Genomic DNA, 55,771 nt, shown 5'->3' with positions numbered 1-55,771 from the left:
CCTTTAAAACCAGTAGGGAATATTGACTTGAGGCTCGCGGCGGCCTAGCGTCGTTGGCATGAGCCAGGGCACTCTCCTGACCAGGCGCCCGCACGTGGACTTCGGCCACGTCGCCAGCGCGCAGTGTCGTTGATCACGGACCAGCAGCCGCCCGCCTTCCCTGAGCGCTCCAGCGTGGCCGACGCCGTCCACGCCTCCGCTGACGAACCCTTACGTGCCCCCTTCCCGGCGCTCCCGGCCCGGCCGCCGGGAGCGGCGTGAGCACGCCCTCTCTCCCGTGAGGAGCCTTTCCGTGATCGCAAACAGAACCGTCCGCCCGTACCGAGCGGAGGCCGGCGCATGACCGACACCCTGCCCGACCAGCAGGCCGTCGGCGCCGACGTGTTCCGCCAGGCGCTCGCCGTGCACGCCAGCGGAGTGGTGGTGATCACCGCGCAGAGCGAGGGCATCCCCGTGGGGCTCACCGCCACCTCGTTCTCCTCGGTCAGCCTCGACCCGCCGCTCGTCTCCTTCTACGTGGACCAGTCCTCCACCACCTGGCCGTGGTTGCGGGGGGCCGACCACTTCGCGGTCAACATCCTGGCCAGCGACCAGGCCGAGCTGGCGGCGCGGTTCGCGCGCAAGGGGGTGGACAGGTTCGCCGCGCCGACGCGGTGGCGGGCGGGGCCGCTCGGCGCGCCGCTGCTCCAGGACGTCTCCGCCCACCTGATCTGCCTGCCGTACGAGAACGTCGAGGTCGGCGACCACGTGCTGGTCGTCGGCCTGGTGGCCGAGGCGGCCACGCACAACGCCGGCCGCCCGCTGCTCTACCACCAGGGCCGGTTCGGCCGCTTCCTACCCCACCAGGAGAACCTGTGACCGCCACCACCGGCACGCCGGTCTACGCCGGCCCGCTCGACCGCGTCGCCTACGGCCGCTACGGCCCCGGCCGCCTGCACCTGTCGGCCGGCTGGGACCGCCCGGTCTACCCCTTCCAGGACCGCGTCACCGCCGACGGGACCAGCGGCTACCGCGCCGAGCCCGGCCGCTACCACGTCTATGCCGCCTGGACCTGCCCCTACGCCCAGCGCGTCGCGATCGTCCGCAAGCTCAAGCGCCTGGAGGACGTCGTCTCGCTGTCGTACGTGGACGACGAGCGCGACGGCCGGGGCTGGGCCTTCAGGGAGCGCAGGGGCCCGGACCCGGTCAACGGGTTCGCCTTCCTGGAGCAGGCCTACGACGCCACCGAGAAGGGCTACCCGGGCCACATCTCGGTGCCCGTGCTCTGGGACAGGGCACGGCGCAGGATCGTCAGCAACAACTTCCCCGACATCACGATCGACCTGGCCACCCAGTTCGAGAAGTGGGCCGACACCTCGGTCGACCTCTACCCCGAGCACCTGCGCGCCGAGATCGACAAGCTGAACGCGTGGATCTACCACGACGTCAACACCGGCGTCACCCGGGTGGCCCCCGCCGGCACCGAGGCCGCCCGCGAGGACGAGCGCCACCGCGTCGTCGCGGCCCTGGAACGCCTGGACGAACGCCTGGCCGAGCAGCGGTTCCTGACCGGCGACACGATCACCGAGGCGGACGTGCGGCTGTGGGTGACGCTGGCCAGGTTCGACGCGCTGCACAACCGCGAGCACCTCATCAGCGAGCGCGAGCTGCCCGACTTCGAGCACCTCTGGGGCTACGCCCGCGACCTCTACCAGCGCCCGGCGTTCGGCGAGACCATCGAGGGCCTGCCCGCCGCCTGGGACACGCCGCACGGGCGGGGCCGGTGACGCGCAAGAGGCAGGTGCACCTCGCCGCGCACTTCCCCGGCGTGAACAACACCACCGTGTGGGCCGACCCCCGGTCGGGGAGCCAGATCGACTTCGCCTCGTTCGTCCACCTCGCCAGGACGGCCGAGCGCGGCACGTTCGACTTCTTCTTCCTGGCCGAGGGGCTGCGGCTGCGCGAGCTCAAGGGCCGCATCCACGACCTGGACGTGGTCGGCAGGCCCGAGGCGCTGACCGTGCTCAGCGCCCTGGCCGCGGTGACCTCGCGGCTCGGGCTCGCGGGCACGGTCAACGCCACCTTCAACGAGCCGTACGAGCTGGCCAGGCGGCTGTCCACGCTCGACCACCTGAGCGAGGGCCGGGCCGCCTGGAACGTGGTGACCACCTCCGACGCCTTCACCGGCGAGAACTTCCGCCGCGGCGGCTTCCTCGACCCCGCCGACCGGTACCGGCGGGCCGAGGAGTTCGTCCGGCTGTCGCGCGAGTTGTGGAACTCCTGGCAGCCGGACGCCGTGCTCGCCGACCAGGGCGCGGGCCGCTTCCTGCGGGAGGGCGCGATCGGCACGGTCAGCCACCGGGGCAGGCACTTCACCGTCGAGGGCCGGTTCACGCTGCCGCGCTCCCCGCAGGGACACCCGGTGATCATCCAGGCCGGCGACTCGGACGACGGCCGCGAGTTCGCCGCCGCCCACGCCGACGTGGTCTTCACCCCGCACGGCAGGCTGGAGGACGGCAGGCGCTTCTCCGCCGGCGTCAAGGGCCGCCTGGCCCGGTACGGCCGGGAGCCGCACCAGCTCAAGATCATGCCCGGCGTGACGTTCGCGCTGGGCGACACCGACGAGGAGGCCGCCGAGAACGCGGCCAGGATCCGGCGGCAGCAGGTCGGGCCGCAGACCGCGATCGCGTTCCTGGAGCAGGTGTGGGGACGGGACATGTCGGCCTTCGACCCCGATGGACCGTTCCCCGACGTCGAGCCGGACCTGTCCCAAGGCGTCTCCCAGGGACGGGTGCCGATCAAGGACCGCGCCGAGGTGGCGGCCAAATGGCGGGCGCTGGCCGCGGAGAAGGGGCTGAGCATCCGCGAGCTGGTGATCGAGGTCACCGGGCGGCAGACGTTCGTCGGCACCCCCGAGGGCGTGGCCCGGCAGATGGACGAGCACGTGCAGGCCGGCGCGGCCGACGGCTTCATCCTCGTCCCGCACCTGACCCCCGACGGGCTGGACGAGTTCGTCGACCGGGTGGTGCCGGCGCTGCGCGAACGCGGCGTCTTCCGCACGGAGTACACCGGGACCACCCTGCGCGAGCACCTGGAGCTGTCATGACGCTGCACCTGGCCGTGGCCCTGGACGGCGCCGGGTGGCACCCCGCCGCCTGGCGCGCGGCCCCCGGCACGCGGCTCTTCTCGGCCGGTCACTGGGCGGGGCTGGTCGCCGAGGCCGAGCGCGGGCTGCTCGACTTCGTCACCTTCGAGGACGCGCTGGGCCTGCAGTCCACCCGGCCCGACGGCCCCGACGACCGCACCGACCAGGTACGCGGCCGGTTCGACGCGGTGCTGCTCGCGGCCCGGCTGGCGCCGCTGACCACCAGGATCGGCCTGGTGCCGACGGCCACCACCACGCACACCGAGCCGTTCCACGTGGCCATCGGCATCGCCACCCTCGACCACGTCAGCGGCGGCCGGGCGGGCTGGCGGCCGCAGGTCTCGGCGCGGGCGAGCGAGGCGGCCCACTTCGGCCGCCGCCGGTTCGCCCCGCTCGACCAGGTGCTGAACCGGCCCGGCGGGGTGGACCTGTCGGCCGACCCGCACGTCCGCGCCCTGTTCGCCGAGGCCGCCGACGCCGTGGAGGTGGCCCGGCGGCTCTGGGACAGCTGGGAGGACGACGCCGAGATCAGGGACGTGGCCACCGGCCGGTTCGTCGACCGCGGCAAACTCCACCACATCGACTTCGAGGGCGGGTTCTTCTCGGTGCGGGGGCCGTCCATCACGCCCAGGTCGCCGCAGGGGCAGCCGGTCGTGGCCGCGCTGGCCCACGCCCGGCTGCCGTACGAGTTCGCGGCGGGCGGCGCGGACGTCGTCTTCGTCACGCCGCGCTCGGCCGAGCACGCGCGGGAGATCGTCCAGGAGGTCCGGGGGCTCTCCGGCGACCTGCGGATCTTCGCCGACCTGCTCGTCTTCCTGGGCCCGGACGCGGCCCGGCGCAAGGCGCGGCTCGACGAGCTGGACGGGGCCGAACTGACCTCCGACGCGGCGATCTTCACCGGCGACGCGGGGGAGCTGGCCGACCTGCTGCTGGAGTGGCGGCGGGCCGGGATCGAGGGCTTCCGGCTGCGGCCGGGGGCGGCGCCGTACGACCTGGAGCGGATCAGCCGGGAGCTGACGGCCGAGCTGCGCGGGCGCGGGGCCTTCAGGAGCGGGTACGAAGCCCGGACGTTACGCGGGCTGCTCGGCCTGCCGCGCCCGGCGAGCAGGTACGCGGAGGTGTCATGAAATTTCTGGGCATCACATTGATTGTCCACAGCGACGGCCGGTCACCCACGCAACGCTTTCGCGAGGTCGTCGAGACCGCCGTGCTCTTCGAGGAACTGGGCTTCGACGGCTACGGCGTGGGCGAGCGGCACGAGCGGCCCTTCATCTCCTCCTCGCCCCCGGTCGTGCTCAGCCACATCGCCGCCAGGACGTCCAGGATCAGGCTGTTCACCGCGGTCACCACGCTGAGCCTGCTCGACCCGGTCCGCGCCTACGAGGACTACGCCACGCTCGACCACCTGTCCGGTGGCCGGCTCGAACTGATCGTCGGCAAGGGCAACGGCGCGGCGCAGGCCAGGCTCTTCCACGTCACCGCCGCGGACCAGTGGGAGCGCAACCGCGAGTCGTACGAGCTGTTCCGCCGCCTGTGGCGGGAGGACCGCGTCACCTGGCAGGGCCGCTTCCGGCCCGCGCTGACCGACGCCGAGACCTGGCCGCGCCCGCTGCAACGGCCGATCAGGGTCTGGCACGGCAGCGCGACCAGCAAGGAGTCGGTCGAGCTGGCCGCCCGCCACGGCGACCCGCTGTTCTCGGCCAACGTCACCAACCCCATCGAGCCCTACGCCGAGCTGATCGACCACTACCGCGAACGCTGGGCCCATCACGGCCACGATCCCGCCGACGCCCTGGTGGGGGCGGGCAGCGCGGGCTACTACGCGGCCCGCACCTCGCAACGGGCCCTGGCCGAGTACCGGCCGATCTACCAGGCCCGCCTGGAGACGTTCCGGCGGGCCGGCGTGCGGCCGGTCTTCCCCACCCTGGAGGACGCCGTCGAGCGCGGCTCGATCCTGGTCGGCAGCCCGCAGCAGATCATCGACAAGGTGCTGCGCTACCACAAGCGGTTCGGGCACGAGGTCATGCACCTGCCCGCCGACGCCGACGGCCTGACGCCGGGGCAGCACCGGGAGACGCTGGAGCTGTTCCAGACCGAGATCGCGCCGGCGCTGCGCGCGGAGATCCCCAGCCGCCCGTTCCCCGGGAGCGCGTCATGAGCCTGTCCGTCCTCGACCTGGCCCCCATCAGCTCGGGCGGCACCGCGGGCCAGGCGTTACGCGACACGATCGAGCTCGCCCGGCGCGCGGAGGAGTTCGGCTACGCCCGCTACTGGCTGGCCGAGCACCACTTCGCCCCGGGCGTGGCCGGCTCGGCCCCCGCCGTGCTGATCGGCCTGGTGGCGGCGGCCACCTCGACGATCAGGGTCGGCTCGGGAGCCGTGCAGCTCGGCCACCGGACGCCGGTGTCCGTGGTCGAAGAGTTCGGGATCATCGACGCGCTGCATCCGGGCCGGCTCGATCTGGGCATCGGGCGCTCGGGGCGGCGCGGGGCCGAGCCGGCTCCCGCACGTCCCGCGAGCACGGAGGCCAGGGTGGTGGACGGGCTGCTCGTCCCGCCGCCCTTCGACTGGTCGCGGCTGGCGAAGATCCCCCGCCTGGCCTTCCAGGCGAGCCTGCTCCAGCAGCCCGGAGCGGTGACGCCCGACTTCGCCGACCAGGTCGACGAGGTGCTGGCGCTGCTCGGCGGGACCCACGAGGCCCACGTGACGCCCGGCGAGGGGGCCGACGTCCAGGTGTGGATCCTGGGCAGCAGCGGCGGGCAGAGCGCCCGGGTCGCGGGGGAGCGTGGGCTGCCGTTCGCGGCCAACTACCACGTCAGCCCGTCGAGCGTGCTGGAGGCCGTGGAGGCGTACCGCGAGGCGTTCAAGCCGTCGGACGAGCTGGCCGAGCCGTACGTGATCGTGTCGGCCGACGCGGTGGTGGCCGAGGACGAGGCCAGGGCGCGTGAGCTGGCCTCGCCGTACGGGTTGTGGGTGCGCAGCATCAGGACGGGGGCGGGCGCGATGCCGTACCCGACGCCGTCGGAGGCGGCCAGGCACGTCTGGACCGAGGCCGACCGCGCGCTGGTCAAGGACCGGATCGACACGCAATTCGTCGGCACGCCGCGGGCCGTGGCCGAGGGGCTGCGCGTGCTGCGCCGGGTCACCGGGGCCGACGAGCTGCTGGTCACCACCATCACCCACGACCCCGCCGACCGCGTGCGCTCCTACGAGCTGCTCGCCGAGGCCTGGGCGCGTCCGTGACCCGGAGACGCCCGTGACCTGGGACCGCCCGTGACCCGGAGACGCTGCTGACGCTGCGACCGAAGCCCCTGGTGGCTTCGGTCGCGCGTTTGCTGTAGCCTTTTCCTACTTTTTAGGTATGTTTTGTCTGAAAGGCAGTACCCCCATGTCCTCATCCAGCCTGCGCACCGCAGCCGTCATGCTCGCCGTCGTTGGGCTCCTCGGCGCCTGTGGCGGCCAAGGGGGTGCTGCCGGCGCGGCGCCGTCCAGCGGTCAGCCGGTCTACGGCGGCACGCTGACCTACCTGGAGCACCAGCCGCCCACCTGCCTCTACCTGCCGGCCGCCGGCTTCTATCCCAACGGCGGCATCCTCAACCAGATCACCGACAAGCTGACCTGGCAGAACCCGCAGACCCTGGAGATCGAGCCCTGGATCGCCACCAAGTGGGAGGTGAACGGGGACGCCACCGAGTACACCTTCCACCTGCGCCAGGGCGTGACCTTCAGCGACGGCAGCCCGCTCGACGCCGCCGCCGTCGCCGCCAACTTCGACGTGTACGGCCTCGGGAACACCGAGCTCAAGCTCCCGGTCGCCGAGTTCGTCAACAACTACGAGCGCAGCGAGGTCGTCGACCCGCTGACCGTGAGGTTCCACTTCAAGAAGCCCTCTCCCGGCTTCCTCCAGGGCACCTCGGTCATCGGGGCCGGGCTGGTGTCGAAGAAGACGATCTCGCTGCCGTACGAGCAGCAGTGCCAGCTGAAGAACATCGTCGGCTCGGGCCCCTTCACGCTGAAGAAGCAGATCGTCGACAAGGAGGTGGACCTGGCCGCCCGCAAGGACTACGACTGGGCGCCGCCGTCGTCGAAGCACCAGGCGCGGGCGTACCTGGACGAGATCAAGATCATCGTGACGCCCGAGGACAACGTCAGGGTCGGCGCGCTGACCTCCGGCCAGGCCGACTTCGTGCGCTACGTCCAGGCGTACGACGAGAAGACCGTCAAGGACGCCGGCTTCCAGATCTACGCCGAGCCGACCAGGGGCGTGAACAACGGCCTGTACCTGCGGCCGTCCAACAGCATCCTGAAGGACCTCGACGTGCGCAAGGCGCTGCAGGCGGGCACCGACGTCAAGGAGGTCGTGGACACCCTGTTCACCGCGAGCTACCCGCGGGCCACCTCCGTGCTCAGCCACCTCGCCCAGGGCTACCTCGACCTGTCCAAGGACCTGGCCTACGACCCGGCCAAGGCCAACGCGCTGCTCGACAAGGCCGGCTGGACCAGGGGCGCCGACGGCGTGCGCGAGAAGGACGGCGTCAAGCTGCGGCTGGGCGTCTTCGTCGCCGGCCCGCAGCCGCTGTCCAAGCAGACGCTCGAACTCGTCGGCCAGCAGTGGGCCAAGCTCGGCGTGCAGCTGGAGATCCGCCCCGCCGACGCCGGCACCCAGGCCGTGGACATCAAGGACGCCGAGAAGACCGCCGTCGCGCACAGCATGGTCGGCCGCGCCGACCAGGACGTCATCAAGAGCCACTTCCACAGCCAGAACCGCGACGTCATCCTGTCCAAGGACAAGAAGCTCGACACCCTGCTGGAGGAGGAGTCCGCCGAGCCCGACAACGCCAAGCGCAACGCCAAGGTCGGCGAGATCCAGCGGTACGTGATCGACCAGGGCTACGCCATCCCCCTGTTCGAGGAGCCCCAGGTGTACGGCGGCGCGCCGTACGTCAAGGGCGTGGCCTTCGAGGCGGTCGCCCGGCCGTGGTTCTACTCGGCGTGGAAGGCCCAGCAATGACCAGGTATCTCCTGACGCGGGCCGGGCAGGCGGTGCTCGTGTTGTGGGCCGCCTTCACCGCGAGCTACGTGCTGCTGCAACTGCTGCCCGGCGACTCGATCCTGATCAAGTTCCAGAACCCCGAGCTCGGCCTGTCGCCGCAGCAGATCGCCGACATCCGGGCCTACTACAGCGGCGGCTCGCCGGTCGGCGAGTACGTGCGCACCCTGACCGGCTTCCTGACCGGCGGCTTCGGCTACTCGATCGACACCGGCACCCCGGTGGTCGAGCGCCTGGGCGAGGCGCTGCCCGAGACGGCCCGGCTGGCCTCGGCGGCGTTCGTCCTGGCGGTGCTGCTCGCCGTGGTGATCGCGTTCGTGGCGAGCTACAGCAGGACGTCGTGGCTGCGCGGGGCGCTGCTGTCGGTGCCGTCGCTGTTCATCTCGGTCCCGGCGTTCTGGCTGGGGATCCTGCTGATCCAGGTCTTCTCCTTCCGGCTGCGGCTGGTGCCGGTCATCGGGGGCGGCGAGCTGCAGCAGCTCGTCCTGCCGGTGCTGACGCTGGCCGTGCCGATCTCGGCGCCCATCGCCCAGGTGCTGGCGCGCGGCATCGACCAGGTGTACGCGCAGCCGTTCGTGCCGGTGATCGCGGCCAAGGGCGCCACCCGCTGGTGGATCCTGTGGCGGCACGTGGCGCGCAACGCCGTCCTGCCGACGCTGACCGTGGCGGGCCTGACGTTCGGCGAGCTGATCGCGGGCTCGGTCGTGACGGAGACCGTCTTCGGCCGCAACGGCATCGGGCGGCTCACCGAGCAGGCCGTGACCGCCCAGGACACGCCGGTGATGCTGGCCGTGGTGGTGCTCGCCGCGGCGGTGTTCGTCCTGGTCAACTTGGTGGTGGACGTGTTGTTCCCGGTGCTCGACCCGCGGCTGAAGGCGGCGTCGTGAGGGCGGGCCTGATCCTGGCCTGGACGGTGATCGCCGTGGCGCTGCTGTGGGCGGTCGTCCCGGGGCTGTTCACCGGGTACGACCCGATCGCCGGCGTGCCGGTCGAGAAGCTCCAGGCGCCGAGCGCGCAGCACCTGTTCGGCACCGACGCCGTCGGGCGGGACGTGTTCGCGCGGGTGGTGCACGGGGCCGTGCACTCGTTGTCGGGGGCGTTCGTCGCCGTCGCGGTCGGCCTGCTGCTCGGCACGCTGCTCGGGCTGCTGGCCGGCTCGCTCGGCGGGGTGCCCGACGCCGCCGTCATGCGGGTCGTGGACGTGCTGCTGTCGGTCCCCGGCCTGCTCCTGGCCCTGGTCGTGATCATCCTGCTCGGCCCGGGGACGGTGAACGTGGCCGTCGCGGTCGGCGTCGGCTCGGTGGCCGCGTTCGCCCGGCTGTCGCGGTCGGAGGTCGTCCGGGTGCGCCGCACCGACTACGTCGAGGCCGCGTTCGGCAGCGGCGGCCGGTTCACCGCCGTGTTGTGGCGGCACGTGCTGCCCAACTCGCTCGGCCCCGTCGTCGCGCTGGCCGCCCTGCAGTTCGGCGTGGCCATCCTGGCCATCTCGACGCTCGGCTTCCTCGGCTACGGCGCCGAGCCGCCGACCCCCGAGTGGGGGCTGCTCATCGCCGAGGGCCGCAACTACCTGGCCACGTCCTGGTGGCTGACCACGCTGCCCGGGGCCGTGGTGGTCGCGGTCGTGCTCGCCGCCGGCCGGATCAGCCGGTCCATCGCCAAGGAGTCCTCGTGAGCCTGCTCGACGTCCGCGACCTCGCGGTCTCCTACGACGGCCGCCCGGCGGTCCACGGCGTCTCCTTCACCGTCGAGCCGGGTGAGGTGGTCGCGGTGGTCGGCGAGTCGGGGTCCGGCAAGACCACGACCGCGCACTCGATCATCGGCCTGCTGCCGCGCAACGCCTCGCTCGACCGCGGCAGCGTCCTGCTGGGGGAGAACGACCTGGCGACCTGGTCGCCGCGGCGGATGGAGTCCGTCCGGGGGGCCCAGATCGGGCTGGTCCCGCAGGACCCGTCCAACTCGCTCGACCCGGTCAAGACGGTCGGGGCGCAGATCGCCGAGGTGCTGCGCATCCACAAGCGCGGCGACCGGGCCGCCGTCCGGCGCCGGGTCGTCGAGCTGCTCACCCGCGTCGGCCTGCCCGACCCCGAGACGCGGGCCCGCCAGTACCCGCACGAGCTGTCCGGCGGCATGCGCCAGCGCGTGCTGATCGCCATCGCCGTCGCGCTCGAACCCCGGCTGATCATCGCCGACGAGCCCACCAGCGCCCTGGACGTCACCGTGCAGCGGCGCATCCTGGACCTCATCGACGACCTGCGCGCCGAGTTCGGCACCGCCGTGCTGCTGGTCACCCACGACCTCGGCGTGGCCGCCGGCCGCTCGGACCGGCTGGTCGTCATGAAGGACGGCCGCGTCGAGGAACAGGGCCCGACCAGGGGCGTCCTGGCGGCGCCCGGCGCGGACTACACCCGCAGGCTGCTGCACGACGCCCCCGCGCTGTCGGCCCGCCCCTTCCGCGAGCCGGTGGCCGCCGAGCCCGCGATCGTGGTGCGCGACCTGGTCAAGGAGTTCCGGTCGGGGCGGCGGCCTTTCCGGGCCGTGGACGGCGTCTCGTTCGAGGTGCCGCGCGGCACCACGCACGCGCTCGTCGGGGAGTCGGGGTCCGGCAAGACCACCACCGCGCGCATGGTGGTGCGCTTCGCCGAGCCCACGTCGGGCACGGTCACCGTCGCCGGGGCGCCCGACGGCCGCGGCTTCCGCCGGCACGTCCAGCTCGTGCACCAGAACCCGTACGGGTCGCTGGACCCGCGGCAATCGGTCGCCGACATCGTGGAGGAGCCGTTGCGCAACTTCCGGCTCGGCGACCGGGCCGCCCGCCGGGCCCGCGTCGCGGAGCTCCTCGACCGGGTGGCGCTGCCCGCGGACGTGTCGTCGCGCCGGCCGCGCGAGCTGTCGGGCGGGCAGCGGCAGCGGGTGGCCATCGCCCGCGCGCTGGCCGCAGGGCCGGAGGTGCTCGTGCTCGACGAGGCCGTCTCGGCGCTCGACGTCACGGTCCAGGCGCAGATCCTCGACCTGCTCGGGCAGCTCCAGCGCGACCTCGGCCTGACCTACCTCTTCATCTCGCACGACCTGGCGGTGGTGCGGCAGATCTCGCACACCGTCTCCGTCATGAACAAAGGACGCATCGTGGAATCAGGATCCACCCGGCGGGTCTTCACCGACCCGGCCGACGACTACACCCGCGAGCTGCTCGCCGCCATCCCGGAGCCGGTGCGATGAGGCTCGGCTTCTTCACCCGCGTCCTGGACGAGGCGCCCCCGGCGGAGCGCTACCGGCTGGCCGCCGAGCAGATCGCGCACGCCGAGTCGCTCGGGTTCGACACCGCCTGGGTGGCCCAGCACCACTTCGACGGCGAGGAGGGCGGGCTGCCCGCGCCGCTGGTGTTCCTGGCCCACGTGGCGGCCCGTACCAGCCGCATCCGGCTCGGCACCGGCATCATCACGCTGCCGCTGGAGCACCCGGTGCGGGTGGCAGAGGACGCCGCCGTACTCGACCTGCTCACCGGCGGGCGGCTGGAGATCGGGGTGGGCAGCGGCGGGACGCCGTCGTCGTTCGGGCCGTTCGGGCACGACAGCGGCGACCGCGCCGCCCTGTACGCCGAGCACCTGTCGATCCTGCTCAGGGCCTGGTCGGGGGAAGACCTGGGCGGCGGCAACCGGCTCTACCCGCCCGCGCCCCGGCTGCCCGGCGCGATCTGGGAGGCGACGTTCTCGGCCGCCGGCGGAGCGCGCGCCGGCCGGGCGGGCAACGGGCTCATGCTCTCGCGCACCCAGCCCCGGCCGGCCGACGACCCCCAGGCGACGCTGGCCGACCTGCAACGGCCGATCGTGGACGCCTACTACGAGAACCTGCCCGCGGGCGTCGTCCCGCGCATCGTGGCCTCGCGGACCGCGTTCGTGGCCGACAGCCGGGCAGAGGCGCTGCGCTGGGCCGAGCGGGGGCTCGGGCGCGGCCGGCTGCCGTGGGAGCTGCCCGGCGGCGACCTCGACAGCCGCATCGCCGCCTTCGACGTGCACGTGGGCACCCCGCAGGACGTCATCGACAGCCTGCGCGCCGATCCGACCCTCGAACGGGTCACCGACCTGGTCTTCCAGGTGCACTCGGTGGACCCGCCGCACCCGCTGGTCCTGCGTTCGACCGAGTTGCTGGCGACCGAGGTCGCCCCCGCGCTCGGCTGGCTCCCCTCCACCGAAATGAGCTCCACATGATCAACGACGTCATCGACCATCTGGCCGGGATAAGACCGGGCTCCCGCCTCGACAAGCTGCGCGACCTGCGGCCCGCCGCCCGCGAGCACGCCCAGCGCGGCTTCGACGCGCTCTTCACCCCCGACGAGGAGGGCGAGGTCACCCTCGTCGAACGCGACGCCGTCGCGGCCTTCGTGGCCGGGCTGCACCGCGACGCCGTCGTCGCCGGCTTCTACGCCGACCGGCTCGCCGAGCTGGCCCCCGGCCTGCTGAAGGCCGTCGAGACCGAGGTCGAGGCGGGCGCCACCACCGGCCCGTACGGCGTCTACCCCGCGCCGCTGGCCGCCGAGAGCGACGAGGGCCTGCGCTACCGGGTCCGCAACCCGGACGAGCTGGGCGTCCGGCTCACCGCCGCGTTCGAGCACGCGCACCTGCTGGTGTTCCGGCCCCGCGAGGCTGATGAGAAGGCCCTGGAGGCGCTGGCCGCGGCCGGCTGGAGCCCGACGGGCGTGGTGACGTTGTCGCAGCTCGTCGCCTTCCTCGCCTTCCAGGTCCGGGTGGTCGGCGGCCTGCGGCTGCTCAACGCGGAGGTGGCGGCGTGAGCACCGGCTTCACCCAGGAACAGCTCGGCTGGCGGCCCTGGCTGCCGCCGCTCGCGCCGGAGGAGCTGACCGAGGCCCACTACGAGGCGCTGGTGGACCGGGCGCGGGCGTCGTCGCCGTACTTCCTGCTGCTGGCCCGCGACCCCGAGATCCTGCACGCGCGCACCAAGACCGACAACGACATCTTCTACAACGCCGACGGCGGGCTGCCGCGCGCCGAGCGCGAGCTGGCCGCGACCGCGACCTCGCGGCGCAACGGCTGCGTGTTCTGCGCGTCGGTGCACGCCCGCTTCGCCGCCCACCACTCCAAGCGCCCGCAGGACGTGCAGCGCCTGCTCGACGAGGGGGTGGACGCGCCGCAGGACGGCACCTGGCGGGCGGTCGTCGACGCCTCGGTCGCGCTGGCCGCCACGCCCGTGGAGTTCGGGCCCGAGCACATCGCGGCGCTGCGCGCGGCCGGGCTGGACGACCTGGCGATCAGCGACACCATCCACGCCGCCGCCTTCTTCAACTGGGCGAACCGGCTCATGCTCTCACTCGGCGAACCGGAGGACCACCGATGACCGACCGCCACCTCGACCACCTCGTCTATGCCGTTCCCGACCTGCTCGCGGGGGTCGAGGACTTCGCCGCGCGGACCGGTGTGCGGCCCGTCCGGGGCGGCAGCCATCCCGGGGGCACCGCGAACTACCTGGTGCGCTTCGGGCCGACCGCGTACCTGGAGATCATCGGGCCGGACCCGGAGTCGGAGGTGCGGCCGCGGGCGTTCGGGCTGGCGACGCTGACCGAGCCGCGCCTGGCCGCCTGGGCCGTGCATCCGCAGGACCTGGACAAGACCGTGGAGCTGGCCCGCGAGCGCGGCTACGACCCCGGCGACGTGCAGCCGCTGTCCCGGCGCACCCCGTCCGGCGAGCTGCTGGAGTGGCGGCTCACCCGGCGCGAGGACCCCGCCGCGATCCGTCCGGTGCCCTTCCTCATCGACTGGGGGACGACCACCCACCCGGCCGCCACGGACCTGCCGCAGCTCGGCCTGGTCTCCTTCGCCGCCGTCCACCCCGACCCCGGCGCGCTCCGCCGCGACCTGGCCGCCCTCGACGTGACGCTCGACATCACCGAGGGGCCGGAGCCCGGCCTGCGGGCCGTCGTCGACACCCCGCTCGGCCACGTGACCCTGAGCTGAACCCCGTTCGAGAGAGAAAGACCCTTGAGCACCCTTCGCGAGTACCTGTCGCACAAGCGCGCCGCCCTGCTGGCCCGCCGGGAGGCCCCGGCGGGCGGCCCGGTGCCGCTGCACGCCCACGTCACGGCCGAGGGCCGCAGCGGGATCCGGCGCATCAGGATCAGGGACTTCCAGATCATCAGCGACAGCGGCCCCGACTTCGCCGGCTACGACCTCGGCCCCGGCTCGCCCGAGCTGCAGGCCGGCGTCCTGGGGAGCTGCGTGACGCACATCTTTCTGATCAAGGCCGCCGAGCTGGAGGTGCCGATCGACTCCCTGGAGGTGGACGTCCGCGCCGAATACGACCCGAAGGCCCAGCTCCCGGGCGACCAGGGCGTCCCGGTGTACCCGCACAACTTCCGCTACGAGGTGCAGATCGGCTCGCCCGCCTCGGACGAGCAGCTGGCCGGGCTGCACGCCGAGGTCGAGCGGGTCTGCCCGATCCTCAACCTGATCCGCAACCCGCAGCAGATCAGCGGCTCGATCGTCCGGGTGGCGGATCCCGCCCAGCAGCCCGTCGCGTAGCGGGACGGCCCCGCCCCCCGAGGGCGGGGCCCTCAGCCGGCCGCGAAGCCGGAGAACAGGGCCAGGGCCAGGGCCAGGGCGACGACCACGTTCACCACCGTCGCGGCGGCGAACACGGCGACCGGCCGCCAGCCGGCCGCCCGCAGCGCGGCCACCCGGAACTCCAGCCCGATGCTGACGAACGCCAGGATCAGGAACCAGGTCCGCAGGTCGTTGGCGACCCCGACGACCGCCTTGCCCTGGCCCGCGGGGACCGTCGTGAGCCACCAGGTGGCGATCACGGACGCGGCGACGAACCCGAGCACGAACTTCGGGAAGCGCCGCCACAACTCGCCCGCCCCCGGCCGCTCGGCGTCCGCCCGCCGCTCGACCCGGAAGGCGAACCAGGCGGTCAGCGCGACCACGACGACGCCGATGAGCGCGTTCTGGGTGACCTTGACGATCGTGGCGATGGCCAGGGCGTCCTCGCCCGCGATCGTGCCGGCGGCGGTGACGGCGGCGGTGGTGTCGATGTTGCCGCCGATCCAGGCCCCCGCCACCTCGGGCGGCAGCCCGAACGCCGAGGCCAGGGCGGGCAGCACGAAGATCGACGGCAGCGCGAACGCGATCACCAGGCTCGCGCTGTAGGCGAGCTGCTCCTTCCTGGCCTGGACGGCCCCCGCCGCCGCGATGGCCGCGCTGACCCCGCAGATCGACACGGCCGACGACAGCAGCGCGCGCAGCCGGTCGTCGAGCCCGAGCCGCCCGCCGAGCCACCAGGTGAACAGGAACACCGTGCTGATCAGCACGATCGCCTGGAGCACGGCCGGCCCGGCGGCGGTCACGATCACCTTGAGGTTGATGGAGGCGCCGAGCAGCACCAGCCCGGTCTTGATGAAGAACTCGGTGCGGAACCCGCCGGCCAGCCGCTCCCGCAGCCCGGCCGCGGTCAGCAGCGCGTTGCCGAGCAGCCCGAGGGCGATCGCGTAGACCGGGAACTCGACGGCCTTGGCGAGCCCGGAGTCCGGGAGCCAGCCGGGCACGCCCTTCTCCAGGAATCGGGTCGCGGCGGCCAGCACGAGGACGACCAGGACGCCGAGCGCCGTCCCGCGCCAGGTCGCGCGGTCGGCGGCGACGGTCGCGGCGCTCATCAGGGCACCAGCCCGACGGGGATGACGCCGGTGAGGACGAGGACGAGCAGGACCAGGCCGACGGCCGTGGCGGCCCAGTCCTCGTTGATCGCGACGCGGCTCTCGCGTCCGGTGGGGGATTCGCCGGTGCTCATGGGCGTGCCTTTCAGGTGGGGGATGGGAGGTGCGGGCGGGGCCCAGCCAACCCCGCCCGCACTGGCTTCGGCCGATCCGCGAGGCCCCGGCCACGGCGACGTTCGTGGCCGGGGCGGCCCCGGGGAGGGTCAGGCGGCGATCGGCGAGTAGGTCGCGGCGTCGCCGCTGAGGGCGGTGCTGGTGCGGCCGTCCACGCCGACCGGCACGTCACCGGCGATCGTGACCCGGTGCAGGCGGCGGGGACGGTCGCCGAAGTCGTGCACCACGCGGTGCTGGGTGGCCCGGTTGTCCCAGATGGCCACGTCACCGGGCGACCAGCGCCAGCGGACGGTGTTCTCCACCTCGGTGACGTGCTCCTGGACCAGCCGGATGATCGACCCGGAGGTGTGCCCGGACAGGCCGCTCAGCCGCTTGGCGAAGTCGCCGAGCAGGATCGAGCGCTCGCCGGTCTCCGGATGCACGCGCACGACCGGGTGCTCGGTCTCGAACAGGGTGGAGGCGAACACCTCGGCGTGCTCGCGGGCGCGCTCGTCGATGGTGGCCGTGCGGACGTAGTCGTACTGGTTGGTGTGCACGGCGCGCAGCCGGTCGAGCAGGTCGCGCAGCTCGGCGGGCAGGTTCTGGTACGCGCTGACCGTGTTGGCCCACAACGTGTCGCCGCCCGCCTCCGGCACGACGACCGCGCGCAGCACCGAGGCCAGCGGCGGCCGGTCCACGAAGGTCACGTCGGTGTGCCAGCGGTCGACCTTGTGGCCGTTGCTGTAGTCGAGGTCCAGGATGTGGGCGTTGCCGTGCAGCGCGGGCACGGTCGGGTGGGCGGCGGTCGGCTCGCCGAGCAGCCGGGCGAAGCCCACCTGGCTCTGCTCGTCGAGGTGCTCCTGACCGCGCAGGAAGATCACTTTGTGGGTGAGGAGGGCCTGGCGGAGCTCGGCCACGACGTCGGGGTGCAGATCGGGCGCGAGCCGCACACCGGTGATCTCGGCTCCTATACGGCCGGCGACGGGGGTGATGGTCAGGGATGGCATGGTGTCCTTCCTTCCGTACGCCTCCACCGTAAATAAAAACCAACTAAATTGGTAGGGCTTGACGGAATCAGGTCGCCGTGCTGGGGTGAAAGGCGTTCACGACGCCAGAAAGGCCGCGACATGCCTGTGGAGTTCCTCGGTATCGGTGGCACCAACGACGGCTCGGAGACCTCGCCCCGCTCGGGCCCCTCCTTCGACAAGCAGTACACGCTCCGGCTCGCGCGGGCCCACCAGGAGCACGGCTGGGACCGGGTGCTGTTCGCCTACGGCTCAGGCTCGCCCGACCCGGCCCAGGTGGCGGCGTACGTCGCCGGCCGGGTCGAGGGCCTGGGGATCCTGCTGGCCCACCGGCCGAACGTGTCGTACCCGACGTACGCGCTCAAGACGTTCGCCACGCTCGACCAGATCAGCGACGGCCGCCTGACCGTGCACTTCATCACCGGCGGCAACGACCACGAGCAGGGCAGGGAGGGCGACGTCCTGACCAAGGACGAGCGGTACGCCAGGACCAGGGAGTACATCCGGATCGTCAAGAAGGGGTGGACCTCCAGGGAGCCGTTCGACCACGAGGGCGCCCACTACTCCTTCCGGGACTTCGTCTCCGACGTCTTCCCGGTCCAGCGGCCGCGGCCCCAGGTCTCCTTCGGCGGCTCGTCGCCCGCGGCGTACGCGGCCGGCGGGGCCGAGGCCGACGTCTACTGCCTGTGGGGCGAGCCGCTGGCCGAGACCGCGCAGCAGATCGCCTCGGTCAAGGAGGCGGCCCGCGCGGCCGGGCGGGCCGACGTGCCGCGCATCCAGGTGGCCTTCCGGCCGATCATCGCGCCCACCGAGGAGCTGGCCTGGGAGAAGGCGCACCGGATCCTGGGCGAGCTGCGACACTCCCGGGCGAACCCGCGGCGGCGTCCCGGGGGGCCGCCGCAGAACGCCGGGTCGCTGCGGCTGCTGGAGGTGGCCGCCAGGGGAGAGCGGCACGACCGTGCCCTGTGGACGCCCACCGCGGCGGCCACCGGCGCCGCCGGCAACTCCACCGCCCTGGTCGGCACCCCGGAGACGGTCGCGCAGGCCCTGCTCGACTACTACGACCTGGGCGTGGACATCCTCTCGGCGCGCGGCTACGCGATCCTGGAGGACGCCGTCGACTTCGGCCGGCACGTCATCCCGCTCGTCCGAGCGGAAGTGGCCCGCCGCGACGCCGCCCGCGAGGGAGTCGCACGCGAGGGAGCCGCACGTTCGGGACGTGGCGACGACGTGCGTGCGGGCCATGGCGCTGCGTGACACGGCCGAGGCGGTGCCCGCCGCCGGGCTGGAGGAGCCCGCGCCGAAGGTCGTGACCGCCCGCCACCCGTCACGGGCGGTGGCCGCGCTCGTCGTGCTGGTGCTGCTGGCGATGGCGGCCAACGCCCTGGTCACCAACCCCGCCTGGGAGTGGGACGTCGTCGGCATGTACCTGTTCGCGCCCTCCGTTCTGCGTTCGGTGCTGCTCACGCTGGAGCTGACCGCGCTGGGCATCGGGCTCGGGTTCGCGCTCGGCACCCTGCTCGCCCTCATGCGCCTGTCGGCCAACCGGCTGCTGGCCTCGGTGGCCTGGGGGTACGTGTGGCTGTTCCGCTCGGTGCCGCTGATCCTGCAACTGCTGTTCTGGTACAACCTGGCGCTGCTGTACCCGAGGTTGTCGTTCGGGGTGCCGTTCGGGCCGGCCTTCTTCGACGTCGGCACGATGGACCTGATCGGGCCGGTCACCGCCGCCGCGCTCGGGCTCGCGCTGCACCAGGCGGCCTACGCCGCCGAGATCGTCCGCGGCGGCCTGCTGTCGGTCGATCCGGGGCAGCGCCTGGCCGCGGCGGCGCTGGGCGTGCCGCGGGCCCGCCGGTTCTTCCGGATCATCCTGCCGCAGGCCATGCGGACGATCGTGCCGAACGCCGGCAACGAGATCGTCAGCCTGGTCAAGGGCACCTCGGTGGTCTACATCATGGCCCTGCCCGAGCTGTTCTACCAGGTACAGGTGATCTACAACCGCAACGGCAGGGTGATGGCGCTGCTGCTGGTCGCGACCGTCTGGTACCTCGTCCTGACGACCACGCTCTCGGTCGGCCAGCACTTCCTGGAGCGCCACTACGGCAGGGGCCGCTCATGATGGTGGAACTGGCCGGCGTGCACAAGAGCTTCGGCGCGCTGCACGTGCTCAAGGGCATCGACCTGCGCGTCCGCCAGGGCGAGGTGGCGGTGGTGCTCGGGCCGTCCGGCTCGGGCAAGTCCACCCTGCTCCGCGTGATCAACCACCTGGAGAAGGTGGAACGCGGGACGGTGACGGTCGACGGCGAGCTGCTGGGCTACCGGCGCGCCGGCGACCACCTGTACGAGCTGCCCGAACGCGAGATCCTCCGCCAGCGCACCAGCATCGGCTTCGTCTTCCAGAACTTCAACCTCTTCCCGCACCTCACCGTCAGCCAGAACATCGCCGAGGCCCCGCTGTCGGCCCAGCGCCGGCCGCGCGCCGAGGTGGCCGAGCTGACCGCCCGCCTGCTCGACCGGGTCGGGCTGGCCGGCAAGGCGGCGGCCTACCCGCGCACGCTCTCCGGCGGCCAGCAGCAGCGCGTCGCCATCGCCAGGGCGCTGGCCCTGGAGCCCAAGGTGGTGCTGTTCGACGAGCCCACCTCCGCCCTCGACCCGGAGCTGGTCGGCGAGGTCCTGGAGGTCATGAAGGACCTGGCCCGCAGCGGCACGACCATGATCGTCGTCACGCACGAGATCGGCTTCGCCCGGGAGGTGGCCGACACCGTCGTGTTCATGGACGACGGCCGCATCGTCGAGCGCGGCCCGGCCGCCCAGGTCCTCGACGCCCCGCGCCACGAGCGCACCCGCGCCTTCCTCGGCAAGGTCCTCTGATCACAAGGAACCCCCATGCGTCTCACCGCCGTGCCCGCACTCCTGCTGATCGTCTCCACCACCGTCACCGCCTGCGCGGCCGAACCCGCGCTCGTCCATAGAGCCGGCGAGGGGGCCGGCGCCGACGGCGCGGTCGCCGGCCGCGCCGTCGACACCGGCCCCGACCAGAAGCGGGTGCGCACCGGCAAGGTCGCGAGCATCGCCGCCCGGGTGCCCGCCGAGATCGCCCGGGACGGCCGGCTCACCGTCGGCTTCAGCGTCCAGAGCTCGCCGCCGCTGGTCTTCCCGGCCAGCGACAACGTCACGCCGATCGGCGTGGAGACCGACCTCGCCCAGCTCGTGGCGGACGTGCTCGGCCTGGAGCTGGAGCCGGAGAGCTCCTCCTGGGAGAACCTGTTCCTGGGGGCCAGGTCCGGCAAGTACGAGGCCGTGTTCAACAACGTCACCGTCACCGAGGAGCGCAAGGACGTCTACGACTTCGCGACGTACCGGATCGACCAGCTCGCCTGGCAGGTTCCCGGCTCCAGCCCGATCAAAAGGATCTCCGGGCCCGCCGACGTGGCCGGGCTGCGGGTCTCGGTCGGCTCGGGCACCAACCAGGAGAAGATCCTGCTCGACTGGGACGCCCAGAACCGGAAGGCCGGCCGGCAACCGGTCGAGATCCTCTACTACCAGAAGTACGGCGACGTGCTGCTCGCCCTGAAGTCGGGGCGCGTGCAGGCGTACTTCGGCCCGAACCCGACCATCGCCTACAACGTCGCGGTCAGCGGCGGCTCCAGGATCGTGGGCACCGCCTCGGGCGCCGGGCCGGGCCTGCAGGGGCTCATCGCGGCGATGACGAAGAAGGGCGACGGCCTGGTCGGGCCGGTGCACGACGCGCTGGCCACGGTGATCGCGAACGGGACGTACCGGCAGGTGCTCGACCGGTGGGGGCTGGGCAACGAGGCGGTCGCCGAGTCCAGGGTCAACCCGCCGGGCCTGCCGAGGCAGAGCGGTTGAGCGCGCCCGCCTTCGAGGTCCGCCTGGTCGCGCCGGACGATCCCGCCGTCCGGCCGCTGCTGGCGGACCTCGCGCTGGAGTACACCAGCCGGTACGGCGCCAACGACGAGCTGAACCGCTACCCGGCCGAGGAGTTCGCGCCGCCGGACGGGGCCTTCCTCGTCCTGGTGGTGGGCGGCGAGACCGTGGCGGGCGGGGCGTTCCGCCGCTACGACGCCGACACGGCCGAGCTGAAGCGGGTGTGGACGCATCCCGGCCACCGCAGGCGCGGCCTGGGCGCGGTCGTCGTACGGGAGCTGGAACGCGAGGCCGCCCGCCGCGGCTACCTGCGCATTCACCTGACCACCGGCCCCCGCCAGCCCGAGGCCGTCGCCCTGTACCTGGCCGGCGGCTACACCCCGCGCTTCGACCCGGACGACCGTCCGAAGCGCGGCCCGCTGCCTTTCGTGAAGAGTCTGTGACCCAGAGTGGGATTGACGAGCGCCCTCCCTTGCTCCTATAAACACTCTAAAGCCACTAAAAAAGTGGGAAATAGGGAGAAGAGATGAACGCTCGCAGGGTTCGCGTAACGGTGGCCACCCTGGCCGCCCTGGCGCTCACGACCATGGCGGCCGCCTGTGGGGGCAGCGGCAGCCCTGCGGACAGCGGCGCGAAGAGCGGGGGAGCAGGCGGCACGCAGGTGCGTCTGGGCTTCTTCCCCAACATCACCCACGCCACCGCGCTGGTCGGCGTGGAGAAGGGCATCTACGCCAAGCACCTCGGCGCCGCGCCCAAGACCAGCACGTTCAACGCCGGACCGGCCGCGATCGAGGCCGTGTTCTCCGGCGCCATCGACGCCACCTACGTCGGCCCCAACCCGGCCATCAACGCCTGGTCGAAGTCGAAGGGCCAGGCCATCAAGATCGTCGCCGGCGCGGCGTCCGGCGGCGTGTTCCTGGTGGTCAAGCCCGGGATCAACTCGGTGGAGGACCTCAAGGGCAAGAAGATCGCCACCCCGCAGCTCGGCAACACCCAGGACGTCGCGCTGCGCTACTGGCTGACCGAGAAGGGCATCAAGACCGACACCAAGGGCGGCGGCGAGGTCTCGATCGTGCCCCAGGAGAACTCCCAGACCATCCAGACCTTCGCCACCGGCGACATCGACGGCGCCTGGGTGCCCGAGCCGTTCGCCAGCCGCCTGATCAAGGAGAGCGGCGGCAAGGTGCTGGTCGACGAGCGAGACCTGTGGCCGAACAAGCAGTTCGTGATCACCCACCTCATCGTCCGCCAGGAGTGGGCCAAGGAGCACCCCGACCTGCTCAAGAAGCTGATCGAGGCGCACGTCGAGGCCAACGACGTCATCGCCAAGGACCCGGCCGGCGCCGCGCAGACCGCCAACGCCGCCCTGCAGAAGCTGACCGGCAAGGCGCTCAAGCCCGAGGTGCTGGACAGCGCGTTCAAGAACATCACCTTCACCAACGACCCGATCGCCTCGTCGCTGGTGGGCAGCGCCGAGCACGCGACCAAGGTCGGCCTCCTCGACCCGGTCGACCTGAACGGCATCTACGACCTCAAGGTCCTCAACGAGGTCCTCGCCGCCAAGGGCCAGCAGGCCATCTCCGACAAGTAGGAGGCGCACGCGATGTCCGCTCCGCTCACGGAGCAGGCCACCGGCCGGGTCGACGGGCAGAGCCCCGCGATCCGGCTGGAGGCCGTCTCCAAGCTCTACGGTCAGGGCCGGACGGCCCTGCAAGCCCTCGACCAGGTCTCGCTGTCGGTGGCGCCCGGCGAGTTCGTCTGCCTGCTCGGCGCGTCCGGCTGCGGCAAGAGCACGCTGCTGTCGCTGGTCGCCGGGCTCGACCGGCCCACGGCCGGCCGGATCGACGTGGACGACGCCCGCGTCGCGCTCATGTTCCAGGAACCCGCGCTGTTCCCCTGGCTGACCGTCTCGGCCAACGTCGAGATGGCGCTGCGCGCCAAGGGCGTGAGCAAGCGGGAACGCCGGGACCGGGCCGCCGAGTTCCTCGACATCGTCCACCTCAGCGGGTTCGGCAGGAAACGGCCGCACGAGCTGTCCGGCGGCATGCGCCAGCGCGTCGCCCTGGCCAGAGCGCTCGCCCAGGACGCCGACGTGCTGCTGATGGACGAGCCCTTCGGCGCCCTGGACGCCATGACCCGCGACCTGCTGCACGACGAGCTCGAACGCATCTGGCGGGAACGCGCCCTGTCGGTCCTGTTCGTCACCCACAACGTGCGCGAGGCCGTCCGGCTCGGCGACCGGGTCGTGCTGCTGTCCAGCAGGCCGGGGCGGGTGGTCGAGGACTTCCCCGTCGCGCTGCCGCGGCCCCGCCGTACCGACTCGGGCGAGGTGGCCGAGCTGGCGGGGGAGATCACCGGCCGCCTCCGCCAGGAGGTCCTGCGCCACGCCCGTCAGGAGGAGCCCGCATGACGACGACGGACACCCACGCCCAGCAGATCGCCGGGCTCGACGCGCTGGAGCTGGGCACCGGCCACCGCGCCGGCCTGGCCTCCAGGCTGTGGGCGGGGTTGTGGCCGATCGCCTCGGCCGTGCTCATCGTGCTGGCCGTCTGGCAGGCCGTGGTGTGGGCGGGCTGGTGGCCCGAGTACGTCTTCGCCGGGCCGGTCACCACGCTCGCCGAGCTCGGGCACCGGCTCGGCGACCCCGAGTTCTACACCGCGCTGACGGTCACCATGCGCCGCGCGGTCACCGGGTTCGCCCTGGCGATCGCCGTCGGGCTGGTCGTCGGCGCGCTGGTCTCGCGGATCGGGCCGCTGCGCCGCGCCACGGGCTCGCTGATCACCGGGCTCCAGACGATGCCGTCCATCGCCTGGTTCCCGCTGGCCATCCTGCTGTTCGGGCTGTCGGAGAGCGCGATCCTGTTCGTGGTGGTGCTGGGCGCGGCGCCGTCCATCGCCAACGGCCTGATCACCGGGGTGGACTACACGCCGCCGATCCTGCTGCGCGCCGGGCACATGCTCGGCTTCCGCCGGATCGCGCTCTACCGGCACGTCATCCTGCCGGCCTCGCTGCCGTCGTTCCTGGCCGGGCTCAAGCAGGGCTGGGCGTTCGCCTGGCGCTCGCTGATGGCCGGTGAGCTGCTGGTCATCATCGCCAACCAGGCCTCGCTGGGCGAGCAGCTCCACTACGCCCGCGAACTGGCCGACTCGCCCGGCCTGCTCGCCACCATGATCGTCATCCTGGTCATCGGCATCGTGGTGGACCGCGTCTTCGGCCTGGCGGACGACGCGCTGCGCCGCCGCTGGGGCCTGCACCAGGTTAGCGCCTGAGCAGTAGACGGTCATGCGGATCTCCGCCAGAACCCAGTACGCCCTGCGCGCCGCGGCCGAGCTGGCCGCAGCGCCGCCGGGCCCCATGCCCGCCGAGAAGATCGCCACGGCCCAGGGCATCCCCCGCAAGTTCCTCGACAACATCCTGCTGCAGCTGCGCCGGGCGGGCCTGCTGCACAGCCAGCGCGGCCCCGAGGGCGGCTACTGGCTGGCCAGGCCCGCCGGCGAGATCACCCTCGCCGACATCGTGCTGATCGTCGAAGGCGTCTCCGAGGGCGGCGACCACGGCGGCTATCCCGGTGTGGCCAGCCCGCTCGCCGAGGTGTGGAGCGCGCTGCGCGACCACGAGGAGATGATGCTGGCCGACATCACGCTGGCCGACATCGCCCGCGCGAGCGTGCGGCTGGGCGACGAGTCGCGCTGACGGACCCTAGCCCGCCACCCCGTTCTCCCAGGCCCACACGATGATCTCGACCCTGTTGCGTATGCCCAGCTTGTCGAGGATGGCCGAGATGTGGCCCTTCACGGTGCTCAGCGAGATGTGCAGGGCGGCGGCGATCTCCCGGTTGCTGCGACCGGCGGCCACGGCGCGCACCACGTCGGTCTCCCGCTCCGACAGCGGGCGCACCGCTCCCGTCGCGCGCGGCGCCCGCCTGGCCAGGCGGCCCAGCAGGCGCGGCGTGATCGACGGCGAGATCAGGGCGTCCCCGCTGCTGGCCGCCCGTACGGCCTCGGCGAGCAGGGCCGGGCCGGCGTCCTTCAGCACGAACCCGGCCGCGCCGCAGCGCAGCGCGTCGTAGACGTACTCGTCCAGGTCGAAGGTGGTGACCACGACCACCGGCAGCGGGTCGGGCACGCCTGCGCCGGCCAGGGCGCGGGTGACCGCGATGCCGTCCATGCCGGGCATGAGGATGTCCACCAGGCAGACGTCGGGGCGTACCCGCCGGGCCAGCTCCACGGCCTCCGCGCCGTCCCGGGCCTCGGCCACCACGCGGATGTCGGGCTGGTCCTCCAGGATCAGCCGCAGGCCGCGGCGGACCATCGCCTGGTCGTCGGCCAGCAGCACGCCGATCGTCATCGCCGCCCCCCAGGTGGCCCTGCGAGGGGCAGGGTCGCGTGGACCGTCCAGCCGCCCTCCGGCCGGGGGCCCGCGCGCAGGGTGCCGTCGAGGGCCTCGACGCGTTCGCGCATGCCGAGCAGGCCGTAGCCGCCGCGGCTCCGGGACGGCGGCGCGGGCGGCGCGTCGTCGGCGACCTCCACCACGACCGCGCCGTCCCGCCCGGTGACCGTGACCTCGACGGTGACCGCGCGGGCCGCGTGGCGGGCGACGTTCGTCAGCGACTCCTGGACGATCCGGTAGACGGTGCTGTTCACCTCCGGCGGCCAGCTCTCGGCCTCGCCGGGGACGCGCAGGGTCACGGGCGGGCCGTCGAAGCCGCCGACCAGGTCGGTGAGCCGGCCGGCCGGGCCGGGCACGTCGTCACCGGCGTCGCGCAGCAGGCCCACGACGCGGCGCAGCGCGGCCAGGGCTCCGGTGCCGGCGTCCTCGATGTCCTCCAGCGACTCCTCCAGCGGGCCTGACCCCCTGCGGGCCAGCAGCCGGGCCGCCTGGGCCTGCAGGACGATGCCGGTCAGGTGGTGGGCGGCCACGTCGTGCAGCTCCCTGGCCAGCCTGCGGCGCTCGTCGTGCCGGACGCGATCGGCGGCCGACAGGCGGCGCGCCGCCAGCAGCCGCAGGCCGCCGCCGACGCCCAGGGCGGCCAGCCACCAGGCCACGTTGAGCCCCACCGTGGCCCCGTTGTGCGCCCCGGGCACGCTCGCCGCGGCGACCGCGAGCCCACCGGCCGCGACGGCGCAGGCGGCCCGTACGGGAAGCGTCCTGACCGCCGACCCGACCAGCACGGACAGGCCCAGCGCCATGGCCGGCCCCGGCTCGTTCGGCAGCCCGGCCCACGCGGCGACCAGGACGGCCACGGCCGCCACCGCCAGCCCGCCCGCGGCCGTCCACGCCGGGGCCAGGCGGCGCGCCAGGGCCAGCGCGCACACCGCCGCCCCCGCCGCGCAGTCGAACACCCAGTAGCCGCCGCCCCAGCTGCCGGCGATCAGACCGGCCCAGAAGATCAGCACGGCGACGGCCGCCACCGCCAGCGCGGCCTGCGCCGTCACGGCCGCGGCCCGCCGCCCGAGGGGCCAGGCGAGCTCCGGCCGGTTCCGCACGTTCACGCACCCAGGCTAGGGAGGCGGGCCCGCCCGGCACACCGGCCGAAAGTACGGTCGCCGCGCGCACCCCAGGCCAGGGAGGCCGGTCCGCCCGGCACACCGGCCGAAAGTACGGTCGCCGCGGCCCGAACCCTGCTTTGGACCCTCCCCGCGCCCCGCCGTCCGCCGCAGGATGAGGCTTCATGCCCTATGACGACCCGCGGCCCGCCCGCGCCCTGCCCCCGGACGACACACCCCGCACCACACCCCCGGCCGCCCCCGGGCGGTCGCGCATCATCGCGCTCGACGTCGTGCGCGGTTTCGCCCTGTGCGGGATCCTGCTGGCCAACGTCCAGCCGATCTCGCACGTCGGCACCGACCCGGTCACCGCGCAGCAGGCGACGCTCGACGACACCGCCCGCTGGCTGGGCCTGCTCGTCGAGCAGCGCTTCTTCCCGATCTTCTCGCTGCTGTTCGGCGTCGGCTTCTCGCTGCTGCTCGACTCCGCCGCCGCCCGCGTGCCCCATCCGCGGGTGTTGCTGCTGCGCAGGCTCCTCCTGCTGGCCTGCATGGGCCTGGCGCACATGTTCCTGCTGTGGCGCGGCGACATCCTGACCGTCTACGCGGTCGTCGGCCTGGCGGTGCTGCTGCCCTCGACATGGTTGCCGCGCTGGGCCGTGGCCGGGCTCGCCGCCGTGCTCGTCGTCGCGGCGCTGGTCGTCTTCGGGGGCGGCACGATGCTGGTGCCCGGACTGTTCCTGCTGGGCTCGGCCCTCACCAGGTACGGCGTGATCGACCGGATCGAGAGCTCCACCCGCGTCCCGGCGCTGCTGGCCCTGGGCCTCGCCGCGGCCACCGTCCCGGCGCTCATGTGGCAGGCCGCGAGCACAGGCGTCCCCCTGCCGATGGCCGCGTCCGGGCTGCTCATGGCCGGTCTGTACGTGTGCGTCCTGCTCGTCCTGCTCAGGACCCCGCTGCGCCCGGTGTTGCGGGCCGTCTTCGTCCCGCTGGGCCGCATGGCGCTGACCAACTACCTGAGCGCCACCGCCCTGGTCCTGGTCCTCGGCAGGCTGGCCGGCGGCCCGCCGGAGGGCTGGACGCTGACCACGATCGTGGGGATCGCCGCCGTCATCCTGGCTCTGCAGTGGGTGTGGTCCACCCTCTGGCTGCGCCGGTACCGCTTCGGCCCGGTGGAATGGTTGTGGCGCTGGGCCACCTGGGGCCGCCGTCCCGACCGGCGGGCCCGGTGAGGCCGTAGGGAATTCTGCGACGAACCTGCAACCCTCCGCCCGGCCGGCCGCGTTGGGAACGGGCGAAGGGAGATCACCACATTGGACGCTCATGACGGCTTCCGCGAGTTCGTCATCGCCCGGCAACAGGCGCTGATGCGGACCGCCTACCTGCTCGTGGGCGACCCTCACCAGGCCGAGGACCTGCTCCAGAGCGTGCTGGTCAAGGTCGTCCGGCACTGGCACAAGCTGGCGCGGGACGGCAACCCGGAGGCGTACACGCGTAAGGCGCTGGTCAACCAGTACATCTCGTGGCGGCGCCGGCCGAACCCCGAGCTGCCCAGCGCCGACCCGCCCGAGCGCCCGGTCACCTACGACGACGACGCCCTCGACCGGATCGTGCTGCGCCAGGCGCTGGACAAGCTGACGCGCAAGCAGCGCGCGGTGATCGTCCTGCGCTTCTGGGAGGACCTCACCGAGGCCCAGACCGCCGACGCGCTCGGCTGCGCGGTCGGCACGGTGAAGAGCCAGACCCATCACGCGCTGGCGCGCCTGCGCGCGCTGGCCCCCGACCTCGTGGACTCGCGAACCCCTCAGGAGGCGGCCCGATGACCAGACTCCGTGACGCGCTGAACGGCATCGCCGAGGAGGCGCCCCCGGTGAACCTGGCCGACCTCGCGGTGGCGGGGTACCGGCGCAGACGCCGCGCCTCGGCGACGCTGGCGGCCGCCGCGACGATCGCGGTGCTGGCCGGGGTGACGGCGGCCGTGCTGGTGGCCGGGCCGCGACGGGTGCCCGCCGCCGCGCCGCAGGCCGCGGCCGCGGCCGTGCCCGTCCTGCCCGAGGGGAAGGTGGGGACGCTCAGCCACGCCTACCGGCAGAGCTGCCTGCCTCCCAAGGGGAAGAGCGCGCCGCCCGGCTGCCTGGACGGCGAATGGCGGGTGGTCACCGCCGACGGCAGGACGTACCGGGTGCCCCAGGCGCTCGCGAGGACCGCCAGGAACGACCGCGTGCCCGTCGCCCTCAGCCGCGACGGGCGCATGTTCGCCTACTACGACGAAGACGCGCAGGCGCACGTCGTCCGGGACATGGTGACCGGCGCGGAGACGGTCTCCGCCGCGAAGGTGGCGGAGGAACGCCTCGGCACGGGCTCCCTGCTGGTGGTCTCCGACGACGGCCGCCACCTGGCGTTCGACCCGCGCGAGGGCACCAAGGACCCCGGCCTGCTGATCGACGTGCGGACCGGCGGGACGGTGCCCGTCCCCGGCGTGTACGAGCCGGTCGCCATCAAGGACGGCGTCGCCGAGCTGGTCCGCTACCGCAAGACCGACCTGCTGTTCATGCCGGTCACCGGCGGCGGCAGGCCGGTGCGCTTCGACGGCGTCTTCATCATGTTCAGCGAGCTCGCCCCGGACGGCCGCACGGTGGTCGCCTTCGAGTTCCCGCCCGGCAAGAAAGCCCAGCCCGAGTACGTCACCCGCAGGCTCACCGTGCTCGACACCAGGACCGGCCGCACCCTGCGGAAGGTCTCCGTGAAGGGCCTGCCGACGGGGGCGGGCATCCACGACGCCACGATCTGGCAGAGCCGGTCGGAGGTCACGCTCACCGTCGAGGCCGGGAAGGACACCCGGGCCTACGCGGTGGACGTCCGCACCGGCAGGTCCAGGCTGGTGGCCAAGTACCCCGGCCAGGGCAGGGGGCTGGTCATGCCCGGAGCCGTCGGCGGGCTATGAGGCTCCCGGGAGCGCTGCCTGTACGGAGGCCAGGCAGCGCTCCACCACGGGACGCGGGTCGAAGGCGTAGTCCCCGGCCCCGAACAGCTCGAACGTCATCGCTCCCCGATAGCCCCTGCGGTCCAGCGCGGCCAGGTACTCCGTGAGCGGCAGCTCGCCGTCGCCCCAGGCCAGGTGCCCGGTGGGGGAGCCGTCGATCAGGTGCACGTGCCTGACGCGGTCGCCGAGGGCGTCGAAGTAGTCGTCCACGCCCTCCCCGGCCGCCGCCATGGCCACGGTGTCCAGCACCGCGCCCAGGTTCGGGGCGCCCACCTCGTCGATCATGCGGGCCAGCGTGGGCGCGTCGTTGACCAGGTTGGACTCCACCCGCTGCAACGCCTCCAGCACGCACGACACGCCGAGCGTGCGGGCGTAGGCGCAGATCTCGCCGATCGCGTCGGCCGAGCGCCGCCAGGCGGCGGCGACCGGCTCGTCCTCGAAGCCCCGGCCCGGGGTCAGCAGCAGCAGCTCGGCCCCCAGCTCGGCGGCCAGTTCGGCGGCCCGGCGGAACATCGCCACGCTCGCGGCCCGCAGCCGGCTGTCCGGCGAGGCCAGGTTGACCGGGTAGGCCACCTGCTCGGGCGTCAGGCAGCGGACGGTGAGCCCCCGCCCGGCGGCGCGCCGGCGGATCGCCCGCGCCTCGGCGTCGCTCAGCCACGGCACGTGCAGCTGCGGCGCGACGCCCCACAGCTCCAGGTGCTCGCGACCGAGCGCGGCGGCGTCGTCGAGGAAACGGTCGAAGGGCAGGTGCTGGTAGGCGAAGTTCGAACCGGTGAACTGCCGCAGTGACAACGACATCAGACTCACTTCCCGACCCCGTCGGCGAGGCCCTTGACGATGTAGCGCTGGCCGAGGAAGAACAGCAGCACCACGGGCAGCGCCGCGATCACCATCCCGGCGAAGACGACGGGGAAGTCCGTGCCGTGCTTGCTCATCAGGCCGGTGAGGCCGACCGGCAGCGTCTGCACGCCGGCGCCGCTGGTGAAGACCATCGCGAACAGGTACTCGTTCCAGGCGAACAGGATGTGCAGCAGCACAGTCGAGGTGAGGATCGGCTTGCACATCGGCAGGACGATCCGCCAGAACGCGGTCCAGCGGCCGCACCCGTCCATCTCGGCGGCCTCGTCCACCTCGCGCGGCAGGTCGATCATGTACGCCCGGATGAGGAACGTCGTGAACGGGATCCGGAACGCGGTGTAGAGGATCAGCAGCGCCCAGAAGCTGTTGTACAACCCCATGGCCTGGAACATCTTGACCAGCGGCACGAGCGCCACGGTCGGCGCGAGCATGAGCCCGCCCAGGATGGCCATCGTGACGAACCGGTTGAACGGGATGTCCACCCGGGTCAGCCCGTAGGCCGCCCACGCGCTGACGAACACGGTGGCGACCGTGGAGGTGAGCGTGACCAGCACGCTCGTCGTCAGGTAGTCGCTCACCCCCCGGTTCCACGCCTTCTGGTAGCTCTCGAAGCTCCAGCTCGACGGCAGCGCGAACGGGTTGCCGAACAGCTCGCTGTTGGACTTGAACCCGTTGAGCACCATCCACAGCAGGGGATAGAGCACGACCACCGCGAGGCAGAGCAGGAACGCCCAGAGGAACACGCGCGCGATCACGCCGAGGAAGCCGCGGCGACTCACCATTCCACCCTTCTCTTACGGGTGACCCACATCTGTCCCACGGCGATGCCGAGCGTGATGACGAAGATCACCGTCGCGATGGCGGCGGCGTAGCCGAAGTTGTTGCGCACGAAGCCGCTGCGGTAGAGCCAGGTGCCCAGGACCTGGCTGGAGTTGTCGGGGCCGCCGCTGGTCATCACCATGACCTCGTTGAACACCTGGAAGGCGCCCGAGACGGTGACCATCATCATCAGCCCGGTCATCTCCCGCACGAGCGGCACGGTCACGTGGAAGAACCGCCGGACCGGGCCGGTGCCGTCGATGGCGGCGGCGCCGTAGATCTCGCGCGGGATGCGCTGGATCGCGACCGCGAACAGCAGGGTCGAGTAGCCGAAGCCCTGCCACTGGCTCATCGCGATGATCGCCGACATGGCGGTGCTCTCCTGGCCCAGCCACGCCTGGGCCAGGCCGTCCAGGCCGATCGCCCTGAGCAGGTGGTTGAGCGGGCCCAGGTTGGGCTCGTAGATGAAGTAGAAGAGCAGGCCGGCGACGGTCATCGAGATCGCCGACGGGATGAAGTACACCGCCCGCAGGCCGCGCTGCCACCGCTCACTGCGGACGCCCTCGATCAGCGCGGCCAGCAGCAGCGCGCCGAACACCTGGAAGACGATCGAGACCACCGCGTACAGGACGTTGTTGCCCAGCGAGGACCAGAAGACCGGGTCGTCGATCAGCTTGCGGTAGTTGTCGAGCCCGACGTACTCCTGGGTGCCGCGGTAGATGTCCCATTTGAGGGTGCTGAACTGGAAGTTCTGCACCAGCGGCAGGTAGACGAACACCACGACCAGCGCGAGCGCGGGAGCCACCCACGCCAGGCCGAGCGCCCGTTGACGTATGGCACGCACCGGCATGCTCTCCCTCCGGCCGCCCGGCCTACTTCGCCGACTCCGACGCCTCGCGGACGCTCGCCAGCACCTTGTCGGGGGTCGAGCCGCCGCTGATCAGCGCCTCGCCGCCGGCCAGCCAGGCGTCGGCGACCTCGGGCACGGTGACGGTGTCGAGCCACGCGGCCAGCCGCGGCGCCTTGTTGACCTGCTCCATGCCCTCGTAGACGGCCTTGCTGGAGGTCTCGGGGCTGACCGCGCCGACGACCGTGCTGGGCTGCCCGTACGGGGGCGCCGACAGGGTCTTGGCGTTCTGCGTGGAGGTCACGAACTTCATGAAGTCGACGGCCAGCGCGGCCCGCGGCGACCTGGCGTTGATCAGGTAACCCTCGGGAGCGCCCTCGATGGTCTTGGGGTCGCCGGCCGCGTTCTGGGGGGCGGGGAGCTGGAAGATGCCGAAGTCGTCCGGCTTGAGGCCGTTCTTGTCGGTGGCGTTGTCGAACTCCAGGACCTCCTGGTAGTACATGGCCGCCTTGCCGTCGTGGAAGGCCTGCTGCGCCGAGCTGTAGAGCACGCCGTTGGTGCCCTTGCCGGTGTCGGTGCAGGTGTCGACCAGGGTCTTGAACCGGTTGAGCGCGGTCACGTAGCCCGGGTTGTCGAGCTTGGCCGTCTTCGGGGTGAAGTCGGCCTGCAGGACGTCGGCCGGCACGTCGTAGGCGAAGAGCTGCTGGAGGTAGTGCAGGGCGGGCCAGCCGTCCTTGTTGCCGAAGGCGATCGGCTCGTAGCCCGCCTTGCGCAGCGCCGCGCAGCTCCCGACCAGCTCCTCGAACGTGCCGGGCACCTTGACGCCGGCCTTGTCGAAGGCGGTCTTGTTGTAGCCCATGAACTTGCCGTTGCCGTACAGCGGGATGCCGTAGTACTTGCCGTCGTAGGCGAAGGCCGACAGCGAGCCGGGGCTGAACGTTTTGCCCCACTCGGTGTCCGGGCCGATCACCTTGCTCAGGTCGGCGGCCCGCCCGCCGCGCACGAAGTTCTCCGCCCAGTTGCCGCTCCAGGTGAAGAAGACGTCGGGCAGCGCGTCGGAGGCGGTCAGCGTCTTGGTCTTGTCCTTGATGCTCTGGTCGGTCTCCTGGATGAGCTCGACCTTCACGCCCGGGTGCTGCTTCTGGTACGCCGCGGCCAGGTCCTCGAAGTACGGCTGCAGCGGCTCGCCGGCGAACTTGGTGAGGATGCTCAGCGTGCCGGAGAAGTCGGGCGTGGCGGACAGGTCGGCGGCGGGGGCCGTGGCCGCTCCGTCGCCGCCGCCGGAACAGCCGGCCAGGGCGAGCGTCCCGAGGAGCGCCGCGAACGACGTCATTGCGCGAGGGCGCATGGGCTTCCTTTCTCTCGGAGGGAGAGGGGGACCTGCCGGTCCGCGGTGGGGGTGTTGGCTGACTGTACAGATGAACTGATACCGGTACCAGACCGCGAAGCAAGATTTTCTTTCCGAGCGCCTGCCTGTGGGCTTTCTCCTGCGACGAAACAGCAGTACGAGGCGGGTTCTCGCAGGTGGGGTGTTGACGCGCGGCCGGATCCTGTGTCAGCGTGACCTCCGCGTGATACCGGTATCAGGCCGCTGGACGCCGCCGGCCCGCAAGCTTTCCCGAAAGGACGCGAAGATGCTCGGATTCAACGAGCCGGAATTCCTGTCGCAGCTGGCCAGCACCGTGGCCCTGCGCCCCCAGATCGAGGAGCTCGTCGATCGGCTCGTGGACCAGGGGTTCGACACCCTCCTGCTCGTCGGCGCCGGCGGCACGTACGCCCAGATGTGGCCCTACGAGCACCTGGCCAGGCGCAGCTCGACGCTCGACGTGCGCGCCGCGATCGCGGCCGAGCTGGTCGTCTCGGGCGACGCCCGGCTCGGTGAGCGCACGGTCGCGATCTTCACCTCGGTCTCCGGCACCACCGAGGACAGCCTGCGCGCGATCGAGTACGTCAAGGACAAGGGCGCCTACACGGTCGGTTTCACCGGCTACCCCGACTCGCCGATCGCCAAGGCCGTGGACGCCGTGCTGGTGTCGGAGCCGAAGGCGTGGCCGTTCGACCAGCAGATGTTGCTGTTCATGGGCCGCCTGCTGTCCCGCCGCGGCGAGTTCGAGGGCTACGAGAAGCTGGCCGGCGAGCTGGCCGGGCTGCCCGGCGTGATGCTGGAGGTCGCCCGGCAGGCCGAGCCGGTGGCCGCCGCGTTCGCCGAGGCCCACAAGGACACCGACTACCACTTCCTCATCGGCGGCGGGAACCTGTGGGGATTCACCTACCTGTACTCGATGTGCATCCTTGAGGAGATGCAGTGGCTGCGCACCACCAGGGTGCACAGCGCCGAGTTCTTCCACGGCTCGCTGGAGCTGCTGGAGGAGGACACGAGCGTGCTGATCTTCCAGGGCGAGGACGAGACGCGCCCGCTCACCGACCGCGCCGAAGCCTTCGCCCGGCGCATCTCCAAGGACGTCACCGTCTTCGACACCCGCGACTACCCGCTCGACGGCATCAGCCCCGAGTTCCGCGGCCTGCTCGCGCCGCTCGTGCTCGACACGGTGCTGGGCCGGGTCAGCAAGCACCTGGAACGCGTCCGCGACCACTCGCTCGACCTGCGCCGCTACTACCGGGTCATGGACTACTAGGCCGCCGCCACCTCCGCTCCCGCTCCCGCCCGCCGGGACGGGAGCGGCCCCGGCCTGCCCATCCCGAACCCCCTCGGCACAGGAGAAACATGAGAGTCCTCGGCTTCGGCGACAACATCGTCGACCGGTTCGTCGATCGGGGCATCGACTATCCGGGCGGCAACAGCGTGAACGTCGCCGTCTACGCGGGCCGCCTCGGCGTCGAGGCCGCCTACCTCGGGGTCTTCGGCGACGACGACCTCGGCGGCTTCCTGCGCGAGGCCGTCGCCGCGCAGGGCGTCGCGGTCGACCGCTGCGTGGTGCGTCCCGGCGAGAGCGGCGTGTCGCGGCTGCGCGTGGACGACGGCGACCGGGTCTTCCTGGGCTGGAACGGCGGCGGCGTCACCGTGCGGGAGCCGCTGGCGCTGACCGGCGACCTGCTCGCCTACGCCGGCTCGTTCGACCTGGTGCACTCCAGCGTCTACTCCGGCAGCGAGGACGAGCTGCCCGGGCTGGCCGGTCTGCGGCCCCTGGTCAGCTTCGACCTGTCCAGCGAGGACGACTACCGCGTCCCCGCCTACCTGGACCGCGTCTGCCCGCACGCCGACCTGGTGCTCCTGTCCTGCTCCCACCTGGACGCGGCGGGCACCCGGGACCTGCTGGCCCGCGCCGTGGCGAGCGGCGCCCGCCTGGCCCTCGGCACCAGGGGCGTGGACGGCGCGATGGCCTACGACGGCCATGACCTGGTCGCCGCCCCCGCCCGGCTGGTCGAGGACCCGGGCAAGATCGTCGACACCATGGGCTGCGGGGACGCGTTCCTGGCCGGGTTCGCCGTCTCCCTGCTGCGCGACGGCTGGCGCAAGGGCGCCGCGCCGGGCCGCGGGGCGGTCCTGCGGGCGCTGCTGGCCGGCGCGGAGACCGCCTACGACCAGTGCTTCGTCGAAGGCGCCTTCGGCTTCGGCAGGCCCGCCCCGCGCGGCTAGCATGGGCGTGCCCGCGACCCCCCAGAAACGAGGAACCCGTTCGATGGCAGCCGACCGGAGCCAGTCGGGGCGGCCGACGATCTCGGAGGTGGCCGCCGAGGCCGGCGTCGGCCGCGCCACCGCGGCCCGCACCCTCGGCGGCTACGGCTATGTCAGCCCGGAGCTGCGCGAACGGGTGCTGGCGGCGGCCGAGAAGCTCGGCTATCGCACCAACGCCCTGGCCCGCAGCATGTCCACCGGGGTCAGCCACACGCTCGGCGTGATCCTGGCCGACATCGGCAACCCGTTCTTCGCGGGCGTCATGCGCGGCATCTCCGACGCCTCGCGCGCCCGCGGGTTCGACACGATCGTGCTGAGCACGTACGAGCGGCTCGACGAGGAGGTGGCGGCCACCGACGTGCTCATCGACAAGCGGGTCGACGGCGTCATCATCGCCTCGGCGGCCGTGGGGCGCGACGAGGTCAAGCACATCAGGGCGGCCATGGGCCGGGGCATCCCGATCGTGCTGGTCGACCGCGCGGTCGCGCCGCTCGACCTCGACACGGTCGTCATCGACAACCGCGGCGCGGCCCGTGAGGCGGTCGAGGTGATGATCGCGGCCGGCCACCGGCGCATCGGGTTCGTGTGGGGGCCGTCCTCGGTCGATCCGCCCGTGACCAGGCGGGCGCTGCTGGAGAAGGCCCGCAACGTGTGGACCGACGGCGAGCGCCTGCGCGGCTACCTCGACGCGCTCGACGACGCCCGCATCCCCTTCGATCCCGAGCTGGTCATGACCGGCCCGAAGACCGAGGAGTGGGCCACCCAGGAGGTGGCCCGCATGCTGGCGCTGCCCGACCGCACCACCGCCCTGTTCTGCACCGAGACCGACGCCGTGACCGGGGCGCTGCGGGCCGTGCGCGCCGCCGGGCTGTCCTACCCGGCCGACATCTCGCTCATCGGCTTCGACGACAGCGCCTGGGCGGCCGTCATGGACCCGCCGCTGACGATGATCGAGCAGCCGGTCCACCAGCTCGGCGCGAAGGCCGCCGAGGTGCTGCTCGACGTGCTCGACGGGGCCGAGCCGCGGCACGACGTGCACACGCTGCGCTCGCGCCTGGTCAGCCGCGCCTCGGTCGCCCCGCCGCCGTCCTGAGCGGGCGGCCGGCGGTCATGGACGGGTGACCTGGGGCGAGGTGGTCACCACCTCGCGCGTGGGGCGCGGCGCGGGCGGGGTGCGCGGACGGCCCGCCGCCACGAACACGACCGCCGACAGCAGCGTCATCGCGACCACGATGACCAGGATGAACGCCATCTCCCTGCGGGTCACCGGGCAGCGGCGGCGGCGGGCCGGTTTGGCGTTGAGCGCGTCGATGCGGCAGGCGAAGTCGCGGTCCTGCCAGCGCAGATCCTGCTCGATCTCGGCCAGGATGCGGCGTTCGCGGTCCGACAGGCTCATGGCCGCCGCTCCCGTCCCGCGACGCCGTGGGCGGGGGCGGGCGGTGAGGTCAGCGGTTGGGTCATGTCGTTCTCCGTCGCTCCCGGTCAGAAGTAGCCCCCGTCAGGGCGGCCCGGTCGGGGTCGGCCCTGGTCAGAGGGCGTCCCGCTGGTGAGGCACGCCTTCGTGGCGGCGCGCTCTGGCGGGTCGCCGGCGGCCCCGAAGGCCCGCGATTCCTGGCGTACCCGGCGGTGCGGGCTCGATGCGGCGCCTTACTGCGCCCGGTATGAACCGTTACGTCCGGTGTGCGATGTCCGGCTAAATCCAGACATTTCCTTCACCTGGCGTCGATTTCCGGCTTACCGGACATCGGGCGGGCCGGTCAGCTGTCCGGCTTCTCCACCAGCGGGGTGTCCACCAGGTGCTCGATCAGGAACCAGGTCTGGAGCTCGTTCGTCCTGATGACGTCGGAGACCAGCAGGTCGTTGGTGCCGTCGTCGCCCATCTCCTGCGCCCGGGCGGCCGCGTCGTGGGCGGCCACGAGGATGGTCTCGTGCGCCTCGATCAGGCGCGAGAGCATGGCGGGCACCTCCTCGCAGCCGTTCGGCGGGCGCGGGATCACGGTGATCTCGGCCACGTGCCGGGGGTCGCCCACCGCGACGCCGCCGAGGGTCTGCACGCGCTCGGCCATCTCGTCCACCAGCGCGATCTGCTCCGAGGCGTGCTTGTCCAGCAGTAGGTGGAGCTGGTAGAAGGTCGGGCCGCGCATCAGCCAGTGGTGCTTCTTGTACAGGCTGTAGAGGATCTGGGTGTCGGCCAGGATCTGGTTGAGGCGCTGGCAGGAGTACTCGCGCGCGTCACGGGAGAGGCCGAGCGGGAACATCCGCACGGTGCCGTACTCCTGGATCTCCACGCCGTTCACGTGCAGCCAGGGCTGGCTGTCGGGCTTCGACCGGGTCGGCTTGGCGGAGCGTTTGGTGGGCACGTACATCTCCTCAGATAGTCGGAACAATCGCCCGGAAACCTCCCCTTCGGCGCGCCAAGCGCCCCCACGAGCCCGCACAAGAGCCGGTCAACATCCGGCGTCCGCGATCGTTTGCCCGCAGGTCAGAGGGGTAGCCGGAGCGATGGGCGCGGGGGAGCCCCGTGCCCGGTCCGCCGGGAGGGGGATGAGCATGCGACGCAAAGAGCCCGAGGACGAAGAGACGCCCGCGGCCGACCTCGAAGGCCCCGCAGGCGAGGAAGAGTACGACGAGGAACGCGAGCGCTTCGAGCACATGAAGGAACTGAACCCGGACGACTTCGAGTGACCGCCGCCACCCGGCGACCGGACGGGAGCGGGCCGGGCCGGCGGCCGGGCGGGGGTAGCGCAGGAGGAGAGGCCGGCGGCGGCGCAGGCCGAGGGGTCAGCGCAGGTCGATGAGGGCCAGGCCGGTGGCGGGGTCGTGGCGGCGCCGCAGATAGCTGGGGGACTGCGTGACGATCACCTCCAGCGTCGGCCACACCTCGCCGCCCAGCAGGTGGCCGCCGCGGGTCGTGCCGTCCGGCAGGCCCACGACCGCATGGGCGTGCAGGGTGGGCCGCACGTCGTCGTCGGGCATGGCGAAGTCGCCGATCAGGGAGAGCACCTCGGTCTGGCGGTCGACCGGGATCGGGTCGTAGCGGAGCGCCTCCGGGTCGAAGAAGCCCAGCGTGACCTGCCGGAACCCGCCGATGCCGGTCAGCCGGGCGGCGCGGACGCCGTTGTCGGCGGCCCACGCCGTCAGGCTCTCGACCACCTCGTCACCGGGGTCGAGGACCACCGCGTACGTCTGTTCCTCGACGGTGGAGAGCCGCTTGCTGCGCATGACGATCTCCTGCCCGCACGGCGCGCGGGCAACCCGGTCACTTCCAGACGGCCTTGGCCAGGATGTTCCCCAGCCCGGGGGTCTTCCACTGGTCGACGACCAGCACCTTCTCCTTGCGCAGGTACCAGATGCGCTGGGTGAAGGACACCGGGACCGGCTTGCTGGTCCTCGTCTGGCAGCCCAGTCTCCACTCGGTGAAGCGGGCCTGGTGCCCCGCCCCCACCTGCACGGTCGCGGCGCGGGACGGCCGGACGGGCGGCACGCCCTCCAGGTAACGCCGGTCCGGGACGCACTCCACGACCCCGCTGCTGGGGTGGTACGGCTGGCCCGGCCGGTACGTGCCGCCCTCGGAGGCGTAGGCGATGGCCCGCGGCCCGCCGAGGGAGAAGCCGGGGCACTCCGTCGCCCGCTTGGAGCAGGCCCCGGTGACCACGTCGAGCCCGCCGATCGGGTCCTTCTTCACCTTCCAGGAGACCGGTATCTGGATGGTGAACCCCTGGAACGACACGGGTTTGGTGGCCTGCGCGGGCGTTCCGGTCAGAACGAGCGCCGCGCTGAGCGTCAAGGTCATGAGCACGGCGGCGATCCTAGATCCTGACGCCGCTGGAATGTCAAGCACCGATAAATCGGCAAAAATGACCACAACTTTGCCGGCGATCATCGCATCCAACCAGCCGTGAACGCGTTGACCGCCGACGACCCGCAACGCCTGGGCGGCTACTGGCTCGCCGGACGGCTGGGCGCCGGCGGTCAGGGCGTCGTCTACGAGGCCTACGCCGAGGACGGCGCCCGGGTGGCGATCAAGGTGCTGCACGGCGACGAGGCCGGACGGCTGGCCAGGGAGGCCGAGGCGGCGCGGCGGGTCGCCTCGTTCTGCACCGCCCGCGTGCTCGCCGCCGAACTGGACGGCCCGCGCCCCCACATCGTCAGCGAGTACGTCGCCGGGCCGAGCCTGCGCCAGGCGGTCGCCGCCGGACGCCGCTTCCTCGGCGGCGACCTGCACCGCCTGGCCACGGCGGTGGCGACGGCGCTCACCGCCATCCACGAGGCCGGCGTGGTGCACCGCGACCTCAAACCGGACAACGTGCTGCTCGGCCCGGACGGCCCGCGGGTCATCGACTTCGGCATCGCGCGCACCGCCGAGATGTCGCTGACCGCGACCGGCCTGGTGACCGGCACGCCGACGTACATGGCGCCCGAGGTGTTCGGCGGCCAGCGGGCCGGCGCGCCCGCGGACGTGTTCGCCTGGGGCTGCGTCGTGCTGTACGCGGCCACGGGCGCCGACCCGTTCGAGGCCGAGAGCCTGGGCGGGGTGATGCACCGGGTGTTGTCGGCCACGCCCGACCTGGCCGCGCTGCCGGACTCGCTGCGCCCGCTGGTGTCGGCGGCGCTGAGCAAGGAGCCCGGCCGGCGTCCCGAGGCCCGCCAGCTGCTGCTCGCGCTGGTCAGCGGGGACGGCGGGCTCGACACCGCGCGGCTGCTCGAACGCGGCCGACAGGCCGCCCACGTCGCCGGGACGGTCGCCGACCCGTCGCTCGGCACACTGGCCGAGGACTCCTACACCCTGCTGTCCCCCGCGGAGCGGGAGCTGGCGCCCGAGGTGTTCCTGCGCCTGTTCACCGTGGACGGCATGGGCGAGCTGGCCACCAGGAAGGCCGCCCTGGACGAGCTGGTGGCCGGCCGATCGGCGGCCGAGATCCCGGCGGTCACCAGGATCCTGGAGGTGTTCGCGTACCTGCTGGGCCGCGACGGCCGCGAGGTCTGGCTGGCCCGTCCGGCCCTGCCGCACGCCTGGCCGCGGCTGCGCCGCTGGATCGAGGCCAACAGGGAGGGGCTGGCCGTCCACGGCCCGATCCTGGCCGCCGTCCGGCGCTGGGACGACGGCGGCCGCAGGGACGGCGGCCTGTTCCACGGCACGATGCTGGAGGAGGCCCTGAGCTGGGCGGCGACCGCCCGCCGCGACATCAGGCTGTCCCAGGCCGAGCGCGACTTCCTGGAGTCGTCGGCGCGGCTGGCCAAACGCCGGGCCCGCCGCGCCCGGCTGCTGACGTTGAGCCTGGCGGGGCTGCTGGTCGTCGCGCTGGTCGCGGGCGGCGTGGCCGTCCAGCAGAGCAGGCTCGCCGCGGCCCGCGCCGACGAGCTCCAGGACCGCCTGACGACGTCGGAGTCCACGCGCCTGGCCGCGCGCGCCGAGGCGACCCGGCGCAGCGATCCGGTGCTCGCCGGGCTGCTCGCCGTGGCCGCCTGGCGGCTGCGGCCCACGCCGCAGGCCAGGGCGGCGCTGACCGCCGCGCTCGCGCAGCGCGAGCGCGGCATGTTCCGCGATCCGGCCGCCGCCCGCAGCACCCTGCGGGCGCTGGGCGCCGACGGGCGCACGCTGCTCAGCGTCGGCCAGGACCAGGCGCGGCTCTGGGACGTGCGCACGGGCCGGCGCGTCACCCTGATCTCCGGCCTGGGCCTCGGCCGCGAGCGGGTGTCCGACATCGGGCTGTCCCCTTCAGGCCGCACACTGGTCGCCGCCACCGGGCGCCGCGCCCGCGCCTGGGACGCCGGCACCGGCCGCCCGGTCGGCGACTGGCCGGTCCACCGGCTCAGGGACCTGGTCGAGGGCTGGCAGGACGTCGTCCGCCGGCACGAGGGCCGCAAGGTGATCGTCAAGCCGGACGACAGCGAGCAGTGGGACGTCACCGACCCCGCCGCCCGGCGCGGCACGCTGAGCCCCGACGGCCGGTGGCTGGCCACGTCCGGCGACGGGACCCTGACACTGAGGCAGACGGAGGAGGGCTGGACCGAGGAGGTCGGCGAGGGCACGGAAGGCGCCTGGAACAAGGGCGATCCCGTCTTCGACCACACGGGCCGGCTGCTGGCCACCGTCACCGACGCCACCGTCCAGTTCTGGCGGCTGCCCGACAGCCACCTGCTGAGCGCCGTCCCGGTGCGCGGGGACGTGGACGCCGGAACCCGCCCGGCCGCCGCCTTCGACGGCACGACCTTCCGCTACCTCGTCGGCGACCAGGTGTTCGCCGTGGACGTCGCCGACCTGGTGAACGAGCCGGTCGAGGGCTCGCCGTACGAGCGGGCCGACCTCGGCGAGGACGGGCTGCACCTCGTCGTGGACGGCGCGCTCCGTCAGGTCGGGGGCGGGACGTCCAGCCGCCTGCCCACCGCGCACGCGCTCGCCTTCAGCCGCGACGGCCGGAGCCTCGCACTGCTGTCCGGCCACGGCGTCAGCGTCCTGGACGCCGCGACCAGGCAGCCCGCGGGCGGGTTCACGGCGGGGGCGGGGCGGGCGCAGCCCGAGCTCGTCCGCTTCAGCCCGGACGGCGCCCGGCTCGCGCTCGTGCTCGACGGTCCGGGAACCGGCGAGGACGCGGTCGAGCTGTGGGACTGGCGGTCGCGCCGCCGCCTGTGGAGCACGCCCCTGAGCCAGGTCGTGGACCTGGCGTTCGCGCCCGACGGCGGACGGCTGGCGGTGACCGGCCTGGACGTGCGCGTGTTGCGGGCGGCCGACGGCCGGGTCGCGGGCCCGCCGTTCAGCGTCTTCGGCAAGGACGTCCTGGGCTCCTGGGTGCGTTTCACCCACGCGGGGGACGGGCTGGTCGTGTTCGACTCGCGCGGCCGGCTGAGCACGTGGGACGCGGGCGGCCGGCGGCTGACCGAGGGGACCGAGGGCTTCTCCTTCCTCGGCACTCCGGCGTACTCGCCGGTCGAGGACCTCGTCGCGGTCAACGCGGGGCAGGGCCGCGTCCGCCTGATCGACCCCACGACGGGCGGCGACCTCGGCCTGTCCGCCGACCCGGGCGGCGGACTCGACCGCGACGAGGGCGAGCTGCTGTCGATCGCCTTCGCCCCCGACGGCTCGCACGTCCTGACGGTGGACGCCGGCGGGACCGTCGGGCGCGTCCCGGCGCCGCCGAACTGGTGGCGAAGACGGTCTGCGCGCGCGCCGGGCGGGCGCTGACCGAACGGGAGTGGCGGACGTATGTGCCCACGCTGCCCTACCGGCCCGTCTGCGGCTGACCGCGCCGGATCAGGTCAGGGTCCCTCACCCGGGATTGTCAAAACGCCGTCGCGGGGGATGTACTGCCGTCCGGAAAGCCGATCTTTCGGTTCGGCCACGAGGGAGGCACGGTGGACTTCGCGATCCTCGGCACGATCCGGGTCAACGGCCCCGGCGGGCGGGTGCACCTGAGCCGCAAGCAGCGGGCGGTGCTCGGCGTCCTGCTGCTCCACCCGAACGCGACCGTCTCCAGGGAGCGCCTGATCTCCGCCGTCTGGGACGATCCGCCGCGCTCGGCCCTGGCCAACATCCAGACCTACGTCCACCAGCTCCGGCGGTCCCTGGCGGGCGGCGGCCTGCTGGTGCGCACCGAGGGCACGGGCTACGTCTGCGAGGTCCCGTCGGGCAGCCTGGACCTGCTGGTGTTCGAGGACACCCTGCGGCTGGCCCGGCGGGAGCGGGCGGCGGGCGACCTGGCCGCGGCCGAGCGCGCCTACGCCGAGGCCGTCGCCCTGTGGCGCGGCGCGCCCGCCGAGGACGTGCCGCTCACCGGCGCGATGGCCCCCCGGCTCCTCGAACTGGAGGAACGCCTCGCGGTCGCCCGGTCGGAGTGGATCGACGCCCGGCTCGCCCTCCGGCAGGACGACCTCGTCGCCGAGCTGCGCGCCCTCATCGCCGCCCACCCGCTGCGCGAGCGGCTGTGGGAGCAGCTCGTGATCGCCCTGCACCGCGGCGGGCGGCGGGACGAGGCGCTGGAGGCCTTCCGCGAGGCCCGCGAGCTGCTGGTCGCCGAGCTGGGCCTGGAACCCGGCCCCGAGCTGCGCCGCCTGCACGCCGCGCTGCTCGCCGGCGACCCCGACCTCGACCGGCCGCCGGGGGCGACCACGCCGGCCGATCCGCGCTTCCCGGCGGCCGGCCCGGCCGACCAGTGGCCCGGGGCGGCCGTGCCGCTACAGGCGTTGTGTCAGCTCCCGGCCGACACCGCCGACTTCGTCGGCCGGGAACCGGAGATCGCCGAGCTGCTGCCGCTGTTACGGGCGCGGCCGGACCGGCTCAGCCCGCCGATCGCGATCCTGTCGGGCCTGCCCGGCATCGGCAAGACCACGCTCGCCGTGCACCTGGCCCACCTGCTGCGCGCCGACTACCCGGGCGGCCAGCTCTTCGTCCGGCTCGGCCAGGACGCCCGCGGCCCGCGCGACCCCGGCGAACTGCTCGACGTGCTGCTGCGCTCCCTCGGCCTGGACGGCGCCATGATCCCCGCCTCGGCCGAGGAACGAGCCGGGCTGCTTCGCCAGCGGCTGGCCGACCAGGCGGTGCTGGTCGTCCTCGACGACGCCGTGGACGAGGCGCAGCTCCGCCACCTGCTGCCGGGCACCCCGCGCGGCGCGGTCCTGGTGACCTCCCGCTCGCCGCTGCCCGCGCTGGAGGGCGCCGTCCGGATCCGGCTCGACCTGCCCGGCGAGCGGGACGCCCGGCTGCTGCTCGAACGCGTGGCCGGCCGCGACCGGATCGGCGCCGCGCCGGACGCCGCCGAGGAGATCCTGCGTTCCTGCGGCCGGCTGCCGCTGGCGCTCAGGGTCGCCGGCGCCCGCCTGGCCATCCGCCCGGTCTGGCCGGTCCGCGAGCTGGCCACCCGCCTGGCCGGCCACGACCTGGACGAGCTGGTCGTCGGCGGCCTCGACGTGCGGGCGACGTTCGAGCCCGGCTACGCGGCGCTGCCGGAGTGGGCCAGGCACGCCTTCCGCCTGCTCGGGCTGGCCGGGCTGGACAGCGTCGCCGAGTGGACCACCGCCGCCCTGCTCGGCCTGCCCGCGCGGGAGGCCGACGCCGTCCTGGAGACGCTGGTCGCGCGCGGCATGCTCACCTCCACCGAGATCGACGCCGCCGGTCAGCCCCGCTACCGGCTGCACGACCTGCTGCGCGTCTACGCCAGGGAACGCGCCGAGGCGGAGGAGCCGGCCGGGCAGCGGCACGCCGCGCTGACCCGGCTCGCGCTGGAAAGCCTCCGCAGGACCAGGGCCGCCGCCCGCGGCCTGCCCATCCCGCTGTCCCCGCCCTACGAACGCGGAGACCCCGGCCCCGGCACGCCCGCCGACCCGGCTTCCAGCATGCCCGCCGGCCCGACTTCCGGCACGCCCGCCGGCACGGTGTGGTTGTCGGCCGAGCGGCGCACGCTGGTGCTCGCCGTCACCACCGCCGCCGAGCTGGGGCAGGTCGCCACCGCCGCGGAGCTGGCCCACCACCTGACCGGCTACCTGACGATGGAACGTTTCCTGGCCGACGCCGAGCGCGTCCAGCACGCGGTGATCGCGGCGGCCACCGCGGCGGGCGACGAGCGCACGGCCCTGCGGTCCAGGCTGCTGCTGGTCAACATGGACATCGAGCGGGGCCGCTACCCGGCCGCCGACGCGGCGTGCGGGGAGCTGCTGGCCGCCTTCGAGCGGGTCGGCGACCCGCACGGGGCCGCGTACGCGCTGATCAGCCGGGCCGCCGACCGCCACGGCTCGGGCCGGCTGGACGAGGCGCTGGCCGACGCGTACGCGGCGATCGAGCTGCTGGCCGCGCACGACGACGCCGCCGGCCTGGCCTACGCCTGGACGTGGCCGATCTGGATCCACATCGAACGCGGCGAGCACGAGCAGGCCGTCAAGATCGCGCGTGCCCGGCTGGCGGAGACCGGCGAGGAGGACCACGGCACCCGCGGCAACCTGCTGCGCGCCCTCGGCACCGCCTGCTACCAGGCGGGCGAGACGGCTGAGGCGGTCGCGTGCTACCGCGAGAGCCTGCTGACCGCCCAGGCCGTCGGCGACCGGGTCGAGATGAGCAAGGTGCTGCGCAGGCTCGGCGAGGCGCTGGGCGCGCTCGGCCGGTTCGAGGAGGCGGCCGAGACGCTGGCGGCGAGCCTGCGGCTGTTCGTGGAGTGCGGCGACGTCCTGGGCGAGGCGCTGAGCGGGCACGCACTCGGCGTCGTCCGGCTGCGCCAGGGCGACCCGCGCGAGGCGCTGCGGCACCTGGCCGCCGCGCTGGACCGGCTCGGCCGCGACGGCCCGCAGGTGTGGCGGGCCCGCACGCTCACGGAGATGGGCCGCGCCCACGCCCGCCTCGGACGGCACGAGGAGGCGGCCACGGCCTGGCGGCACGCCCTGCCCCTGTTCGGCGACACCCCGGAGGGCCGCCAGGTCGCCGCCTACCTGAAGGACCACCCCCGCGACAATCCGTGACGGTCACCTTTCCGGCGAGCCGTGACGGTCAGCCTCCCGGCCGGCCGTGACGGTCACCTCCGGGCCGGGCGCGGGCCTGCGGCTCAGTCCTGGAGCCACCGCACGACCGGGGTGCCGGTCGCGCCTGCCAGCCGGGCCTCGCGGCGGGCCTGGCCCGGGGTGGCGCCCTCGCCGACGAGCGCGCCGCCGTCGTCCAGCGCGGCCCACACCCCCTCCGGCGCGCCGGCCGGGACGTCCAGCGCGCGGTTCACCGCGGGCCGGCCCGGCGCGGGCGTGCGCCGGGCCGACCACCGCCGCCAGTACAGCCACTGGACGAAGATCAGCGGGCCGAGCGCGGTCAGCAGCGGGATCGGCCGCCCGCCGCCCAGCACGACGGCGATGGAGACCGCCAGCAGCACCGCCTCCAGCCCCGCCGCCCACCAGGCGGCCGCCTTCCCGTACGCCCGGACCGCCACCGCCGGCCAGAGCGACAACATCAGGCAGTCCCCGAGGCCGATCAGTGACGGGTTCGCGCCGTAGGAGGTGGCCAGCACGGGAGCGAACGGCAGCCCCTGCATGCGCTGCACGAAGTCGAGGGTGAGCGAGGACAGCCCGGTGGCCAGCGTGTCGTAGCCGGTGAGCGCCACCGCCAGCGCGGCCACCTGGCCGGGCGTGACCGCCGCCTGCACCCACAGGTTCACCGCCCCGACGACGAGCAGCATCAGCAGCACGTCGTTGACCACCAGCACCCCCGCCGGCCATCCGGCGAGGTGGACGGCCACGTCGGCGGCGCACAGCAGCAGCACCGCCGCCGTCGCCCACCGGCCGCCCAGCACGGGCGCGAGCGTGAGCTGCCCCAGCGTCAGCACCACCAGCCCGAAGACCGACACCACCACGCCGGTCGGCAGGTGCAGGTACGCGAACGGCATCACCACCAGCGCGGCGACCATGACCGCGATGTCGGAGCCCACCATCCGGCCGACCGGCGGCCTGGCCATGACATAGCGGCCCAGGTAGGCGGCGGTCAGCGCGACGGTCAGGGCGACGAGCGCGTACAGCGCCGGCACGTACGGGGTCATCACAGTCCTCGCTCGAAGCTGAGCTCCAGCAGGTCGGCGCGGAGCCGGCAGGGAGTGGGCAGGTCGTCGGCGGTCTCGACCAGGACGATGCCGTCCAGGGGCAGCCCGTGCGCCCGCTCCTCCAGGCGGCCGAGCAGGCCCGCGTCGGACTTGCCGGCCACGACGTACAGCAGGGAGCCCTCCAGCGACCAGCGCGTGGGCAGCGGCAGCGCGTGCTCGGCCTGCAGCACGTCCAGGACGTCGCGCGTGGTGAGCCCGCCGGGCGACACCCGCCCGAGCACGCGCGAGGTCGCGGGCAGCGCGGCCAGCGCGCACGACGGCTGCTCGTCCGCGCGCAGGACCCTGACCAGGTCGCCGGTGACGTACCGGAGCAGCAGGGTGGTGTCGCGGTAGGTGGAGTACGGGGTGACCACGATGGTGCCGACGGCCCCCGGCTCGGCGGGCCGCAGGGTGACGGGGTCCAAAATCTCGACCAGCCCCTGGTCGGCCGGCAGGTGCAGGTGGCCGTCGGCGCAGACCCGGCCGCCCACGGGGGCGATCTCGGTCATGGAGTAGCCGTCGCGGACCTGCGCGCCGAACGTGTGCTCCGCGCGCACGCGCAGCGCGTCGGTCAGCACCTCGCCGCCGGACCAGATCGTGCTCAGGCCGAAGTCGCCGGCCTGCCAGCCGCCTCGCTCGGCCTCCCGGACCAGGGCCGCCAGGTAGGAGGCGGTCACGTTGAGCTGGGTGATCTGCGGGTGTTTGCCCGGCACGTGCATCGGGGTGGCCAGCCGGTCGAGCGCGACGGCCGGATCGACCGCGCCCAGGTGCACGAACGCGGCCCCGGTCCGCGTGACGGCCCGCTCGGTGAGGATCTGGGCGATGGACCGCGAGCTGATCGCGTTGGCCCACAGGTCGGCGGAGCGCAGGTTGCCGGCGAGCATGAGCGCCAGCGCCGACATCGAGGACATCAGCTCGATCTCGTACGCCGAGAACCACACCATGGTCGGCGTCCCGGTCGTCCCCGTCGTGTGCGCGAGCACGACCGGGCGGGCGCGGTCGGAGACGAACGCGGCGGGCATGCCGCGCAGGTCGGCCTTGGACGTGGGCGGGATCGTGGACAGCGTCGCGGGCGTGATCGAGCCGGGGTCCACGCCGTTCGTCTCGAACCAGCGCCGGTAGTAGGGGCTCTCGGCGGCCGCGTGGCGGACCGTGCGCCGCAGCCGCCGCCGGGTCAGGTCCTCCTGGAGCTCGGGGTCGCTGCCCGCGAGCAGGTCGTCGGCGCCCTCGCCCGGGGACCCGAACGTCTCCAGGGTCACGCGCATGTCGTCGGCCAGCGCGTTCACGTCCCGCAGGCGGAACCTGCGGCCCGACATCATCGACCAGGCATAACCGAGCTGGCGTACCGCGGTGCCGAACACGCCTCGTCCTTCCGCTCGTGTGGGGGGTGGCCCCCCGGGAGACGCGGTCCCCCGGGGGTGCACGCGAGGGTGATCAGCCGTTCAGCACGAAGATGGCGGTGGACAGGGCGCTGACGGCGTACTTGGCGTAACGGCGAGCGGTCTTGACCATGAGGATCTCCCTGGTTGCTCGGGGCGCACGGGTGGCGCCCGCTGAGATCCAAGGATGTGCGGGGGCGCAAGAGAGCCACTACAGGTTCACTACAGAGGGGCCCTCACACCAGCGTCAGGTAGTGGGTCAGCTCGGCGGCGGAGTCCGTGGCGATCCCGACGTGGCCGTCCGGGCGCACGAGCGTGTGCCGCGCCCCGCCGTACGGCTCGGCCGGCGCGTACGCCCGCACCTGCGGGCCGCCCGGCACGCGGGGCGCGGGGTCCGGCGACAGCAGCGTGAAGTGCGGGCCGCGCAGCAGGTCGAACAGGCGCGCCCGGGAGCCGCCGGCCAGCCGCAGCGGCCCGTCGGGCATCCGCTCGCCGCCCGCGCGGGCCAGCGAGCCGCCCCGGTAGCCGACCCGGAGCTGGTAGGTCTCCTCGTCCCGCTTGTACGACTTCCGGTCGTGCAGGTCCGTGCTGAGGCCGAGCACGCGGGCGGCGACCGGGCGGCGCTCCTCCTCGTAGGTGTCCAGCAGCGACGCCGGCCCGCCGGTCAGCGCGCGGGCCAGCTTCCAGCCCAGGTTGTAGGCGTCCTGGACGCCGGTGTTGAGCCCCTGGCCGCCCGCCGGGGAGTGCACGTGGGCGGCGTCCCCGGCCAGCAGCACGCGTCCGGCGCGGTAGGCGTCGGCCAGCCGGATGTTGACCCGGTAGAGCGAGAACCACAGCAGCTCGGTGACGCGGGCCGCGCGCAGCATCGAGCGTTCGGCGAAGAGCCGCTGGAAGCCGGCCAGGGTCAGGTCAGGCGTCGCGCCCGGCCTGAGGGGGGCCATGAACTGGAAGGCGTCGGTGCCGGCCATGGGATGGAGGGCGACCATCCCCCTGCCCGGCCGCACCCAGGCGTGGATGTGCTCGCGGTCCAGCCCCTCGACGCGCACGTCCCCGAGGACCATGCGCTCCTCCTCGCGGGTCTGGCCGGTGAACCCGATGCCGAGCGCCTTGCGCACCGTGCTCCTGCCGCCGTCGGCGGCGACCAGGTAGCGGGCCCGCAGCGTCGTCCCGGTGCCGAGCCGGGCCGTCACACCGTCCGCGTCCTGCTCGAAGCCGGTCAGCTCGGCGCCGTGCTCGACCGCGCCGCCCAGCTCGGCCAGCCGTTCCCGCAGCAGCGCCTCGGTGCGCCACTGCGGGTGCATCCGGACCATCGGGTACGGCACCTGCTCGCTCGCCGCCGCCGGCCGGTGCATGCGGCCCTGGTAGACCGGCAGCCGCCCGATCCTGACCCGGATCGGCGGGTAGGGCGTCGTCCCGGCCAGGACCCGGTCGACGATCCCGAGGTCGTCGAAGATCTCCAGCGTGCGCGGCTGGAGGCCCTTGCCCTTCGAGCCCGCCGAGGGCGCCGCCGCCCGCTCGACGACGCGGTGGGCGATCCCGCGCCGGGCCAGCTCCACGGCGAGGGTGAGGCCGGTGGGCCCGGCGCCGACGATGAGCACGTCCGTCTTGTCCGTCATGGGGGGACCGTGCCAGGTACCGCTGCCAGATCTCTGTCAGCGCCCTGCCGGAGGTCACGAGCAGGGCGGACGGTAGGGCAGGTCGTCGAAGTAGCGCCGCCACTCGGCCCGGGTGAGCGGCATCCCGGCGGCCTCGCAGACGCGCGCGGCCACCGACTCCGGCCGCAGGTCCCACAACCGCAGGTCGCGCCCGGCGGCCGAGACGAGGGTGTGGTCGTCGGCGTACAGGACGGTCCCGAGGTCGGGGTGGGACAGCTCGGCGATCGGCCGGCGGGAGCGCAGGTCCCACAGGCGGGTGGTGCGGGAGGCGTCCGTGGTGGCCAGGGCGGCGCCGTCGGGGCTGAACCCGGCGACCAGGACGGTGCCGCCGTGCCCGCGCAGGACCGCCGGACGGGGGGCGCGGCCCGGATCGGCGATCCGCCAGACGCGGGCGGTCCGGTCGTGGCCGGTGCTGACCAGCACGTCGCCCTTCGGGCCGAAGCGCACGCCGGCCACCGCGTCGGCGTGCTCCTCGTGGTGGGCGACCTGGTCGAGGGCGCGGCGGCGCACGTCCCACAGCCGTACGCCGCGGTCGGCGCCGCCGCTGGCCAGCAGGCCGCCGCCGGGGCTGAAGTCGAGCGCGCCGACGTCGCCGAAGCCGTCGCGGGCGGCCAGGCGGCGCGGCGGGCCGGTGACGTCCCAGAGCAGCAGCCGGCCGCCGTGGTCGCCGGTGGCCAGGACGCGTCCGTCGGGGCTGAGCGCGGCGACCGCGAGGCCGCGCACCGGCAGCCGGACGTGCCGGGCCGGGCGGTAGGGGTCGCGGATGTCCCACACGGTCACGGCCACGCCGCGCTCGACGGTGGCCAGGCGGCGGCCGTCGCCGCTCAGCGCCGGGGCGGCGGCTGCTGGAACGTTCCAGCGTGACAGCAGCACGCGGTGGCGGGGATCGCGGACGTCCCACAGCGCGCCGCCGCGCGTGCCGGTCGTGGCCATGAGCGTCCGGTCCCGGCTCAGGACCAGCCCGGTCACCGGGTCGGGCACGCGCACCGGATGGCGCCACTGGTAGAAGGCGCCGGCCGCCGACCCGGTGGCCAGCGCCTGGCCGTCGGCGGTGAAGGCGAGGCCGAGCACGCGGTCGGGGTGCGGGAACGAGGTGACCTCCGCGCGGCTTGCGAGGCTCCACAGCCGGACCGCGCGGTCGTCGCCGGCGGCGGCCAGGACGGTGCCGTCCGGGCTGAAGGCCAGGGCGCCGGCGGGCTCGCCGTACCGGACGGGCCGCTCGCAGCGGCGGGCGCGCAGGAGGCAGACCCAGGTGCCGCGGGCGGGCGCCGACCAGGCCAGCGCGCCGCCGTCGGGGCTGATCGCGAGCGCGGCGGGGCCGTCCTGGAGGCCGGTCGCGATCGTGTCCGCGGGGGAGGCGGGCCGCGCCGGGTCCCACAGGCGCACGCTGCCGTCGTCGTGGCCGGTCACCACCGTGTCGTCGCCGACGGCGAAGCGGGTGACCTGGGCGGAGGCGCGTACCGGGGGCAGGGCGACCGGACGGCCGGCGAGCCGCCAGCGCCGGACGCCGTGCGCGGCGGCGGCCAGCACCGTGCGGCCGTCCGGCGTGAACGCCGCCGTCGCCGCGCCGGGCAGGGCGGCGACGTGCCGGGGGCGGGCGGGGTCCACGACGTTCCACACCTCCACCCCTTGCCGAGTGGCCGCCAGCAGGACGCGGTCCCCGCCGGACGGCCGGAAGGCGAGCGCGCCGACCGGCCCGGCGGCCCGCGGCAGGGTGGCCAGCGGGGTGCGGCGGCGCGAGTCGGTGGCGTCCCACAGCTCGACCACGCCGTTGTCGGCGCCGGTCGCGAGCAGGGCGTGGTCCTGGCTGTAGGCGATCGCCCGCAGCCGGTCGCCGGCCGAGCGCAGGCGGGTGGCGTACGGCTCGGCGGTGTCGAGCAGCGTGCCGCGGGTGCCCGGGGTGTCGGCCAGGCCCTGGGCGGCCACCGCCACCTGCATCGCCAGCGCCGGGTCCGTGGCCCGCAGCGCCCGCGCCTGGACGGCGGCCCGCTCGGCGAGCGCGGTGACGCGGGCGGCGCTCGCCCGGCCGCTCTTCTGCCACGCCAGCCCCGCGCCCGCCCCGGCGACCACCACCAGCACCACCAGCGCCACGACCAGCCCCCGCACCCTCCGCCCGACCGGACACCCCCTGCCGCCCCCACCGGAGCCTGAGGAGAGTGCCGCGGGCCCCCCGCCAGAGGAGGAAGCCGCCGCCTCCGCGCCAGAAGAGGGCCCAACGGGTTTCTCCCGGTCGGGGGAGGGGGAAGCGGGCGTGGGGCCGGGGGGGAGGGGTGGCGCGGTGGCTTGCCGGTAGGCGGCGTGGGTGAGGGTGTCGCCGTCGCGGCGGTGCCAGGTGGCGCGCATCGCGTGGGACAGGCGCGGCAGCGCGTCGGCCGCCGCCGGGGCGTCGTCGCGGACGCCCAGGTCGTGCAGGATCGTCTCGGCCAGCCCCGGCTCCAGGGACAGTCCGGCGACCCGGGCCGGTTCGGTGATCGCGCGGCGCAGCTCGTCGCCGGTCATCGGGCCGAGCGGCAGCGATCGCGTCCGCAGCGCCTCGACCAGCGGCGGAAACCCCAGGCACCGCTCGTAGCAGCCGGCCCGCATCCCGATCACCACCGGCAGCCCGCCCGCCGCGAGCGCGCACAGCTCCTCGACGTACGCCTTGCCCCCGGACCCCGCCCGAGCCGTGAACAGCTCCTCGAACCGGTCGACCACCAGCAGCGCGCACTCCTCCACCGGCCGCCCCCCGCCCCGGACCGGGGAGCCGGGCGTACGCCACAACACCCCGGCGCGACCCCGCTCCGTCGCCCCCGCCGGCGAACCCGCCAGGACGGCCGGCACCAGCCCGGCGGCCAGCACCGACGTCTTGCCCGACCCCGCCGCCCCGGCCAGCACCACGGGATGGGCGGCGCGCGGCTCCCCGAGCAGCCCCACCAGCTCGGACACGACCCGCTCGCGCCCGAAGAACCACCTGGCGTCCCCGGTCGTGAACGGCCCCGGCGGCCAGGGGCACGGATCCCGCGCGCACCGGTCCCGCTCGCTCCCCAGCCCCGCGCCGAACCCGTCGTCCATCCCGCTCCCGTCACTCGGTGAAGTTGATCGGGGACTCAGGGTACGCGGGCCCGCCAGGCGGCGTACGCCGGTCGGCAAGGCGGCATCGCCCGGACCGGCGCGAAGCCGGGGACGGTCAGCGCTTGCGGCCGACGCCCGCGCAGTAGACGGCCTCGCGGTCGGCGTACAGCGTCTCGGGGACGGGACGCCAGCGCGGCAGCGGCACCACGCCCGGCTCCAGCAGCTCCAGCCCGTCGAAGAAGCTCGTGACCTCCTCAAGGCTGCGCAGCGTCATGGGCGCCCCACCGCTCTCGTTCCAGTGGCGCACGCCCTCTTCGAGCCGCCTGCCGACCACGCCGTGGGAGATGGCCAGGTGGCTGCCCGGCGCCATCGGCTCCAGCAGCTCGGCGATGATCGAGCGGGCCTGGCCGGTGTCGGGGAGGAAGTCCACGACGCCGAGCAGCGTCAGCCCGATCGGCCGGTCGAAGTCGAGGTGCTCGGCGGCGGCGGCCAGGATCTTGCCGGGCTCGCGCAGGTCGGCGTCGACGAAGGCGGTCGTCCCCGCGGGCGCGGCCCGCAGCAGCGCCCGCGCGTGGGCCAGGACCATGGGGTCGTTGTCGACGTACACGACGTGGCTGTCCGCAGCCACCGACTGGGCGACCTGGTGGGTGTTGTCCGCCGTGGGGATTCCGGTGCCGATGTCCAGGAACTGCCGGATGCCCGCCTCCCCGGCCATGTACCGCACCGCGCGGCCGAGGAACTCCCTGTTCGTACGGGCCAGCACCGGCAGGTCGGGCACGGCGGCGAGGATCTGCTCGCTCACCATCCGGTCGATCTCGTAGTTGTCCTTGCCGCCCAGCCACAGGTCGTAGATACGGGCGGGGCTCGGAACATCGGTGTTCAGCGAACGTTCGCTCATCGCGACGCCTTCCGGACGAAAGGGGCTACGGGGGAGATCGTAGCCCCAAGATCCCTCCAGCGGGCCACGTCCGGGCGGCCGGGCCTAGGCTTCCGGGGATGATCCACTTACCTCCCGCCCGAGCCAGGGCCGACGTGCACGTCACCCATCACCAGATCGTGGTCGGCGAGCCGGGCCGCGCCCATCCGGGAACCGTCCCCAACGGACTGACCGCCGCGGCGCCCGGCGCCGCCGTGATCCGGACGGGCATCCACACCGGCGTCGTGGACGTGACCGTACGGCTGGCCGAGACCGCCCCGCCCCTCGACCCCGAGGGCTGGGACGAGAGCGAGGAGGTGGAGCTCGTCACCTTCACCGGCGAGGTGCGCCTGTCCGGCATGACGCACTCCCCGCCGGACGCCCTGCCCCTCCTGACCCCCCAGGGGCCGGGCCGTTACGGCATGCGCGTGCAGGCCCGCGGCCGGGACGTCGACCCGGCCGCGGTGCCGAAGGTGCCGTTCGAGTTCTACCTGGTGACCGTCTGGCCCATGGAGACCGGGCCGGAGGCGGCGGCGAGGCTCGGCATCGGGGTCGCCGAGGAGCTGGGCCTGCCCGACAAGCCGACCGAGATCCAGCGATGGACGCGCGAGCACGGCCTCCCGCACTCGGAGCGCGGCCGCAAGGCGTCGGGCCGGGACGAGCGGCCCGCGCTGCCGCACCCGGTACGGGTCACGGTGGCGACCGCCGACCACCGGATCCGGATCGTCAACCCCTTCCAGGACACCGCCGTCCCGCCGCCGCTGCCGGACGGGCTGGTCGCCGCCGCCCCCGACTCGCTGCTCATCCGTACGGCCAAGCGTGCGGGACGCGTCGGCCTGCACGTGAACTGGCAGGACGGGCCGCCCGTGGCGGCCGTCCGAGGCTGGGAGGAGAGCGAGGAGGTCGAGTTCGTCACCACCACCGGCCTGATGCGCGTCCGGGGCGTCGCCGACGAGCCGATCGACCTGACGCCCCAGGGCGCCGGGCGGTACGGCCTGCGCGTCCACGGCCGTCGCCGGGACCGGCCGACGCCGTCGAACCAGCCGTCGGAGGCGTACCTGCTGGTCGTGTGGCCCATCGCCCTGGGGGCGGCCGCGGCCCGGTGAGGCGGGGGTTCAGAGCAGGCGGCGCTGGACGGCGTCGGCGATGGCCGTGGTGACGATCCACTCGACGACGGCGGCGTCGGGCGGGTCGTCCTCGCGGCCGGCGAACAGCAGGTGGGCGCTGCCGATCAGGGTGAGCGCGAGGGCGTCGACGTCGGCGTCGACCGCGATGCGGCCCATCTCGCGCTCGGCGGCGAGGTAGGCGGCGATCATGGTCGTGGCCTCGCCGAGCAGCGGGAGGCCGGCCGACCCGGCCTGGCGCAGGCGGGCGCGCAGGCCGTCGCGGGAGATGACGAGGCTGACGACGGCCACGGCGACCGAGCCGAACAGCTCCAGCAGCGCGAGGGTGAGGTTCCCCGCGACGGTGCCGGTGCCCGCGCTGGCCCGCAGGGCGGCGGACTGGGCCTCGACGCGGCGGATGCGGTCGGTCACCAGCTCGGCGAGGAAGGCGTCGAAGTCGGCGAAGTGGCGGTGGAGCACGCCCTTGGCGCAGCCCGCCTCGGTGGTGACCGCGCGGCTGGTCAGGGCGTTGGGCCCGTCGCGGAGCAGGATGCGCTCGGCGGCGTCGAAGAGCTGTTCGCGCACGTCGCGGAGGGCTA

The 55,771-nt window shown here is 73.7% G+C and carries 53 protein-coding genes (1 of these 53 running past the window's edge); 34 read left to right on the top strand and 19 right to left on the bottom strand.

Translation table 11 applies throughout. The features are described from left to right. Positions 1–339: 339 nt before the first annotated feature. The 15 genes from ACIBK9_RS43510 to ACIBK9_RS43440 all read left to right on the top strand — a co-directional run bounded on the left by ACIBK9_RS43510 (position 340) and on the right by ACIBK9_RS43440 (position 14,704). Positions 340–858: a flavin reductase family protein gene (locus ACIBK9_RS43510; RefSeq protein WP_397164843.1), complete on the top strand. Its 519-nt coding sequence runs from the start codon at positions 340–342 to the stop codon at positions 856–858. After that, on the top strand, positions 855–1,766 hold the full coding sequence (locus ACIBK9_RS43505; RefSeq protein WP_397164842.1) for a glutathione S-transferase C-terminal domain-containing protein: 912 nt from the start codon (positions 855–857) through the stop codon (positions 1,764–1,766). Before ACIBK9_RS43510 ends, ACIBK9_RS43505 begins: the two co-directional genes overlap by 4 nt. After that, positions 1,763–3,085, top strand: a complete 1,323-nt coding sequence (locus ACIBK9_RS43500) for an NtaA/DmoA family FMN-dependent monooxygenase (protein ID WP_397164840.1) — start codon at positions 1,763–1,765, stop codon at positions 3,083–3,085. The genes ACIBK9_RS43505 and ACIBK9_RS43500 overlap by 4 nt, the downstream gene beginning before the upstream one ends. After that, positions 3,082–4,251 carry an LLM class flavin-dependent oxidoreductase gene (locus ACIBK9_RS43495; protein WP_397164838.1) on the top strand — a complete coding sequence of 390 codons (1,170 nt, stop codon included), beginning with the start codon at positions 3,082–3,084 and terminating at the stop codon, positions 4,249–4,251. The genes ACIBK9_RS43500 and ACIBK9_RS43495 overlap by 4 nt, the downstream gene beginning before the upstream one ends. After that, positions 4,248–5,282, top strand: coding sequence for an LLM class flavin-dependent oxidoreductase (locus ACIBK9_RS43490; RefSeq protein WP_397164836.1), 1,035 nt, complete (start codon positions 4,248–4,250; stop codon positions 5,280–5,282). Before ACIBK9_RS43495 ends, ACIBK9_RS43490 begins: the two co-directional genes overlap by 4 nt. Then, the gene (locus ACIBK9_RS43485) at positions 5,279–6,367 is read left to right on the top strand and encodes an LLM class flavin-dependent oxidoreductase (RefSeq protein ID WP_358283002.1); all 1,089 of its coding nucleotides are present in this window, start codon (positions 5,279–5,281) and stop codon (positions 6,365–6,367) included. The genes ACIBK9_RS43490 and ACIBK9_RS43485 overlap by 4 nt, the downstream gene beginning before the upstream one ends. Before the next feature lie 145 nt (positions 6,368–6,512). Continuing rightward, positions 6,513–8,135: a TIGR04028 family ABC transporter substrate-binding protein gene (locus ACIBK9_RS43480; RefSeq protein ID WP_397164835.1), complete on the top strand. Its 1,623-nt coding sequence runs from the start codon at positions 6,513–6,515 to the stop codon at positions 8,133–8,135. Continuing rightward, complete coding sequence (locus ACIBK9_RS43475; RefSeq protein WP_397164834.1) at positions 8,132–9,061, top strand: ABC transporter permease; 930 nt, start codon at positions 8,132–8,134, stop codon at positions 9,059–9,061. Before ACIBK9_RS43480 ends, ACIBK9_RS43475 begins: the two co-directional genes overlap by 4 nt. Continuing rightward, on the top strand, positions 9,058–9,846 hold the full coding sequence (locus tag ACIBK9_RS43470) for an ABC transporter permease (protein WP_397164833.1): 789 nt from the start codon (positions 9,058–9,060) through the stop codon (positions 9,844–9,846). Before ACIBK9_RS43475 ends, ACIBK9_RS43470 begins: the two co-directional genes overlap by 4 nt. Then, complete coding sequence (locus tag ACIBK9_RS43465) at positions 9,843–11,390, top strand: dipeptide ABC transporter ATP-binding protein (protein ID WP_397164832.1); 1,548 nt, start codon at positions 9,843–9,845, stop codon at positions 11,388–11,390. Before ACIBK9_RS43470 ends, ACIBK9_RS43465 begins: the two co-directional genes overlap by 4 nt. Then, positions 11,387–12,379, top strand: coding sequence for a putative FMN-dependent luciferase-like monooxygenase (locus ACIBK9_RS43460; RefSeq protein WP_364325420.1), 993 nt, complete (start codon positions 11,387–11,389; stop codon positions 12,377–12,379). Before ACIBK9_RS43465 ends, ACIBK9_RS43460 begins: the two co-directional genes overlap by 4 nt. Continuing rightward, positions 12,376–12,960, top strand: a complete 585-nt coding sequence (locus ACIBK9_RS43455) for a CMD domain protein (protein WP_387668525.1) — start codon at positions 12,376–12,378, stop codon at positions 12,958–12,960. The genes ACIBK9_RS43460 and ACIBK9_RS43455 overlap by 4 nt, the downstream gene beginning before the upstream one ends. Beyond that, the gene (locus tag ACIBK9_RS43450) at positions 12,957–13,523 is read left to right on the top strand and encodes an alkylhydroperoxidase domain protein (protein WP_357990849.1); all 567 of its coding nucleotides are present in this window, start codon (positions 12,957–12,959) and stop codon (positions 13,521–13,523) included. The genes ACIBK9_RS43455 and ACIBK9_RS43450 overlap by 4 nt, the downstream gene beginning before the upstream one ends. After that, entirely contained in the window at positions 13,520–14,140 is a 621-nt protein-coding gene (locus ACIBK9_RS43445; protein ID WP_397164830.1) for a VOC family protein, read from the top strand. The genes ACIBK9_RS43450 and ACIBK9_RS43445 overlap by 4 nt, the downstream gene beginning before the upstream one ends. Positions 14,141–14,164: 24 nt before the next feature. Next, positions 14,165–14,704, top strand: coding sequence for an OsmC family protein (locus ACIBK9_RS43440; RefSeq protein ID WP_387668520.1), 540 nt, complete (start codon positions 14,165–14,167; stop codon positions 14,702–14,704). A 32-nt stretch (positions 14,705–14,736) separates the two neighbouring features. On the opposite strand, the gene ACIBK9_RS43435 is transcribed toward ACIBK9_RS43440, so the two are convergent. The 3 genes from ACIBK9_RS43435 to ACIBK9_RS43425 form a co-directional block, all read right to left on the bottom strand. Continuing rightward, the gene (locus ACIBK9_RS43435) at positions 14,737–15,834 is read right to left on the bottom strand and encodes a YeiH family protein (RefSeq protein WP_397164828.1); all 1,098 of its coding nucleotides are present in this window, start codon (positions 15,832–15,834) and stop codon (positions 14,737–14,739) included. Beyond that, on the bottom strand, positions 15,834–15,968 hold the full coding sequence (locus ACIBK9_RS43430; protein WP_352330037.1) for a hypothetical protein: 135 nt from the start codon (positions 15,966–15,968) through the stop codon (positions 15,834–15,836). Before ACIBK9_RS43430 ends, ACIBK9_RS43435 begins: the two co-directional genes overlap by 1 nt. 129 nt (positions 15,969–16,097) lie before the next feature. Further along, positions 16,098–16,994 carry a TauD/TfdA family dioxygenase gene (locus ACIBK9_RS43425; RefSeq protein ID WP_358283023.1) on the bottom strand — a complete coding sequence of 299 codons (897 nt, stop codon included), beginning with the start codon at positions 16,992–16,994 and terminating at the stop codon, positions 16,098–16,100. A gap of 120 nt (positions 16,995–17,114) precedes the next feature. On the opposite strand from ACIBK9_RS43425, the gene ACIBK9_RS43420 reads away from it, so the two are divergent. The 9 genes from ACIBK9_RS43420 to ACIBK9_RS43380 all read left to right on the top strand — a co-directional run bounded on the left by ACIBK9_RS43420 (position 17,115) and on the right by ACIBK9_RS43380 (position 24,591). Then, positions 17,115–18,269, top strand: a complete 1,155-nt coding sequence (locus ACIBK9_RS43420) for an LLM class flavin-dependent oxidoreductase (protein ID WP_397164826.1) — start codon at positions 17,115–17,117, stop codon at positions 18,267–18,269. Further along, positions 18,232–19,128: an amino acid ABC transporter permease gene (locus tag ACIBK9_RS43415; RefSeq protein ID WP_397164825.1), complete on the top strand. Its 897-nt coding sequence runs from the start codon at positions 18,232–18,234 to the stop codon at positions 19,126–19,128. The genes ACIBK9_RS43420 and ACIBK9_RS43415 overlap by 38 nt, the downstream gene beginning before the upstream one ends. Next, complete coding sequence (locus ACIBK9_RS43410; RefSeq protein ID WP_387668506.1) at positions 19,125–19,880, top strand: amino acid ABC transporter ATP-binding protein; 756 nt, start codon at positions 19,125–19,127, stop codon at positions 19,878–19,880. The genes ACIBK9_RS43415 and ACIBK9_RS43410 overlap by 4 nt, the downstream gene beginning before the upstream one ends. Positions 19,881–19,895: 15 nt before the next feature. Then, positions 19,896–20,879 (top strand): ABC transporter substrate-binding protein, encoded by a 984-nt coding sequence (locus ACIBK9_RS43405; protein ID WP_397164823.1) that lies wholly within the window; start codon positions 19,896–19,898, stop codon positions 20,877–20,879. Beyond that, a complete protein-coding gene (locus ACIBK9_RS43400; protein ID WP_397164821.1) occupies positions 20,876–21,340 on the top strand; it encodes a GNAT family N-acetyltransferase in 465 nt (154 codons plus the stop codon). The genes ACIBK9_RS43405 and ACIBK9_RS43400 overlap by 4 nt, the downstream gene beginning before the upstream one ends. Positions 21,341–21,423: 83 nt before the next feature. Further along, positions 21,424–22,488, top strand: a complete 1,065-nt coding sequence (locus ACIBK9_RS43395; RefSeq protein ID WP_397164820.1) for an ABC transporter substrate-binding protein — start codon at positions 21,424–21,426, stop codon at positions 22,486–22,488. 12 nt (positions 22,489–22,500) lie between these two features. After that, positions 22,501–23,307 carry an ABC transporter ATP-binding protein gene (locus ACIBK9_RS43390; protein ID WP_397164819.1) on the top strand — a complete coding sequence of 269 codons (807 nt, stop codon included), beginning with the start codon at positions 22,501–22,503 and terminating at the stop codon, positions 23,305–23,307. Then, on the top strand, positions 23,304–24,167 hold the full coding sequence (locus ACIBK9_RS43385; RefSeq protein ID WP_397164818.1) for an ABC transporter permease: 864 nt from the start codon (positions 23,304–23,306) through the stop codon (positions 24,165–24,167). Before ACIBK9_RS43390 ends, ACIBK9_RS43385 begins: the two co-directional genes overlap by 4 nt. Before the next feature lie 13 nt (positions 24,168–24,180). Beyond that, positions 24,181–24,591, top strand: a complete 411-nt coding sequence (locus ACIBK9_RS43380; protein ID WP_358283040.1) for an Rrf2 family transcriptional regulator — start codon at positions 24,181–24,183, stop codon at positions 24,589–24,591. 6 nt (positions 24,592–24,597) lie between these two features. Here the strand turns inward: ACIBK9_RS43380 and ACIBK9_RS43375 are convergent, their stop codons facing one another. Both ACIBK9_RS43375 and ACIBK9_RS43370 read right to left on the bottom strand, forming a co-directional pair. After that, positions 24,598–25,245: a response regulator gene (locus ACIBK9_RS43375; protein WP_397164816.1), complete on the bottom strand. Its 648-nt coding sequence runs from the start codon at positions 25,243–25,245 to the stop codon at positions 24,598–24,600. Beyond that, positions 25,242–26,390: a sensor histidine kinase gene (locus ACIBK9_RS43370; RefSeq protein ID WP_397164815.1), complete on the bottom strand. Its 1,149-nt coding sequence runs from the start codon at positions 26,388–26,390 to the stop codon at positions 25,242–25,244. The genes ACIBK9_RS43375 and ACIBK9_RS43370 overlap by 4 nt, the downstream gene beginning before the upstream one ends. Positions 26,391–26,569: 179 nt before the next feature. Between ACIBK9_RS43370 and ACIBK9_RS43365 the strand changes: the two genes are divergently transcribed. The 3 genes from ACIBK9_RS43365 (at position 26,570) to ACIBK9_RS43355 (ending at position 29,328) form a co-directional block, all read left to right on the top strand. Further along, complete coding sequence (locus ACIBK9_RS43365; RefSeq protein ID WP_397164813.1) at positions 26,570–27,616, top strand: DUF418 domain-containing protein; 1,047 nt, start codon at positions 26,570–26,572, stop codon at positions 27,614–27,616. 81 nt (positions 27,617–27,697) lie between these two features. Beyond that, on the top strand, positions 27,698–28,207 hold the full coding sequence (locus tag ACIBK9_RS43360) for a SigE family RNA polymerase sigma factor (protein ID WP_397164812.1): 510 nt from the start codon (positions 27,698–27,700) through the stop codon (positions 28,205–28,207). After that, positions 28,204–29,328, top strand: coding sequence for a hypothetical protein (locus ACIBK9_RS43355; protein WP_397164810.1), 1,125 nt, complete (start codon positions 28,204–28,206; stop codon positions 29,326–29,328). The genes ACIBK9_RS43360 and ACIBK9_RS43355 overlap by 4 nt, the downstream gene beginning before the upstream one ends. Here ACIBK9_RS43355 and ACIBK9_RS43350 read toward each other — a convergent pair. The 4 genes from ACIBK9_RS43350 to ACIBK9_RS43335 are packed head-to-tail and all read right to left on the bottom strand — an operon-like array spanning position 29,323 to position 33,239. Then, positions 29,323–30,165, bottom strand: coding sequence for a TIM barrel protein (locus ACIBK9_RS43350; RefSeq protein WP_397164808.1), 843 nt, complete (start codon positions 30,163–30,165; stop codon positions 29,323–29,325). The genes ACIBK9_RS43355 and ACIBK9_RS43350 overlap by 6 nt on opposite strands. Positions 30,166–30,170: 5 nt before the next feature. Further along, positions 30,171–31,007 carry a carbohydrate ABC transporter permease gene (locus tag ACIBK9_RS43345; protein WP_397164806.1) on the bottom strand — a complete coding sequence of 279 codons (837 nt, stop codon included), beginning with the start codon at positions 31,005–31,007 and terminating at the stop codon, positions 30,171–30,173. Then, positions 31,001–31,888, bottom strand: coding sequence for a sugar ABC transporter permease (locus tag ACIBK9_RS43340; RefSeq protein WP_358283053.1), 888 nt, complete (start codon positions 31,886–31,888; stop codon positions 31,001–31,003). Before ACIBK9_RS43340 ends, ACIBK9_RS43345 begins: the two co-directional genes overlap by 7 nt. Positions 31,889–31,916: 28 nt before the next feature. After that, positions 31,917–33,239, bottom strand: coding sequence for an ABC transporter substrate-binding protein (locus ACIBK9_RS43335; RefSeq protein WP_397164805.1), 1,323 nt, complete (start codon positions 33,237–33,239; stop codon positions 31,917–31,919). A 286-nt stretch (positions 33,240–33,525) separates the two neighbouring features. On the opposite strand from ACIBK9_RS43335, the gene ACIBK9_RS43330 reads away from it, so the two are divergent. The 3 genes from ACIBK9_RS43330 (at position 33,526) to ACIBK9_RS43320 (ending at position 36,621) form a co-directional block, all read left to right on the top strand. Then, positions 33,526–34,527 carry an SIS domain-containing protein gene (locus ACIBK9_RS43330; protein WP_358283057.1) on the top strand — a complete coding sequence of 334 codons (1,002 nt, stop codon included), beginning with the start codon at positions 33,526–33,528 and terminating at the stop codon, positions 34,525–34,527. A gap of 89 nt (positions 34,528–34,616) precedes the next feature. Then, positions 34,617–35,489, top strand: coding sequence for a PfkB family carbohydrate kinase (locus tag ACIBK9_RS43325; RefSeq protein WP_397164803.1), 873 nt, complete (start codon positions 34,617–34,619; stop codon positions 35,487–35,489). 43 nt (positions 35,490–35,532) lie between these two features. Then, positions 35,533–36,621, top strand: a complete 1,089-nt coding sequence (locus tag ACIBK9_RS43320; protein ID WP_397164801.1) for a LacI family DNA-binding transcriptional regulator — start codon at positions 35,533–35,535, stop codon at positions 36,619–36,621. A gap of 15 nt (positions 36,622–36,636) precedes the next feature. Here the strand turns inward: ACIBK9_RS43320 and ACIBK9_RS43315 are convergent, their stop codons facing one another. Together ACIBK9_RS43315 and ACIBK9_RS43310 are read right to left on the bottom strand one after the other, a co-directional pair. Then, complete coding sequence (locus ACIBK9_RS43315) at positions 36,637–36,924, bottom strand: DUF3040 domain-containing protein (RefSeq protein WP_352349574.1); 288 nt, start codon at positions 36,922–36,924, stop codon at positions 36,637–36,639. 361 nt (positions 36,925–37,285) lie between these two features. Further along, a complete protein-coding gene (locus tag ACIBK9_RS43310; RefSeq protein WP_387668468.1) occupies positions 37,286–37,894 on the bottom strand; it encodes a Dps family protein in 609 nt (202 codons plus the stop codon). 184 nt (positions 37,895–38,078) lie between these two features. Between ACIBK9_RS43310 and ACIBK9_RS43305 the strand changes: the two genes are divergently transcribed. Further along, positions 38,079–38,213: a hypothetical protein gene (locus ACIBK9_RS43305; RefSeq protein ID WP_358283063.1), complete on the top strand. Its 135-nt coding sequence runs from the start codon at positions 38,079–38,081 to the stop codon at positions 38,211–38,213. 96 nt (positions 38,214–38,309) lie between these two features. Here the strand turns inward: ACIBK9_RS43305 and ACIBK9_RS43300 are convergent, their stop codons facing one another. Further along, positions 38,310–38,750 carry a PPC domain-containing DNA-binding protein gene (locus ACIBK9_RS43300; RefSeq protein ID WP_387668465.1) on the bottom strand — a complete coding sequence of 147 codons (441 nt, stop codon included), beginning with the start codon at positions 38,748–38,750 and terminating at the stop codon, positions 38,310–38,312. Positions 38,751–38,787: 37 nt separating this feature from the next. Next, positions 38,788–39,327 (bottom strand): hypothetical protein, encoded by a 540-nt coding sequence (locus ACIBK9_RS43295; RefSeq protein ID WP_397164799.1) that lies wholly within the window; start codon positions 39,325–39,327, stop codon positions 38,788–38,790. 99 nt (positions 39,328–39,426) lie between these two features. Between ACIBK9_RS43295 and ACIBK9_RS43290 the strand changes: the two genes are divergently transcribed. After that, on the top strand, positions 39,427–42,711 hold the full coding sequence (locus ACIBK9_RS43290; protein WP_397164797.1) for a protein kinase: 3,285 nt from the start codon (positions 39,427–39,429) through the stop codon (positions 42,709–42,711). 170 nt (positions 42,712–42,881) lie between these two features. Next, complete coding sequence (locus ACIBK9_RS43285) at positions 42,882–45,971, top strand: AfsR/SARP family transcriptional regulator (RefSeq protein ID WP_397164795.1); 3,090 nt, start codon at positions 42,882–42,884, stop codon at positions 45,969–45,971. An 83-nt stretch (positions 45,972–46,054) separates the two neighbouring features. Here the strand turns inward: ACIBK9_RS43285 and ACIBK9_RS43280 are convergent, their stop codons facing one another. The 5 genes from ACIBK9_RS43280 to ACIBK9_RS43260 all read right to left on the bottom strand — a co-directional run bounded on the left by ACIBK9_RS43280 (position 46,055) and on the right by ACIBK9_RS43260 (position 54,051). Beyond that, positions 46,055–47,029: a hypothetical protein gene (locus tag ACIBK9_RS43280; RefSeq protein WP_397164794.1), complete on the bottom strand. Its 975-nt coding sequence runs from the start codon at positions 47,027–47,029 to the stop codon at positions 46,055–46,057. Then, positions 47,029–48,429 (bottom strand): phenylacetate--CoA ligase family protein, encoded by a 1,401-nt coding sequence (locus ACIBK9_RS43275; protein WP_397164792.1) that lies wholly within the window; start codon positions 48,427–48,429, stop codon positions 47,029–47,031. Before ACIBK9_RS43275 ends, ACIBK9_RS43280 begins: the two co-directional genes overlap by 1 nt. A 254-nt stretch (positions 48,430–48,683) precedes the next feature. Next, positions 48,684–50,063, bottom strand: coding sequence for an FAD-dependent monooxygenase (locus ACIBK9_RS43270; RefSeq protein WP_397164790.1), 1,380 nt, complete (start codon positions 50,061–50,063; stop codon positions 48,684–48,686). A gap of 54 nt (positions 50,064–50,117) precedes the next feature. Next, a complete protein-coding gene (locus tag ACIBK9_RS43265) occupies positions 50,118–53,153 on the bottom strand; it encodes a hypothetical protein (protein ID WP_397164788.1) in 3,036 nt (1,011 codons plus the stop codon). Positions 53,154–53,268: 115 nt separating this feature from the next. Then, the gene (locus ACIBK9_RS43260; RefSeq protein WP_397164786.1) at positions 53,269–54,051 is read right to left on the bottom strand and encodes an SAM-dependent methyltransferase; all 783 of its coding nucleotides are present in this window, start codon (positions 54,049–54,051) and stop codon (positions 53,269–53,271) included. A 98-nt stretch (positions 54,052–54,149) separates the two neighbouring features. Between ACIBK9_RS43260 and ACIBK9_RS43255 the strand changes: the two genes are divergently transcribed. Then, positions 54,150–55,175, top strand: coding sequence for a hypothetical protein (locus ACIBK9_RS43255; RefSeq protein ID WP_397164785.1), 1,026 nt, complete (start codon positions 54,150–54,152; stop codon positions 55,173–55,175). A gap of 9 nt (positions 55,176–55,184) precedes the next feature. Here ACIBK9_RS43255 and ACIBK9_RS43250 read toward each other — a convergent pair whose 3' ends face one another. Further along, on the bottom strand, positions 55,185–55,771 hold the 3' portion of the coding sequence (locus ACIBK9_RS43250; protein ID WP_397164783.1) for a TetR/AcrR family transcriptional regulator. 13 nt of this gene lie beyond the right edge of the window; the window shows 587 of its 600 coding nt (coding positions 14–600); the start codon falls outside the window, past its right edge; it ends in the stop codon at positions 55,185–55,187.

Origin of the sequence: Nonomuraea sp. NPDC050227, assembly GCF_044459705.1 — a bacterium.
Classification (GTDB): domain Bacteria; phylum Actinomycetota; class Actinomycetes; order Streptosporangiales; family Streptosporangiaceae; genus Nonomuraea.
This window is presented reverse-complemented; position numbering and strand designations above follow the sequence as displayed.

Excerpts from the sequence above, each read along its gene's own strand:
- ACIBK9_RS43510 (WP_397164843.1), top strand. The coding sequence starts at position 340 with ATGACCGACACCCTGCCCGACCAGCAGGCCGTCGGCGCCGACGTGTTC.
- ACIBK9_RS43495 (WP_397164838.1), top strand. The coding sequence starts at position 3,082 with ATGACGCTGCACCTGGCCGTGGCCCTGGACGGCGCCGGGTGGCACCCC.
- ACIBK9_RS43490 (WP_397164836.1), top strand. The coding sequence starts at position 4,248 with ATGAAATTTCTGGGCATCACATTGATTGTCCACAGCGACGGCCGGTCA.
- ACIBK9_RS43485 (WP_358283002.1), top strand. The coding sequence starts at position 5,279 with ATGAGCCTGTCCGTCCTCGACCTGGCCCCCATCAGCTCGGGCGGCACC.
- ACIBK9_RS43480 (WP_397164835.1), top strand. The coding sequence starts at position 6,513 with ATGTCCTCATCCAGCCTGCGCACCGCAGCCGTCATGCTCGCCGTCGTT.
- ACIBK9_RS43475 (WP_397164834.1), top strand. The coding sequence starts at position 8,132 with ATGACCAGGTATCTCCTGACGCGGGCCGGGCAGGCGGTGCTCGTGTTG.
- ACIBK9_RS43460 (WP_364325420.1), top strand. The coding sequence starts at position 11,387 with ATGAGGCTCGGCTTCTTCACCCGCGTCCTGGACGAGGCGCCCCCGGCG.
- ACIBK9_RS43455 (WP_387668525.1), top strand. The coding sequence starts at position 12,376 with ATGATCAACGACGTCATCGACCATCTGGCCGGGATAAGACCGGGCTCC.
- ACIBK9_RS43445 (WP_397164830.1), top strand. The coding sequence starts at position 13,520 with ATGACCGACCGCCACCTCGACCACCTCGTCTATGCCGTTCCCGACCTG.
- ACIBK9_RS43435 (WP_397164828.1), bottom strand. The coding sequence starts at position 15,834 with ATGAGCGCCGCGACCGTCGCCGCCGACCGCGCGACCTGGCGCGGGACG.
- ACIBK9_RS43430 (WP_352330037.1), bottom strand. The coding sequence starts at position 15,968 with ATGAGCACCGGCGAATCCCCCACCGGACGCGAGAGCCGCGTCGCGATC.
- ACIBK9_RS43425 (WP_358283023.1), bottom strand. The coding sequence starts at position 16,994 with ATGCCATCCCTGACCATCACCCCCGTCGCCGGCCGTATAGGAGCCGAG.
- ACIBK9_RS43420 (WP_397164826.1), top strand. The coding sequence starts at position 17,115 with ATGCCTGTGGAGTTCCTCGGTATCGGTGGCACCAACGACGGCTCGGAG.
- ACIBK9_RS43410 (WP_387668506.1), top strand. The coding sequence starts at position 19,125 with ATGATGGTGGAACTGGCCGGCGTGCACAAGAGCTTCGGCGCGCTGCAC.
- ACIBK9_RS43405 (WP_397164823.1), top strand. The coding sequence starts at position 19,896 with ATGCGTCTCACCGCCGTGCCCGCACTCCTGCTGATCGTCTCCACCACC.
- ACIBK9_RS43395 (WP_397164820.1), top strand. The coding sequence starts at position 21,424 with ATGAACGCTCGCAGGGTTCGCGTAACGGTGGCCACCCTGGCCGCCCTG.
- ACIBK9_RS43390 (WP_397164819.1), top strand. The coding sequence starts at position 22,501 with ATGTCCGCTCCGCTCACGGAGCAGGCCACCGGCCGGGTCGACGGGCAG.
- ACIBK9_RS43385 (WP_397164818.1), top strand. The coding sequence starts at position 23,304 with ATGACGACGACGGACACCCACGCCCAGCAGATCGCCGGGCTCGACGCG.
- ACIBK9_RS43380 (WP_358283040.1), top strand. The coding sequence starts at position 24,181 with ATGCGGATCTCCGCCAGAACCCAGTACGCCCTGCGCGCCGCGGCCGAG.
- ACIBK9_RS43375 (WP_397164816.1), bottom strand. The coding sequence starts at position 25,245 with ATGACGATCGGCGTGCTGCTGGCCGACGACCAGGCGATGGTCCGCCGC.
- ACIBK9_RS43365 (WP_397164813.1), top strand. The coding sequence starts at position 26,570 with ATGCCCTATGACGACCCGCGGCCCGCCCGCGCCCTGCCCCCGGACGAC.
- ACIBK9_RS43355 (WP_397164810.1), top strand. The coding sequence starts at position 28,204 with ATGACCAGACTCCGTGACGCGCTGAACGGCATCGCCGAGGAGGCGCCC.
- ACIBK9_RS43350 (WP_397164808.1), bottom strand. The coding sequence starts at position 30,165 with ATGTCGTTGTCACTGCGGCAGTTCACCGGTTCGAACTTCGCCTACCAG.
- ACIBK9_RS43345 (WP_397164806.1), bottom strand. The coding sequence starts at position 31,007 with ATGGTGAGTCGCCGCGGCTTCCTCGGCGTGATCGCGCGCGTGTTCCTC.
- ACIBK9_RS43335 (WP_397164805.1), bottom strand. The coding sequence starts at position 33,239 with ATGCGCCCTCGCGCAATGACGTCGTTCGCGGCGCTCCTCGGGACGCTC.
- ACIBK9_RS43330 (WP_358283057.1), top strand. The coding sequence starts at position 33,526 with ATGCTCGGATTCAACGAGCCGGAATTCCTGTCGCAGCTGGCCAGCACC.
- ACIBK9_RS43325 (WP_397164803.1), top strand. The coding sequence starts at position 34,617 with ATGAGAGTCCTCGGCTTCGGCGACAACATCGTCGACCGGTTCGTCGAT.
- ACIBK9_RS43320 (WP_397164801.1), top strand. The coding sequence starts at position 35,533 with ATGGCAGCCGACCGGAGCCAGTCGGGGCGGCCGACGATCTCGGAGGTG.
- ACIBK9_RS43315 (WP_352349574.1), bottom strand. The coding sequence starts at position 36,924 with ATGAGCCTGTCGGACCGCGAACGCCGCATCCTGGCCGAGATCGAGCAG.
- ACIBK9_RS43310 (WP_387668468.1), bottom strand. The coding sequence starts at position 37,894 with ATGTACGTGCCCACCAAACGCTCCGCCAAGCCGACCCGGTCGAAGCCC.
- ACIBK9_RS43305 (WP_358283063.1), top strand. The coding sequence starts at position 38,079 with ATGCGACGCAAAGAGCCCGAGGACGAAGAGACGCCCGCGGCCGACCTC.
- ACIBK9_RS43300 (WP_387668465.1), bottom strand. The coding sequence starts at position 38,750 with ATGCGCAGCAAGCGGCTCTCCACCGTCGAGGAACAGACGTACGCGGTG.
- ACIBK9_RS43280 (WP_397164794.1), bottom strand. The coding sequence starts at position 47,029 with ATGACCCCGTACGTGCCGGCGCTGTACGCGCTCGTCGCCCTGACCGTC.
- ACIBK9_RS43270 (WP_397164790.1), bottom strand. The coding sequence starts at position 50,063 with ATGACGGACAAGACGGACGTGCTCATCGTCGGCGCCGGGCCCACCGGC.
- ACIBK9_RS43265 (WP_397164788.1), bottom strand. The coding sequence starts at position 53,153 with ATGGACGACGGGTTCGGCGCGGGGCTGGGGAGCGAGCGGGACCGGTGC.
- ACIBK9_RS43260 (WP_397164786.1), bottom strand. The coding sequence starts at position 54,051 with ATGAGCGAACGTTCGCTGAACACCGATGTTCCGAGCCCCGCCCGTATC.
- ACIBK9_RS43255 (WP_397164785.1), top strand. The coding sequence starts at position 54,150 with ATGATCCACTTACCTCCCGCCCGAGCCAGGGCCGACGTGCACGTCACC.